Here is a 57,081-nt window from a genome sequence, read left to right on the forward strand (position 1 = left end):
GCCATCGCCCGCTGCAGATCCGGCTCGGACAGCTCGACCCGCGCCACCTGGTCGTGGTGACGTACACGGCAGTCCGCGAACCCCAGCCCGCGCAGGGCCCGTTCGAGCTGCTCGATCTGGGCGAGCTTGGCAGGGTCGACGACCGAGAAGTGGGGGATGCGCGACGCGAGGCAGGGCGCGGCCGGCTTGTCGGCGTTCGGGAGGCCGAGAGCGCGGGCCAGCTCGCGCACGTCCTCCTTCGTCAGGCCGGCGGCGGCCAGCGGCCGCAGCACTCCGTGCTCGGTCGCCGCCCGTGATCCCGGCCGGTCGGGACGTCTCGCGTCGTCGGCGTTCTCGCCGTAGGCGACGGCCGCGAGGCACTGGCTCCTCACCACCTCGTCGGAGATGCGGGTGAACAGCTCGTCCTTGCAGTGGAAGCAGCGGTCGGGCCCGTTGGCGCGATAGGCCGGGTTGTCTCCCTCGTGGGTCGCGACCTCGACCACGGGCGCGCCGATGTGGGCCGCCACGTCGTGGGCGCCGCGTCGCTCGTCGGCAGCCAGGCTGGGGGACACCCCGATGACCCCGACGACCCGGCCGGGCCCGAGGGCACGCACCGCCAGCGCCAGCAGCAGGCCCGAGTCGACACCGCCCGAGAAGGCCACGCCGAGGCGGCCCTCGCCACCCGGCATACCGGCGACGAGGTGCTGGGCGACCCGCTCGGCCAGGACGGCAAGGTGCGGGGGCAGCGCGCCGTTGCGCTGACCCCGCCCCTGCTGCTGCGATTCCGGAGCCGCCATGGGCCCAGTCTCGCTGATCCACGTCGATCGGTCGATCACGACGTGGACACCTCCGTGCGGTCGCCCGACCACAGCGTGTGGAACGCGCCCGCGCGGTCTGTCCGGCCGTAGGTGTGGGCGCCGAAGTTGTCGCGCAGCCCCTGGACGAGGGCGGCCGGGAGTCGCTCGGCTCGCACGGTGTCGTAGTAGGCGAGGGCGCTCGAGAACCCGGGCACCGGTACGCCCGAGGTCACGCCCTGCGCGACGACCCGGCGCCAGGCGCCCTGCCGGCCGGCGAGGCCCTCGGCGATGCTCGGAGCCACGAGCAGCGTCGCCAGCCGCTCGGCCGCGTACTCGTCGCTGATCTGGGCCAGCAGCCGCGCGCGGATGATGCAGCCGCCGCGCCAGATGCGGGCGACGGTCGCGATGTCGACGTCCCAGCCGTACTCCTCGCTGGCCTTCCTGATCTGTTCGAGCCCCTGCGCGTAGGCGACGACCTTCGAGGACCACAGGGCATCACGGACGTCGTCGACAAGGCCCTGCCGATCGCCAGCGGAGACAGTGCGGTTCGGTCCGACGAGAACACCACGGGCCGCATCGCGCACGGCTGTGTCGCCGGATCCCGACCGGGCGAAGACCGACTCGGCGATCGTCGACACCGGCACACCCAGCTCGAGCGCCGTCTGCACGGTCCAACGGCCGGTGCCCTTCTGCTCCGCGGCGTCGACGATGACGTCGACGAGCGGGCGAGCCGTCGCGGTGTCGACCTGGTCGAGGACCTCGGCGGTGATCTCGATGAGGAACGAGTCGAGCTCCCCGGTGTTCCACTCACGGAAGACGTCCGCAGCCTCGGCGGCGGAGAGCCCCGCGGCCGAGAGGAGGTCGTAGGCCTCGGCTATGAACTGCATGTCGGCGTACTCGATGCCGTTGTGGACCATCTTGACGAAGTGGCCGGCGCCGTCCGGTCCCATCCAGGCGCAGCAGGCCTCGCCGTCGACCTTCGCGGCGATCGACTCGAGGATCGGGCCGAGGGCGGCGTACGACTCCCTCGAGCCGCCCGGCATGATCGAGGGACCTTCGAGCGCCCCGACCTCTCCGCCGGAGATGCCGGTGCCGACGAAGTGGAGTCCGTGCTCACGCAGCCACGACTCTCGCCGCCGCGTGTCGGCGAAGTGGGCGTTGCCACCGTCGACGACGATGTCACCCTCCTCGAGGAGGGGCACGAGCTCGTCGATGACCGCGTCGGTCGGGTCGCCCGCCTTGACCATGACGATGATCCGCCTCGGCCGCTCGAGGGAGGCGACGAACTCCGCGGTCGACTCCGACGGCACGAACACGCCCTCGGACCCGTGCTGCTCCACGAGCGCCCGGGTCCTGGCGACGCTGCGGTTGTGCACCGCGACGGTGTGGCCGTGGCGGGCGAGGTTGCGGGCGAGGTTGCTACCCATGACAGCAAGCCCGGTGACTCCGATGTTGGCGAGGCTACTCACGATGACTTCCTTGTGGGAGAGGGCAACCCGGGCGTATGCCGGGTGGCGTGGCTGGTCGGTCAGGCGTCCTTGCGCCAGCGGCGCCGGAGCGCGAAGGCCGCCGCCTTGGGCTTGCGGTCGCGGGTGAAGACGCCCTTCTTGTTGCCGTCGACCCGCATGATCCCGGACGTCGTGGCGAAGTCGGCGAAGTTCCACACCTGCTCGCCGACGACGGCGTCGCAGGCGTCGAACACGCGGTGGTTCATGTCCAGGTAGTCGACCTGGTACTCCTCGCTCCACGGTGCAGGGGTGAGCGAGTGGTTGCCGGCGAGCGTGTCGGCGCCGTACTCGGTGATGATGATCGGCTTGCCCTCCGAGGCCCAGCCGGAGAGCTCTTCCGTCCACGCGACCTCGGCGCCGGCGAGGTCGCCGGTGTTGACGTACCAGCCGTAGTAGCGGTTCAGCATGATCACGTCGGCGAACTGCGAGACGCGGCAGGTCCCGTGAGGCGCGAGCATGACGTTGACGAATCCGACGGGGCGCGTCGGGTCTGCCGCACGGGCGAGGTCGAAGAGGGGACGGAAGTAGTCCTCGGCCCCCTCGGTGTCGGACTCGGGCTCGTTGGCGATCGACCACAGCACGACACTCGGGTGGTTCCTGTCGCGGGCGATGAGCTCGCGGATGGCCTGCGCGTGGACCTCGCGGCTCGCGTCGTTGATCGTGTCGGGGGAGAAGGTGGTGTAGCCCTGGCCGCCGAAGATGCCGCCGCCGAGGCCCATGTTGAGACCGACGGCCGCCGTCTCGTCGATGACGACGATGCCGTGGCGGTCCGCGTAGTCGAGGACGTCCTCGGAGTAGGGGTAGTGCGACGTGCGGAAGGAGTTGGCGCCGACCCATTCCAGGAGCTCGAAGTCCTGGATCACGTGGGCGGGACTGTGCGCCTTGCCGATGGTCGAGTGGTCCTCGTGCATGCCGAATCCCTTGAAGTAGAAGGGATCACCGTTGATGAGGAAGTCGGTGCCACGGACCTCGACGGTGCGGACCCCGACTGACTGTCGGTAGCTGTCCAGGACGGTGTCGGAGTCGTCGACGAGCTGCACCTCGAGGTCGTAGAGGTAGCCGTGCCCCGGCGCCCAGAGGTGGACGTCTGCGACGGCGAGCGTGCCGACGGCGCCGCGTCCCGCGGCGACCTCACGGCCGGCGGCGTCCCGCAGGGCCACAACGACCTCCAGGCCATCCGCGTCGACGGCCTGGACGGCATACTCGACGGACCCGGTGTCGCCCTCGAAGCCGGTGACGACCGTGATGTCCTCGACCCGTGCCTGCGGCGTCGCCGCGAGCCAGACGGAGCGGTGGATGCCGGCGAAGTTGAAGAAGTCGTGCCAGTAGACCTGCTTCTGGCCCGCGGGCCCGTCCTCGATGACGCCCGGGGGGATCGACTGGAAGCTCAGCGTGTTGTTGACCAGTGCGGTGATGCGTACCGGTTCTCCGGGAGTGACGTACTCGGTGATGTCTGCCTCGAACGGGGTGTAGCCGCCCTCGTGGCTGACGACCTCATGGTCGCCGACCCAGACCGTGGCGCGGTGCGTCGCCGACTCGAAGTGGAGCACGATGCGCTGGCCGGCCCACCCACGGGGGACCCGGGCCGTGCGCTGGTACCAGATGTCGCCGACGTAGTCCCGCACGGCGGCGTCCGCGGTCAGGTCGTTGAAGCTCGCTGGAACCGCCATCTCCCGTGCCGCCGGCAGTGTTTCGCGGAACCACCCTGCCTCGCGCCCAGCGGAGTCCCCGTCGAGCTGGAACGACCAGATGCCGTCGAGGCGTTTGGTCTCGCGGGTGGAGGAGTCCTGGGGGCGCAGCATGGGTGTGGCCTTTCGTGATCGGTGGGGCGTCCCTCCATTGAGTCACCGCGGTCCCGGCAACGGCGAGTGATTGCCACGAGTTGCCATGGTTCCTAGATTGGCGGGATGGACCGACGCCCGACCATCTACGACGTGGCTGAGGCCGCCGGGGTGGCTGCGTCGACGGTGTCACGGGCGTTCGCGCGCCCGGGAAGGGTCAACGCCGAGACGGCCGCGCGGATCTTCTCCGCCGCCCAGGCACTCGGCTACCGCTCGGGCTCCCTCCCGGGCCTCGTCCCCAACCGGACGAGGACGCTCGCCCTCGTCGTCACCGACATCACCAACCCCTTCTACGGCGACATCATCCGGGGAGCCCACGAGGCCGCTGGCGAGCTCGGCTACACGCTGCTGCTGTCGCACACCCAGGAGGACGCGCAGCTCGAGCGGGAATGGACCGAACGTGAGCTGCGTGCCGTCGAGGGGGTGCTCCTCACGAGCTCGCGGATGTCCGACCAGGCGATCCGGATGATGGCCAAGCAGAAGCCCGTCATCGTCCTCAACCGCCGGCTCCCCGAGGTGCCGAGCATCCTCGTGGACAACGCTCGAGGCGTGCGCCGGGCCGTCGAGCACCTGACCGAGCTCGGGCACGACTCGATCACCTACGTCGCCGGGCCCGAGTCGAGCTGGACCGACGGCACGCGGTGGCAGGCGCTGCGGGAGGCGACGTACGAGCTGGACATCCGCGTCCGACGGATCGGGCCGTGCAACACCCCCACGGTCCAGGCAGGCTTCAGACGTGCCAGCGAGATCGCCGCGCATCGAGCCACCGCCGTCATCGCCTACAACGACGTCATCGCGATCGGCGTGCTCAAGGGACTCCTCCGCCTCGGGTTGAGCGTGCCGGGTGACGTCAGCGTGGTCGGCTTCGACAACACTCTCCTCGCCGAGATCACCGAGCCCGAGCTCACGACGGTGGCGGCTCCGCTGCACGCGATGGGCGCGACCGGCGTCAGGAACCTCGTGGCGATGGCGGGCGGCGCGGTGCCGAGCCGCGAGCCGCTCGTGATGCCGGTGCGTCTCGTCGTGCGCCGTTCGACGGGTCAGCGCAGCCGGAAGAGGACCTCGCCGGCGTTGGGCACGACGAACGCGCCGCCCTCCGCCTCCGCTACGACGTCGATGGAGGCAGGGTCGACGTAGCCGAGGTTCGCGGCACGGCATACGTCCTCGGGGATCTGCGTCGCCAGCGTCACCCGGACGCGCAGCCGCTCCTCGCCCGTCTCGGCGTCGTAGGTGCCGGCGCCGCGCAGGTGCGTCGAGTGGGCGAGCGTGCCCCAGTGGATGTGCTTGAACCGGTCCCACTGCTTCACGAAGTAGTCGCGGCAGTGGTAGCCGATCTCGTTGATCTCCGGGTGGCTCGTGGAGATCTCCGTGATGTGTGGCGCGTAGATGATGACCTCGCCGCCGTCGGCCACAGCGGGCTCGAGCTTGTAGAACCCCTTGGCGCCGGTCCAGATGTCCTCGTACATCTCGGGGATGATCGAGATGACGCGATGGACCGGCTCGTCGAGGTAGGTGACGTGCGTGGCGGCGCACACCTCCGCGGCGTTGGCCCACGACGAGATCGTGTCGCCGAACGAGATCGAGTGCAGGTCGAGCGACCCCGACTCGCCCACGACGCACAGCGCGAGCTTCTCGGCGGGCACCAGGGACGCGCCCTCGTTGATGAGCGCGCGCACCGGTGTGATCTCCGTCGTGCCGATGATCTCGGCCGACGTGATGAGCGCCCCGATCCAGTGCGAGACGTCGATGATGTCCTGTCCCGCGACGCCGGGGAAGAAGTACTTGTTGCCTCCGGAGATACCGACGACCTCATGAGGCAGGACGGGCCCCACGACGAGCGCCACGTCGTGCTCGACGACCGCCCGGTTGAGCAGGACGGGCACGTCCATCGCCAGCCGCCCTTCGGACAGCTCCGAGAGACGGGAGGCCGGGATGGTGCCGAGGTCGGCGAACGTCGTCGGTTCCCACCACTCGTGGTTGAGCACCGTCATGCCCGGATAGGTCTCCTCCAGCCGGCCGGCCTCGTAGCCCAGGTGAGAAGCGAGGGCGGCCTCCGACATCGGCTGGTGCGTGCCGAGCGCGATGAGGGTCGTCATCCGGGACACCCGTCCGGACAACGCCGCGTGCACCGCGCCCACGAGCAGCGGTAGGGGACAGGTGCGGGTGCCGTCCGGCACGACGATGCAGACGCTCCGTCCGTCGAGGTCGACCCCGGCGAGCTGGTCCTCGATGAAACGTGCCACCTCGTCCGGTGCGAGGACGCCGTCGGTGCCGCCCAGCCGGACCGCTCGCCGGGCGGCCTCGGCCGGGGTCTCGTCGGAGTCTGCAGGCGCAGGGGAGGGTCGCGGCACAGTGGTCGTCATGGGCCCACTCTCGCCCGCCGGTGCAGCCGGAACAAGGCCGCCGGGCAACTCGTGGCAACTCATGGGCACCCCGCGGGGTCTGGCCCGACGATGGGGTCCATGACGACGCTCACGGACGCCAGGCCCCTCGCCCTCGACCCCGACCGGCTGCTGCCCGTCGAGCCGGGGACGCGTGAGATCGCCCGCCGGCTGTACGCCGCCGTGAGCGAGCTGCCCATCATCTCGCCGCACGGCCACGTGCCGCCGGAGTGGCTGGCCGACGACACCCCGTTCACGGACCCGACGAGCCTGCTCGTCGCGCCGGACCACTACGTCTTCCGGCTGCTCCACGCCCAGGGCGTCTCGTTGACCGACCTCGGCGTCGGCGGGCGACCTCTCACCGCCGAGGGGTCGCGACGCGCCTGGCGCCTGCTCGCCGAGCACTGGACAGCGTTCCGCGGCACCCCGAGCCGGTTCTGGATGGACAGCGTGCTCGCCGACGTCTTCGGAGTCACCGAGCGGCTGTCCCGCGAGAGCGCGGACCGGATCTTCGACCGCATCGCCGACACCATCGACGCCCCGCACTTCCGCCCGCGGGCGCTGATGGACCGCTTCGGCATCGAGGTCCTGGCGACGACGGACGACCCTGTGGACGACCTCCACCACCACCGCACGCTGCGTGAGGACGCCGGCTTCGCGCCCCGCGTGGTGCCGACGTTCCGCCCCGACCGCTACCTCGAGCCCTCCCGGGCCGACTTCGCCGACCTGATGACCGACCTGGCCCGGGCCAGCTCCATCGACACCGGCAGCTACCAGGGTTACCTGGCCGCCCTGGAGGACCGACGCCGCTTCTTCAAGGCCAACGGGGCGGTGTCGAGCGACCACAGCCACGCCGACGTCGTCACGCTCAGCCTCGACGAGAAGGAGGCTGCACGCATCTACGACGCGGCGCTGCGCGGCGTCGTCAGTCCCACGGACGCCACGGCCTTCCGCCGGCACATGCTCGTCGAGATGGCCCGCATGGCGACCGAGGACGGCCTCGTCATGACGCTGCACCCCGGTGTCCACCGCAGCCACCACACGCCCACGCTCCAGCGCTTCGGCCCCGACACCGGCCACGACATCCCGACCACCGTCGAGTTCACCCGGGGTCTGCAGCCCCTGCTCGACCGCTTCGGCACGGCCGACGGCTTCCAGCTCATCCTCTTCACGCTTGACGAGACGGTCTTGTCACGCGAGATCGCACCCCTCGCCGGCTTCTATCCCAGCGTCTACGCCGGGGCCCCCTGGTGGTTCCTCGACGCCCCCGAGGCAGTGCGCCGCTTCCGCGGCGCTGTCACCGAGACGGCCGGCTTCTACCGGACCTCGGGCTTCATCGACGACACCCGCGCGTTCCTGTCGATCCCGGCGCGCCACGACATGTCGCGCCGCCTCGACAGCGGCTACCTGGCCCAGCTCGTCGCCGAGCACCGGCTGGACGAGGACGAGGCGCTCGAGACCGCAGTCGACCTCGTGACGACGATCCCCCGGAAGGCGTTCAAGCTGTGAGCATCGACCAGACGCGATCCGCGCCCCTCCACGGGGACGGCGAGCCGGGCACTGCCCACCGCGCGCCCGGCGCGACAGGCGTGCCGGGCCGTCGCCTCAGCCGCGGTACCGACGGCCGACCCGCGGCGCCGGTGCGCATCGTCCACCTGGGCGTGGGCAACTTCTTCCGCGCTCACGCCGCCTGGTACACCGAGCACGCGACGGACGCGGCCCAGTGGGGGATCGCGGCCTTCACCGGTCGTTCACCCGCCGTCGCCGAGAGCCTGGGTCGACAGGACGGCCTCTACACGCTCCTGGTCCGTGGGCCGGGCGGTGCCCGCCCCGAGGTCATCTCCAGCCTGAGCGCCGTGCATCCCGCGGACGACCTCGACGCCCTGCGCGGGTACCTCGCCGACGAGGGGGTCGCCGTCGTCACGATTACCGTGACCGAGGCGGGCTACCGCCGCGCCGGATCCGGCGGGCTGGACGTGTCGGCCGACGACGTCAAGGTGGACATCGCTGCGCTGCAAGCCGATCCGTTGACCGGCGTCGTCACGACAACTCCGGGCAAGCTCGTTGCCGGCCTGCTCGTCCGGCGCGCAGCGAATGCAGGATCGATGACCGTCGTGCCCAACGACAACGTGCCCGACAACGGGGCCATGGTCGCTCGCGTGGTCGGTGACCTCGCAGCGCTCGTGGATCCCTCGCTCCCTGCGTGGATCGACGCCAACGTCTCCTTCGTCACGACGATGGTCGACCGCATCACACCCCGGTCGACCGATGATGACCGAGCCGAGGTCGCGAGGCAGACCGGCGTCGACGACCCCGAGACGGTGCCCACCGAGCCGTTCTCGGAGTGGGTGCTGGCGGGAGACTTCCCGGCGGGGCGCCCCCTGTGGGAGTCGGCGGGAGCGACGTTCGTCGCGGACGTGCGGCCGTTCGAGACCCGAAAGCTGTGGCTGCTCAACGGATCCCACTCGCTCATGGCATATGCCGGGTCGATCCTCGGGCACGAGACCGTGGCCGACGCGATCGCCGACCCCGTCGTCCGGGCATGGGTCGAAGACTGGTGGGACGCGGCTGCCCCGCACCTCGAGCTTCCTGCCCCCGACATCTCCGCCTACCGCCAGGCGCTGCTCGACCGCTACCGCAACCCGCACATACGCCATCTCCTGGCGCAGATCGCCGCCGACGGTTCGCAGAAGGTGCCCATCCGGGCGGTGCCCGTCATCCGGGCCGAGCTCGACGAGGGTCGGGTCGCCGTCGGCGCGACCCGCATCGTCGCCGCCTGGGTGGCCCATCTGCGCGGTCATGGGGCCCCCGTCAGCGACGCAGCGGAGGCCGACGTCATCCCACTCGCCCAGGGTGAGCCGGGCGCGGCGGTCCGTGCCGTCCTCGACCACCTCGGCATCCGCTCCGAGCCCGTGGCGACCACGGTGCAGTCCCAGCTCGCAGACCTCGTCGCGAGGGCGACGCCATGACCCGGTTGCCGGTCGTCATCGGACTCGACATCGGGACGACAGCGGCCAAGGTCGTGGCCTTCGAGGTCCTGGAGCCGACCGCGTCCGGACCGTCTCTCCAGGGGCGTGGCGGGCGGTGGGTCGCCCAGCACGAGTACCCGCTCATCCGACCCCGCTCCGGCTGGCGTGTCCAGGATCCCGCGGCTGTCGTCGAGGCGACGCTCAAGGCTGTCGCCGAGGTCGTGACGGCCCTCGCCGGCGCGCCGGTGCTCGCGTTGTCCGTCAGCACGGCGATGCACGGCCTCATCGGCCTGGACGGTGAGCTGCGACCCCTCACGCCGATCGTGACCTGGGCCGACGCCCGAGCCCGCGACGTCGCTCGTGAGCTGCGGGCCCTACCCCTCGCCGCCGAGCTGCATCGCCGCAGCGGCACCCCGGTCCACTCCATGTCGCCGCTGACGAAGCTGCGGTGGTTCGCGCAGCACGAGCCTGAGCTCACGCGCTCCGCCACGGCGTGGGTGGGTCTCAAGGACCTGGTCCTCCATGCCCTCACCGGCCGGCTGGTGACGGAGCTGTCCTCCGCCAGCGGGACCGGCATGCTCTCGATCCTCGACCGCACCTGGGACCCGGAGGCCATCGAGCTGGCCGGCATCCGTCGCGCACAGCTGCCCGACGTCCTGCCGACGACGGCACACCTGCCGCTCTCCCCGACGGTGGGGCGCCGCGTCGGTCTGCCGGCGGGCACACCGGTGGTGGTCGGCGCCGGCGACGGACCCTTGGGCAACCTCGGGACCGGAGCGATCCGCCCCGGCGTCGCCGGGCTGTCGCTCGGCACGAGCGGCGCTCTGCGCCTCGTCGTCGACGGACCGCGCAGCGATTCCTCGGGCCGGCTCTTCTGCTACGCGCTCACCGACGAGACCTGGGTGGTCGGCACCCCGATCAGCAACGGTGGCGCCGTCGTCCGCTGGGCCGGCTCCGTCTTCGCCGGCGACCGCCCCGACAACCCGGAGGAGTATGCGGGTCCGCCCGTCGACGAGGCACATGTCCTGGCGCTCGCTGCTGCGATCGAGCCCGGCAGTGAGGGTCTCGTCATGCTGCCCTTCCTGCTCGCCGAGCGTGGCCCGCTGTGGGACGCCGACGTCCGCGGCGCCTTCCTCGGCATCCGCCAGCACCACTCCCGAGGGCACTTCGTCCGGGCTGCCGTCGAAGGCGTCGCGTTCCAGCTGGCGACGATTCTCGACGGGCTGGAGAGCGTCGAACCCGTGACGTCGATCCGCGCCACAGGTGGTGTGTTTCGCAGCGCGGTGTGGCGAGACGTCCTCGCCGGCGTCCTGGGCAAGCCGCTGACCGTGACCGCGGGAGCCGAGGGGTCCGCCCTGGGCGCAGCCGCGCTCGGCCTGCGTGCGATCGAGGCCAGAGGGTCACTGGACAGTGCCCTGTCCGCCCTCGCACCGGACCTGCTCGAGCCCGAGCCCCACCACGGCGAGAGGCTCGTGGCGTCGACAGCGACCGTGACGGCATACGACCTGGCCCGTCGCTCTGCGGCCCAACGGCTGAGCGATCTGGCGGCTGCGGCTGACCTGATGGCGGCACCGCGCCGGCGAGCGCAGGACAACCGTCGGCAACCGACTGGCAACAAGCGGCAACTCGTTGTCGACGGGGTCGCGCGAGGCCTTCACTGAGAGCAACGCATCGCCCAGATGTCCTGGCCCACAAAGGAGTTCGGCCCCAATGAGTACCATCACCAAGGAGCAGATCGCTCAGTCGTTCGTCGACGAGCGCCTCCAGAAGCGCTCGATCGTCGGTTACGGGTTCGGCGACTTCGCCAACAACCTGGCGTTCACCCTGAGCACCGCCTTCCTGCTGTACTACTACACCGACGTCGCCGGGCTCTCGGCCGCAGCCGTCGCGACGATGTTCTTCGTGGTTCGGCTCTGGGACGCCTTCGCCGACATGTTCGCCGGTCGCCTCGTCGACCGGACGATGACGCGGATGGGCAAGTTCCGGCCGTTCATCCTGTTCGGCGCCGTACCGCTCCTCTTCCTCAGCTTCCTCACCTTCCACGTCCCGAGCTCGCTCGAGGACGGCGCAAAGCTGCTCTACGCCTACGTGACCTACGCGGTTCTCGGCCTGCTCTACTCGCTCGTCAACATCCCGTACGGATCGCTCGCCTCCGCGATGACGCAGTCGGTGAAGGAGCGCGCGAAGCTCGTGTCCTCGCGCTTCTTCGGTGGTGCGCTCGGCGGCATCGTGCTGACGTACATCATCGCCCCGAAGATCTCGGACCTGAAGGGCGAGAAGAAGACCCTGAGCCCTGCCGCCTACCAGGAGAAGGTGCAGGCGATCTTCACCCAGACCACGTTGCTGTTCATCGTCATCGGGTCGCTGGCCTACCTGCTCACCTGGTACTTCTGTCGCGAGCAGGTCGTCCGGACATCGCCGCGGGTGTCCATCCGCGAGACGTGGGACACCCTGCGCAACAACAAGCCGCTCGGCTACCTCTGCGCCGCGAGCTTCTTCTACCTCATCGGCCTCTTCGCCGTGGGTGGCGCCTCCGCCTACTACGCCCAGTACGTCATGGGTGACATCAAGTGGCTCGGGCCGATCACGCTGGTCAACAGCGGCATCTCCATCATCGCCGCGCCCTTCATCCCCAAGCTCGTCGACCGCTTCGGCAAGAAGGCGATCTTCCAGTGGTGCGGTCTCTTCACGGTGGTCGGGGGCATCGCGCTCTTCTTCACGCCGAGCGGCGCTGCCGCTCCCGCTCTGATCTTCCTCGGCATCAAGGGAATCGGTGCCGCGCTCATCAACACCATCATGTTCGGTCTCGAGGCCGACACCGTGGAGTACGGCGAGTGGACGTCCGGCAAGCGGTCCGAAGGTGCGACGTATGCCGTCTTCTCCTTCACCCGCAAGATCACCCAGTCGATCGGCGGTGCCGTCGGCGCGGCCGCCCTGGCGTTCGGCGGCTACCTGTCGGCCACTGCCGCGGTGCCCAACCCGGTCCAGCCCGAGACGGCCGTCACGGCCATCCGGTTCACCATCGGCCTGCTCCCCGCGATCGTGGCACTCATCGCGATGGTGATCTTCTGGAAGTACCCGCTCACCGACGACCGGTTCCGTGAGATCCGCAACGAGACCGAGCTGCGCAAGCGCCAGCTGGGGCACCTCATCGCCCCGGACGGCACCGTCGTCGACTGACCACGGTCCTGAGCCGGTGCCGCGCCCGCGCGGCACCGGCTCCCTTGTCTGCGAAGTGTCGATCGAGGAGCAGCAGTGACCACCACCCCCAGGAAGCAGGACCCCGGCCGGCCCCTTCACGCGCACGTCCTCGACGGACTCGGACGTCAGATCGCGAGCGGCCACCTGCTGCCTGGCACGGTGCTCCGCATCGACGGGCTCGACGAGCAGTACGGGGTGTCACGGTCGGTGGTGCGCGAGGCGGTCCGGGTCCTGGACTCGATGGGCATGGTGGAGACGCGGAAGCGACTCGGCGTACGAGTGCTGCCGAGCACCTCGTGGCACGTCCTGGACCCGCGCGTCATCCGGTGGCGGCTCGACGGACCGGGACGCGAGCAGGTGCTGCTGTCTCTGGGCGAGCTGCACCGTGCAGTCGAGCCGGTCGCGGCCGAGCTGGCGGCCACGCGAGCGACGCCCGGACACAGGGGAGAGCTGCTCGAGGCAGTCGTGCAGATGGCGGTGCACAGCAGGTCCGGCAACGTCGAGGCGTACCTGGAGTCGGACCGGCACTTCCACCTGACCCTGCTCGCGGCATCGGGCAACGAGATGCTTGCTGCCCTTGCTCATTCGGCCGGTGAGCACGCGGGCGACCACCAGCGCCGGAACCCGGTGCCAGTCTTGCCGAACCAGACCGTGCTGCGTCTGCACGGCGACGTGGCCGGGGCGGTCCAGTCCGGCGACGGTGCAATGGCGGCCGAGACCGCGTCCCGCCTCGTCTGTCAGCACCACGCGCCGTCGCGCGAGCTCCCGGGCGATGAGGACGCCGGGGTGACGAGCGCACCTTTACGTCCTGAATGGTTGTTCGACGGTGAGAGCTCGTCTCCCAGCCCGCTATGACCTCTCCGAGGTATCGTCTCGCGGGCAAGCCGCTTCAGACCCTGGGGGACGAATGTCGAACATGGTGGCCGGGGTGGTGATCGCCACCGCACTCCTGGGACTCGGCGGCTGCGGATCGGGAGAGCCCTCCGCTCCCGTCACGTCCGCACCTGTCACCTTCGCCTCGGTGCGGCCGACCAAGGTGACCAAGCTGCTGGTGTTCGTCGTGGAGAACCACTCGCTGGACCAGATGCGTGCAGCCATGCCGTACACGACAGCAGTGGTCAAGCAGTACGCCGACGCGACGAACTACCGGGCGGTGACCCACCCCTCGCTGCCCAACTACCTCGCGATGACGGGTGGCAGCACGTTCGGCGTCGCCGACGACGCCCCGCCCTCCAGCCACACGACGGACCAGCCGTCGGTCTTCGGTCAGGCGTTGTCAGTCGGCAGGACGGCCAAGGTGTACGCCGAGGGGATGCCCGGAAACTGCGCGACGGAGGACTCCGGACAGTACGCCGTCAAGCACAACCCGTGGGCGTACTACCGCCGCGAGCGGTCCTCCTGCGCCCGGTACGACGTGCCCGTGACGGAGCTGCGCGGGGATGTCGCCAGCGGGCGACTTCCCAACGCCGGCATGGTGGTTCCCGACCTGTGCAATGACGCCCACAACTGCGATCTCTCGGCCGCGGACGACTGGCTGCGCACCGAGATCGAGGCGGTGATGGCCGGGCCGGACTGGCTGGCCGGGCATCTCCGCGATCGTGGTCACCGCCGATGAGGACGACCACCATCAGGACAACCTGGTCCTGACCACTGTGGCCCACCCCTCTCTGCACGGCGCCGTCGTCACGACGCCGCTGACCCACTACTCGCTGGCGCGCCTCTACAGCGAGGTGCTCGCGGCAGAGCCGCTCGGCGAGGCCGCCGCCGCTCCGTCCATGGCCACGGCGTTCGGGCTGGATGCTACCGGCCGTTGAGGCGCCTCTCTGCCTCCCGTGCTGCGGCCAGGCGTTCCACGGTGTCGGGGTGGGTGGCGAACAGCAGGTACTCGGGACGGGGCGGGTGGACGTCGGCGACGTTGACCGTCGCCAGGCGCAGCTGCAACGCCGCGAACCCGGTGGAGTCGCCGGTCAACCCCAGCGCATGCTGGTCGGCGCGGGCCTCGACCCGACGGGAGACAATGGCCTGTACCGGGCTGCTGACCAGACCCGCCACTGCGGCCACGGCCAGGACCAGGCCGATCGCCCTGGGTGATCCGATGGAGTCCACCCCGGCTCGGCTGAGCAGCGCATCCCACTGACCCAGCAGGTAGAGCGCCACGACACCCGCCGCGGCGCTCATCGCCCCCAGCAGCGCGCCCAGTTCGGGGTCGCGGTCCTTGGCGTGGCCAAGCTCGTGAGCGACGACGCTGCGCACCTCACCGGCAGGCGCCTCGTGCAGGAGCGTGTCGTAGACCACGATGCGCCGGGTGGCTCCGAAGCCGGACACGTAGGCGTTGAGCCCGGTGGTGCGCCGGGAGGCGTCCGCGACCAGCACATCGTGCATCGGCAGGTCGTCCTGGGTCGCCATCATGACCAGCTCGTCGCGCAGCGGGCCGGCCGGCATCGGCGTGAAGGTGTTGAACATCGGCTCGACGAGGACCGGGACGACGTAAGAGAGCACGACCACCATGGCGGCGGCGCCGACGGCACCGAACACCCACCACCAGCTCGGCGAGAGATGCGTCAGCGTGTAGAAGCCGGTGAGCAGCACGGCTCCGGCCACTCCGGCCACCGCGCCGCTCTTGAGCCGGTCCACCGCCCACCCGCCCCAGGTCTGGTTGGACAACCCGAAGGTGCGTAGCACGATGTGGCGCCACGCCCCGAACGGCAGTGACAGCAGCCACAGGAGCAGCAGGAGGACCAGCCCGCCCACCACGGCCTCGGCGAGCCAGTGCCCGCCGAACGGCTCGGCCGCGCAGTCGACGATGGAGGCACCGGTCGGCGTGAGCCCGAGCAGGAGGGGCGCGACCGTCCCGGACAGCAGAGCACCGTACGTGCTCGGGCGCAGGGCGGCGTGCATGGCCCGGCCTCGCGTGACGACGTCAGGGGGCACCTCCTGCAGCGCCGCCACTCGGGCTGCGCGGGTCGGTCTGGGCGCCCGCCAGGGCACCAGGACGATCGTCACGACCGTCAGCGCGATGGCGAGCGCGATCAGAGCCGCCAGTGCCCATCCTTCAGAGGTCACGCCTTCCCCTCTCCGGTGCAGGGCGACGCGGCCCTCTGGTCACTCAGCGGCGTCCTGGTGCCACGTCTCGAGGTGAAGCCCCTCGGCGACGTGACGCAGCGACGCGAGGGTCTCGGGAGTCACGTGGTCGTCGGTGTCGGTGACGACGTAGCCGAACTCGCCGCGGGTCGCCAGCGACTGGCCGATGACGTTGGCCCCTGCCTCTGCCAGGGTGCGGTTGATCGTTGCGAGCACACCCGGGACGTTGCGGTGCAGCAAGGCGATCCGGAAGGAGCCCTCGCGCGGGGCAGGGGCGACGTCGGGCAGGTTGACCGACAGGGCCGTGGCACCGTCCAGGATGTAGGCGCAGAGCTTGCTCGACACGAAGGTGCCGATCTCCTCCTGGGCCTCCTCGGTCGACCCGCCGACGTGGGGAGTGAGGATGACGTTGTCGAGACCGCGCAGGGGCGACTCGAACAGGTCGCCCTGGGCCTTGGGCTCCACGGGGAAGACGTCGATCGCGGCACCGGAGAGGTGGCCGCTCAGGATGTGCTCGCGCAGGGCGAGGTCGTCGACGACCATTCCGCGCGAGGCGTTGATGAACACCGAGCCCGGCTTCATCCGGGCGAACTGCTCCGCACCGAAGAGGCCCGCGTTCCCGGGCCGCCCGTCGACGTGGAGGCTGACGACGTCGGACTCCTCGAGGAGCTCCTCCAGCGAACCCATGCGCTGGGCGTTGCCGTGCGCGAGCCGGTCCGCGGTGTCGAAGAAGGCGACGCGCATGCCGATGGCCTCGGCCATGTTGGACAGCTGTGTCCCGATGTTGCCGTAGCCGACGATGCCCAGAGTGCGGCCTCGGGTCTCGTAGGCGCCCTTGGCCGACTTGTCCCACACGCCGTCGTGCATCCGCTGCGTCTTCTCGGGAAGGCGACGCGCCAGGGCGAGGATCTCACCGATCACCAGCTCGACGACGCTGCGGGTGTTCGAGAACGGGGCGTTGAAGACGCCGATGCCGAGCTTCGTGGCGTGGGCGAGGTCGACCTGGTTCGTGCCGATGCAGAAGCAGCCGATGGCGCGAAGGTCGGGCGCGGCGTCGAGGACGGCACGGGTGACCTTGGTGTTGGACCGGATTCCGACGACGGAGACCCCCTGCAGGGCCTCGATCAGCTCGGCCTCGCCCAGGGATCCCGTACGCAGCTCGACGTCGAAGCCGTGGCGGCGGAACGTCTCCTGCGCGACGGCGTGGACGTTCTCCAGCAGCAGCACCTTCACGCGTGTCTTCTCCTTGTCGTCGTCGTCGTGCTTCTCGATCGGCCCGTCCGGAACGGCGGGCTCGTGGTCGTGTCGCTCTTCAGGCTGCCTCATCCGGCGGCCGCAGCGCGACGGGGGGCGCTCTGTGAGACGGCCTCTCCGGGCGGGTCTCGCTGGAGGGTCCGCGCCAGGAGCCTGCCGGTGTGCTCGAGATGGTGGCGCATCGTGCTCTCGGCGTCCGCGCCCCGGCGCTCGAGGACGGCAGTGACGATGGGCTCGTGCTCGTCGCAGATCTCGGGCAGCGTGCGCCCGGCGGTGGTCGTTGGCGGGCCGAGCAGGGCGGTCGTCGCGCGGAGCCGCTCGATGATCGCGGCGGCCCGCTGGTTGCCGCCGGCCCTCATCAGGCGGTCGTGCAGCTGCTGGTCGGCGAGCCAGAAGCGATCCTCGTCGTGGACGGCTGCGCCCAGGCCCTCGAAGGCCGCACGGATGGCCGCGTGCTCGTCGTCCGCGGCGAGCTCGGCGGCGCGTCGGGCTGCGGCCGGCTCGAGGGCGAGGCGGATGTCGAAGATCTCCGTGATGTCGCGAGCCCGGGGGAGCACGACGCGGAAGCCGCGGTTGCGGTCGATCTGGACCAGGCCCGCCTCGGCCAGACGCAGGAGCGCCTCGCGGACCGGGCTCCGTGAGACCTCGAGGACCTCGGCGAGCTGGTAGACGGAGTAGGTCCGACCGGGGACCAGCTCGCCGGCCGTGATGCCGGCACGGATCGACTCGACGACCGCGTCGGCGAGCGAGGGTGCGCCGGAGGGGAGCGACAGCCGGACCATGCGTAACATGTTACTCATGACCGAGGTAGCGACAGACGTGGTGCAGGCGCTGGAGCGCGCCGGGCTCGAGGTCCGTGCCGACGCGGGGACCCGCAGCATGTACTCCTCGGACGCCTCGCTCTACCGCATCCCGCCGCTCGCGGTCGTCCGGCCGCGCCACGTCGACGACGTCGCGGCGACGCTGGCCGTCGCCCGCGAGACCGGTGTCCCGGTCACGTCCCGCGGCGCGGGCACGTCGGTCGCAGGCAACGCCATCGGCCGAGGCGTGGTGCTCGACTTCTCCAGGCACCTGAACCGCGTGCTGTCCATCGATCCCGAGGCCCGGACCGCCGTCGTCGAGCCGGGGACGGTCCACGCGGTGCTGCAGAAGGCCGCCGCGCCACACGGCATACGTTTCGGCCCCGACCCCTCGACGCACCCCCGCTGCACCATCGGCGGGATGATCGGCAACAACGCGTGCGGCTCGCGCTCGCTCGCCTACGGCCGCACGTCGGACAACGTCGCGGGCCTCGAGCTCCTCACGGCCGCCGGGCAGACGCTCGCGACCGGCTACGACGAGGGTGGTATGCCGTGTGCCCGGGGCGCCGACGACGTGCTGTCGGGCGTCCGCACCGTCATGTCGCGCCACCTGTCGACCGCTCGCACCGAGTTCGACCGCTTCGGTCGACAGGTCTCCGGCTACGCGGCTCACCACCTGCTGCCCGAGCGCTTCGACCTCACCCAGGCCCTGGTCGGCTCGGAGGGGACGCTCGGCGTCATCACGCAGGCGAGTGTCAAGCTCGTCGTCGACGCGCCGGTCCGGGTCGTCGTGGTCCTCGGCTTCTCGGACATCGTCGCCGCCGGCCAGGCGGCACCGGCGGTCGTCGCTCACCAGCCCATCTCCTGCGAGGGCCTCGACTCCCGGCTCATCGACGTGCTCCGCGCGCGACGCGGGCCCGATGCCATCCCGCCTCTCCCGCGTGGGCGGGCCTGGCTCTTCGTCGAGTTCGCCGGCGACGACCTCGGCGAGGTCGCCGCCCGAGCGCTGCGGCTGGCAGGGGAGGGGCTCGGGGACGACGCAACCGTCGTCGAGGACCCCGTCGTCCAGGCGCGCCTGTGGCGCATCCGCGAGGACGGTGCCGGTCTGGCCGGTCGGGCGCCGTCCGGCAAGCCGGCCTGGCCGGGCTGGGAGGACGCGGCCGTGCCCCCTGCTCGTCTGGGGGAGTACCTCGCCGCCTTCGACGAGCTCGTCGGCTCCTACGGCATGACCTCCGCACCGTTCGGCCACTTCGGGGAGGGGTGCATGCACGTCCGCCTCGACCTGCCGCTCGACCGCCCCGACGGCACTGCGGTCATGCGCGACTTCCTCACCGAATCGGCCCGGCTGGTCGGCGGATTCGGTGGGTCGCTGTCCGGTGAGCACGGCGACGGCCGGGCTCGGTCCGAGCTGCTGCCCCACATGTACTCCGCCGACGCGATCGCGCTGTTCGGCGGGATCAAGCACGCCTTCGACCCGGAGAACCTCCTCAACCCGGGAGTGCTCGTCGACCCCGACCCGGTGGACGCGGACGTGCGACCGTCCGGCCACTTCCCGGTGCGGAACCTGGCGATGGCCTATCCGCACGACGACGGAGACCTCGCCCAGGCCGTGCACCGCTGCACCGGGGTGGGCAAGTGCCGGGCCGACAACTCGGCGGCCGGCGGCGTCATGTGCCCGTCCTACCTCGCCACCCGCGAGGAGAAGGACTCGACTCGAGGACGCGCTCGCGTCCTGCAGGAGGTCGTCCGCGGGGACCTTCCCTGGTCGCACCCGTCGGTGCACGACGCCATGGACCTGTGCCTGTCGTGCAAGGGGTGCGCGTCCGACTGCCCGACGGGCATCGACATGGCCACCTACAAGTCGGAGGTGCTGCACCAGACCTATCGGCGCAGGATCCGACCCCGCTCCCACTACTCGCTCGGGAAGCTGCCCATGTGGGCACGCCTGGGTGGCCGCGTGCCCGGGCTGGCCAATCGGATGCTGACGCTGCCCGTCGTCGGCCCGATGTCCCTGTGGCTCGCCGGGGTCGACCGTCGCCGCTCGATCCCCGCCTTTGCCCGACGTCCCTTCCGGCGCACCTTCACGCCGGCCACGACGGACCTGAAACCGGTTGTGCTCTTTGCCGATTCCTTCACCGACGCTTTCTCCCCAGAGGTCGCTGAGGCGATGGTCCGGGTGCTGCGCGATGCCGGGTACGAGCCGCGCCTGCCGAGCGGCTCGGTCTGCTGTGGACTCACGTGGATCACGACGGGGCAGCTGGACGCGGCCAAGGGCATCCTGCGTCGCACCGTGGCCGCACTCGCCGCCGACGCCCGCGCCGGAGTGCCGATCGTCGGGATCGAGCCCTCGTGCACCGCGGTGCTGCGCTCCGACATCCACGAGCTCCTGCCCGGCGACGAGGATGCGACTCTGGTGGCGTCCCGGGTGCGCACGCTGGCGGAGCTCCTCTCCGAGACGCCCGGCTGGACGGGCCCCGACCTCACCGGGACGACGGTCATCGCCCAGCCGCACTGCCACCACCACGCCGTCCTCGGCTGGAAGGCCGACGCCGACCTGCTCGCCGACACCGGTGCGACGGTCCGGACACTCGCCGGCTGCTGCGGGCTGGCCGGCAACTTCGGCGTCGAGATCGGCCACTACGAGGTCTCGCTGGCCGTGGCGGACCAGAACCTACTTCCCGCGATCGACGCCGACCCCGACGCGGTCGTGCTGGCCGACGGCTTCTCGTGCCGCACGCAGATCACGGACCTGCGGCGCCGCCCGAGCGTGCACCTCGCCCAGCTGCTCGACGGCGCCCGTCCGTCCACCCGATGAGAGGTGCGTGATCATCGCCGGACGGGACGGGTGGTCCGCTGGCACGCCGACCCCGGACGCGTCCTAGCCAGCGGCTGAGGGCAAGGTCGTGCTCTCGCCGGTGGCGATCTGCGCGATCGCGTGCAGTGAAGCGGTCCCGGGGACCAGGTAGCCGTTGTGGCCGTGCGCATCGCCGACCGGCAGGGACCGGGCGCCGAAGGCCGGCGCGGTCGGGTCGGCGGCGTGGCCGAAACCGTCGACACGGGTGTGGGGGACGACACCGATCGGGTCGTCGGGCGCGATGCCGGCCCACACGGTCGCACTCGTGTGCAGACCGGCGCGGGTCCAGACGTCCATCCCGGGCGAACCGACGACGACGAGGGCCGAGACGTGCAGGTGAGGCGCCGCATGGCCGCAGACCACGGAGCCGTAGCTGTGGCACACCACGCTCACCGTGGCCGAGTGCGAGAGGTGGTCGACGAAGGTGACCAGCCTCGGAGCACCCTCGACGGCACGGTCCGAGCGGGCGGCGTCGGCGTCGAGCCCGGCCGGTGGGTCGTAGTCGAGCCAGACCACCACGGCCGCCGGCGTGCCGGGATCTGACCGCTCCATCTCGGCCAGGAGGCTGCGTGCCTGCACCGCCGGATGCCGGCGTCCAGCCCCGCGCTCGTCGCGGAGCAGGGGACCCGTCCACCCCACACCGGGGACGATGACGGCGATGTGGCGCGCTCGGCGGACGTCGCCGAAGACCTCGACGACACGACCCTGGCCGTGGGTGTCGGCGCTGAGCACCGTGGCCACCGGGCCGGTGACCTCCACCGGAACCCCGTCGCTGATCGACTGTGCGACGGCGGGTGTCGCACCGACGAGCAGGGTCGCGAGGGTGATGCCGGCGAGGGCGAGTCGGTCGCGAAGCGTCCGTCGAGAGGGTCGGCCAGCGGCGGCGGGCCGTCGGTGACGGCGGGATCGTCGATCCACTCGGCCTCCTTGTCGTCGATCGGGCCAGTTGGCCATTGTCGCCAGTCAGGCTGGGAGCATCTTGCACGGCGGCTGGCGGTCCCAGGTGGGCTGGGGACACCCCGGAGCCAACAGGGGACTGGTCGGAACAGCAGCGTGGCCCGGGCCGATCAGGCTGAGACGACCACGACGGACGCCGGTGGACACGCTGCGATGGCGAGGCGTGCCCCGTAGGAGTTGACGAACCACAGGGTGCCGTCCGGCAGGTCGACCCACGTCTCGGCGCCCTCGACCACGACGGCCCTGCCGATGCCCCCGGAGACGGTCGCCGGACCGGCCGCGTACGTCGGCATCGAGGCGGCCTCGCCCCAGACGACCGCCGTCTGACCCACCTTCGGGTCCAGCAGACCGCCGTGGAGAAACCCGCTGGCGGTGAGCCGGTACCGGCCGGCGGTGACGCGGACCAGCCGTCTGGGCGCCACGTCGAAGGCCACGGCGCCCAGGTCCACCTGCGTCCCCGTGCTGGAGCAGGCGGCTGCCGACGCGCTGACGCTCTGGTCCGAGGTGTGGGTCGCAGAGGTGGGTTTCGGTTGTCCGGAGGGGATCGTCCCTTCGCTGGAGCTGCGAGACGACGGTGGGGTCGTGCCCGACCCCACCGTGCACCCCACCGTGCCCCCGACGAGCGCCACTGCCGCCGCGACGAGGCAGGCGGTACTCAGCCGGGCACGCACCATGTCCCCAGTGTGGCCGAGGAGTCGGCCCCGCCGATGTAGATCGAGCTGCCGACCGCTCCGCAGCTCATCGCGGTTCGGGCTCCGGTCGCGCGGACCGCCGCTGACCCGACCACCTGACCGAGCACGGTCGTGTCCGCGCCGACCAGCGTCACGGACGTTCCTGGCGCGCCTCCGACCAGCGCGACGGCACCGCGCTGAGCCGAGCCGGGACCGACGGTGATTCCCCTCGCGGTGACGGTGATGAGCCCTTCGGCCGCGATCGTGGCGTCGTACCGCCCCGCCTTGGTCAGGTTCACGGCGCAGGGGACGTAGACGATGCCCGTGACGGTGGACGCGTTGGTGGGCGTCCACGTGCCGTCGACGCACGAGCTCGACGGGATGGCCACGTACGCTGCGGACCTGGACATCGGAGTACCGGGTCGGTAGTCGCGGATGGTCACCGGGCGCGGCGACCCCTGCCGGTGGACACCTTGGTCGCGGCGGGCTGGATGCGGTTTCCGGTGCCGAGGACGCTGAGTGCCCGTCCGTACGACCGCGTCACCGAGCCGACCGACGACCTGCCTGCTTCGCGACGGCCGTCCTCGACGGCTTGGCCGTGGACCGCTTGGCGGTCGGGGGCCGGCGGGCGTCCATCTCCCCGCGCAGCCGCGTGTTCTCGTCCTGCAGGTCGAGGAGCATCCCCACGCCGGTGAGGTTCACGCCGCTGGCCATGAGGTCGGCGATGCGGCGCAGTCGTGCCAGGTCGTTGGCGCTGTAGCGCCGCGTGCCGCCGTCGGTGCGCTCAGGTGTCAAGAGCCCGCGGGACTCGTAGAGGCGCAGGCTCTGGGCCTCCAGGCCCACGAGCTCCGCCGCGACCGTGATGCCGTAGACGCCCCGGTCGGCGTCGGGAACAGGCTCGCTCGACACGTGCGCTCGGCTCCTCTCCGTGATCTCGGGACAACCTCTTGCATCATCATCTCGTGGGTGCTACAAAAAATCTATAGCGCATGCCACAGATCGCAACCCGCGATCGTGGTCACCGTGGAGCATCACCAGACACGACGGAGGTGAAGACGATGCTGATGCGCACCGATCCTTTCCGAGAGTCCTTCCGGGACCTGGACCGAGTGGCCCAGCTGGCCTTCGGAGCGGCCGGGACCCTCGCCCGTCCCTCGGCCATGCCGATGGACGCGTGGCGAGAGGGGGACACGTTCCACGTCGAGCTCGACCTGCCGGGCGTCGACCCGGCCTCGATCGACCTCGACGTCGAACGCAACGTCGTGACCGTGAAGGCCGAGCGTCCGCCGCGGGCGAGCGACGCGGACCTCATCGCCGCCGAGCGGCCAAGGGGCGTGTTCAGCCGCCAGCTCGTGCTCGGGGACAGCCTTGACACCGAACGCATCCGGGCGAGCTACGACGCGGGGGTGCTATCCCTGTCCATCCCCGTGGCGGAGAAGGCCAAGCCCCGCAAGATCGCCATCGCCCACCAGGACGAGCGCCAGGCCATCACGAGCTGAGAGCGACCGCGGTCGTGGTCATGTCAGCCGGCCTCGAGGACCCGCTGGGGGTCATGGACGTCGACGAGGAGCTCGTCGAGCTCGTGTGCGCCGACGACGATCTGCTGGCTGCCGAGTTCGAGGCGATCATCGCTGCGAACTGGCCCCCGTCGGACACCCCTTCCAGTGAGGGGGCAACAGCAGACGCGACGGACGACATCTCTCCCACGCCCGCGTCGACACGTCGCCCCGCACGATGGATGCCGTCGAGATCGACGCGTCGACAGCGATCGCCGCCGTCACCTGACCACGGGGAGCAGATGACCTGAGAGGAGGTGTGGATCCCAGCCACCACGCATGCAGCGAGGTCCCCGGGGTGGGCACGAACCCACCCGGGGACCTCGGTGTCCTTGCACGTGATCAGACCTGTGACGACCACGTCAGGTCGAGTGGCTGCACCGCGAGCACGTGCAGTCGCAGCCGCCGCTGTCGGAGGGTCATCGCCTCAGGAGACGACGGCGTCGATCGCCTTCTTCATGGCGCTCGGCTGCTCCGGACGGCGCGGCGCACGCTTCCTCGCCTCGAGGAGCTCCTCGCCGAGCTCCTGGAGCTGCTTGCGCCCGAGGCCCTCGCGGACCTTCGGGAACCAGTCCTGCTCCTCCTCCTCCATGTGGTGCTCGACGTTCTCGATGAGGACCGTGGTCTTGGCGTCGAACCGCTCGTCCGTGGCGTCCATCGCGGCGAGCTCCACGCAAAGGACGTCGGCGACGTGGTGCTCCTCGTAGGACTCGAGCACGTCGTCCTCGAGGTCGGGCAGCAGCTCACGCACCCGCGGGTACATCACCTCGTTCTCGATGTAGGTGTGCACCGTGAGCAGCTCGAGGATCGTGTCGACGACGCCCTGCTTCTGAACGGGAGTCAGCCCTTCCTTGCGGAAGGCTCGGAACTGCTTGCGGACCTCCTGGTGGTCCTCCTTGAGCAGGACGATGGCGTCCGTGGACATGTGGGCTCCTTCGGGTGGTGGCCGCGGACCGGTCTGGCGCCGCGCGGATGCTTCGTGCTTCTTCGTACCCATCGCCGGGGGCTGCCAACGACCTGACGACCCCATGCCCGCGTGCTCCAGACTCCGGCCGGCTTAGGGAAGCCGGCGCTGGGTACCCGTCAGCCAGAGCACGGGACGGCATTGGACGGCAGACCACGAGATGTGAGGGAGAGGGCGTGTCGCTCGAAGAGACGCACGGGCCGGCGCGGTCGACGGGGTCACAGGTGGCGGAGCTCGTGCTCGTTCGCCACGGTGAGAGCGTCGGCAACGTGGCCGACGCAGATGCGCGCAGACGAGGGGCCGGACGCCTGGACCTCGACACGCGTGACCCGGACACGCCGCTGTCGGAACAGGGTGAACGCCAGGCGAGGGTGCTGGCGCGTCACCTGGCGCACCGGGAGTCCCGCCCGCCGGATGTCATGCTCAGCTCGCCGTATGCCCGAGCCGCGACGACGGCGCGCATCGTGGCGTCCGTGGCGTCCGTGGCGAACCTCGAACCGGTACTCGACGAGCGTCTGCGTGAACGCGACCTCGGTGTGCTCGACGGCCTCACGGGCGTCGGGATCCGCGAGCTCCTCCCCGAGGAGGCCGAGCGCCGCGAGCGGCTGGGGAAGTTCTACTACCGGCCGCCCGGGGGTGAGAGCTGGACGGACGTCGCCCTGCGCGTGCGCCACGTCGTTCGCGACCTCGGCCAGCTCTACCCCGGCCTGTGCGTCTGGGTGTTCACCCACCAGGCAGTGATCATGAGCTTTCGCCTCGTGCTCGAGGGACTCGACGAGCGCACCCTTCTCGATGTCGACCGCAACGAACCGCTCGGGAATTGCTCCCTGACGCGGTACCGAGACCGGGGCTCCGCCTCCCTCGAGCTCGTCACCTTCGCGGACATCCGGCACCTCGAGGCGTCGGGTGTCGAGGAGACGCACGAGCAGACGCAGGAGCAGACGCAGGAGCAGACGCAGGAGCAGGCCCACGAGCAAAGGAGGCGCTGAGATGAAGCGCGATACGCCGATTCGCATCGACCGGGAGCTGCTGAGGAGCAGGGCCCTGCCTGACTCCGACGGGGACAAGTCAGAGCGGGGCACGGTCCTGGTCGTCGGGGGCGCCCGCCAGACACCCGGCGCAGTCCTGCTCGCCGCCGAGACGGCGCTTCGCGTCGGTGCGGGCAAGGTGCAGGTCGCAACGGCGCAGGCCACCGCGGCTGCCGTGGGCGTGGCGCTGCCCGAGGCGTTCGTCGAGGCCCTTCCCGTCCTGCGCAACGGGGAGCTGGCCGTCGCGGGCGCCGACAGGGTCATCGAGCTGGCCGCTGCGGCCGACGTGGTGCTGGTCGGGCCGGGCATGGGCGATCCGGAGTGCGCCGATCTCTTCCTCGCACAGGTCGTCCCACGGCTGGATGTCAGCGTCGTCCTGGACGCTCTCGGCACCGCCTACCTGACGAGTCACCCGGACGGGGTCCGCCACCTGACCGGTCGGGTGCTGCTCACGCCCAACGTCACGGAGGTCGCCGCCATGTTGGGGCGCGCTGAGGAGGATGTCGAGCAGGACCTCCTCGACGCGGCCCGTGAGGTGGCCGAGCGGACTGGCGCGGTGGTCCTCAGCGGCAGCGACGAGACCTACGTCGTGACACCGGACGGGGACAGCTGGTGCTCCGACGCCGGACCCACGTCCCTGGCGACGGCGGGGTCCGGGGACGTCAAGGCCGGTGCGGTCGCGGGTCTCATGGGTCGTGGCGCATCACCGGACCAGGCGGCCCTGTGGGGTGCGTGGATCCACGCGAGGGCCGGGGAGCGCCTCGTCCGTGAGCGGTCGGGGTTCGTCGCGCGTGATGTGGTCGAGGCCATCCCGAGTGCGTTGTCCCGAGCCGAGGGCGATCGCCCGGGGCCGACCTGAGAACCGTCTAGCGCTGGGGGGCGGAGTCTGGTTGCACCCGGCCTCGCCGCCGTCCGCCCAGCAGCCCCAGCGCGGCTCGGACTCCCGACCCGTGACCGCCGCCGAGGCGGTTGCCCGAGGGGACGCTGTGACGGACGTTCCCGTCACCGGGAGGCATCGTGTCGGACGCGTCGGACGCGAGCCGGCTGAACAACGGGCCGACCAAGGCGTCGAACACGCGCGGGAGCAGGACGAAGCCCAGCCGTGTCACGCGGTCGAACGCGCCGGCGTGGGTGACGGGACGCGGGTGCTCGAGGACGTGGGCGACGAGCCGCCCCGCCTTCGCGGCCGACCACACGACCGGAGGTGGCTGACCGGCGGGGCCGCCGGCATACCCGGCCTGACGGTAGATCGGCGTGTCGATGCCGGGCAGCGAGACGTAGGACACGTGCAGTCCGCGGAGGTCCCGGTTCTCGACCAGGGCCTGTCGGGCCAGGGCGCGCACGCCCCACTTGCTCACGGTGTACGCGCTCATGGTGGGGACGGCGATGTGGCCGATCATCGAGCCGACGAGCACCACCGACCCTCGGCGCTGGCTGCGCAGGTGGGGGAGCACGTGGCGCAGCACGTGGGCCGAGCCGAGCAGGTTGGTCTCCACCACCGCATCGAAGAGTGACGCCGGCAGCTCCTCGAGCCGGCCGTAGGCGACGACTCCCGCGCAGTTGACGACCCCGTCGAGGCGCCCCTCGCGGCGCAGGACCTCCGCGACCGCCCGCGCCACGGCGTCGTCGTCGCGCACATCGGTCGGCAGGACCGTGACCGACGGGGACCCGAGGGACCGACACTGCTCTGCGGCACATTCGAGGGGGCCGGCGCCGCGGGCCAGCAGGGCAAGCGACCGTCCGCGTCGGGCCAGCTCGAGGGCCGCAGCCAGGCCGACCCCGCTCGATGCGCCCGTCACGAGGACGACCGGGACGCCGGATGAGGTGCTCGCTGCCGTCGGATGCATGCAGACGACGTGCCCGGTCCGTCCACGTCCCAAACCTCGGGTTGGCCCCTCCACCCAGCGGGTACGGCACGACCACGCGAGGAGAGGACATCGTGACGACGACGGATGCGGTGGTCATCGGCAGCGGGCCCAACGGGCTCGTGGCCGCGAACCTGCTCGTGGACGCGGGCTGGTCGGTGGTGGTGCTCGAGGAGCAGGAGACCCCGGGAGGCGCCGTCCGCAGCGACGGGTCCGTGGCGCCGGGCTTCGTGCACGACACCTTCAGCTCCTTCTACCCCCTGGCCGCCGGGTCGCCGACGATCCGCGACCTGCGGCTCGAAGAGCACGGTCTCGAGTGGGTCCAGGCACCGTCGGTGCTCGGACACTCCTTCCCCGACGGGCGCTGGGGTGTGCTCCACCGTGACCGGGCGGTGACGGCAGCAGCACTCGACGAGCACGCACCGGGTGACGGCGACAGCTGGCTCGCCCTCTGCGAGACCTGGGACCGCGTGGGCGACGATCTCATCCGGTGTCTGCTCAGCCCGTTCCCACCCCTCCGTGGAGGGGCGGGCTTCGGGCGGCGCGTCCTGAGGCCCGGAGGCTTCGAGCTGGTGCGGGAGATGCTGATGCCCGCGCGCAGCCTCACCGAGCGACTCTTCCGCGGCGACGCGGCCCGCATGCTCGTGGCGGGCAACGCGGCTCACGCGGACATCGGCCTCGAGGCGCCCGGGTCCGCCGCCATGGGACTCCTGCTCGCTCTGCTCGGACAGACCGTCGGCTTCCCGGTCCCGCGCGGCGGCGCGGGCGAGCTCACGGCTGCGATGGTCCGTCGTCTCCAGTCCCGTGGGGGCGAGCTGTGTCTCGGGGAACGAGCCGAGGGCGTACGCGTTGACGGCGGTCGTGCGGTCGCCGTGCGGACCGCGTCGCGTGAGCTGACAGTCAGGCGGGCCGTCATCGCCGACGTGTCGGCGCCGGGCCTCTACGGGGGACTCGTGTCCTGGGACGACCTGCCCACGCGCCTGCGCCACCGGATGGGTCGCTTCGAGTGGGACCCCTCGACGGTGAAGGTGGACTGGGCCCTCGACGGGACCGTCCCGTGGACGGGTGCGCCCGACGCCTCGCCGGGGACGGTGCACATCGCGGACTCACTCGACGCGCTGTCGCTCTCCGGTGGACAGGTGGCGGCCGGGCTCGTCCCTGAGCAGCCGTTCCTGCTGGTCGGCCAGATGGGTGTCGCCGACCCCACCCGCGTGCCCGAGGGTCACGAGGCCCTCTGGGCGTACACCCATGTGCCGCAACAGGTTCGAGGTGACGCGGGCGCTGACCGTGCCGGGTTGCGCAAGATCCGGGGCACGTGGGACGCGTCCGACCTCGAGGCCATGGCCGAGCGCATCGAGCAGAGGATCGAGAGCCGCGCGCCCGGCTTCCGTGACCGCATCACCGCCCGCCGCGTGCTCGGCCCACGCGAGCTGGAGTCCCGCGACGGCAACCTCGTCGGGGGCGCCATCAACGGTGGGACAGCCGGGCTGCACCAACAGCTGGTGTTCCGACCCGTCGCGGGGTCGGGACGCCCGGAGACGCCGGTGAAGGCGCTCTACCTGGGCTCAGCCTCCGCCCACCCGGGAGGGGGCGTGCACGGGGCCTGTGGGGCCAATGCTGCGCGGGCTGCACTGTGGCACAACAAAATTCAACTGCCCTGGAGGCGCTGATGAGCACCACGACCCGCACGATCCACGCCACGCCCGACGCCGTCTTCGACGTGCTGGCCGACGGTTGGAGCTACAGCCAGTGGGTGGTCGGGGCCTCACGCGTCCGCGACGTCACCGACGGCTGGCCCGCCGAGGGCACCCACATCCACCACTCTGTCGGGGCCTGGCCCCTGCTCATCGACGACGCGACGACGGTCCGCTCCTGCGACCGACCGAACCACCTCGAGCTGACGGTTCGGGCCTGGCCCTCGGGCGAGGGCATCGTGCGGGTCACCTGTCGCCCCAACGGCACCGACACCGACGTCACGATCGAGGAGGACGCCACCAAGGGGCCGGCCACGCTGATCCCCAAGCCGGCACGTGATCTCGTGCTGGACCGCCGCAACCGGGAGTCACTGCGGCGGCTGGCCATCCTCGCCGAGCGTACCGCTACGGCGCTCGGTCGGGGCGCCCTCTGACCCGAGCGCCGTCAGTGGGTGCGGCTGCCCGCGAGGATCCGCCGGCCGTCTCAGCCCGCGAGTGAGGTCCCTGGCTCCAGCTCGCTGAGAAAGTGGGCGAAGCCGCCCGGCGCGCGACCACGCAGACGTCCCGAGGTGCGCAGGTGCAGAGCGGAGGAGGCGACACAGGTGGCTCCCGAGGCGCGAACGCGCTCGACCAGTCCGAGGTCCTCGTGCAGGGGCGTGGGCTCGAAGCCGCCGCTGTCGACGTAGGTCGACAGCCGCACGCCGAGGTTCGCGCCGTGCACGTGGTGGTGCCCGTCGCGCAGCTCGTGCAGGGCACGCCACTGCGCCAGCACACCAGGGGCGAGCTCGTCGGAGTCGGGCTCGACCGTGCCCGTGACGAGATCGACCCCCGCGTCCGCAAGGATCGCCTGCCGCACCAGCCAGTCCCTGGGGACGGCACAGTCGGCATCGGTGTTGGCGAGCCAGTGGCTCCCGCGCTGCCAGCCGGGCACGTGCGCCGTCGCCACCATCACCCCGTGTGCTCGTGCCGCACCCACGCAGCGATAGGTCACCTCGACCGGACGCACGTCGCGGTGCCGGAGCACGAGCTCTCGAGACCCGTCCGTGCACGCATCCAGCACGAGGGTCACCCGTGCCGTGATTCTCGGGCGGACACGCCTCAGCTCCGCCACGGCTTCATGCAGCGTCCGGAGCGTGCGGGGGAGCAGCTCCTCCTCGTCGTTGGCGGGCACGACGACGTGCATGTGGGTGAGGTGGGCCGGCGGCGACACGGCGGTCATGACGTGGCCGCCGTCGTGGCCGCCGTGTGAGCCGCTGTGTGGGCCTTCGTCCGGGAGAACACGTCCAGCCGGAAGTCGTCCTCGAGGTGCGTGGCGACGACGGGCAGCTCCGACTCCTCGCGCCAGATCTCGTGAACGCGCGCTCCCTCGAGGGGCCACCCGCGGACCGGGTGTCGCCAGTGACAGAGCACGACGGCGCCGTCGTGGGAGAGCGACTCGTCCACGCGGGCTGCGAGTCGCCGCAAGCGGTTCGGGCTCAGGAAGTAGCCGACCTCGGAGACCACGACGAGGTCGAAACGGCCGCCTGGCCAGTCCTCGGGGAGGCTGCCCCGGAGGACGGACACCGCGCATGCCGCGTCCGTGTCGCTCGCGTCGTCGGCGGCCGCCAGTGACGACCGAGCGGCCGAGACGGCCGTGGCGCTCTCGTCGACGACGACGAGCTCGTCGCACCGCCGCGACAGCTCGGACGCCAGTGCACCGACCGAGCCGCCGACCTCGAGGGCGCGGGCATATCGGCTGTGCGGCAGGGCCGCCAGCGTGACGAGGCGCTTGCGCTGCTCGTACCAGCTCGTGCGCACCTGCCACGGGTCGTCAGCCGCGTCGTGGAGTCGCTCGAGGCTGTCGTCGCGTCCCGCGCCGAGCCGGAGGAAGACCTCGAAGGGGCGGCGGAAGTGTGCCAGCATCCCTTCGTGCAGCACGGCCTCGTCTCCCGTGGCATCGCTCAGCGGCGCCACCTGGGTGCGATGGAGCGCCACCGCGGCGCTCTTGGCCTCCTGGACGTCGTCGGGCAGCAGCACCGCGTGGAAGTCGGCCCACGGCGCCTGCAGGGGGTCGCACCAGTGCCAGAGCCAGACGGGGTACTCCCACAGGGTCGCGTCCGTGCGGTGGGCGGCCGTTCCCGCGGCGCGCCCAGCGGCGTCGTGGTCGGCGTGCCCGTCGTCGCGCCAGGGCGCCACGAGCACCGTGCGGTTCCCCTGCTCGGCGATGATGTCGACGAGCGCGGTCACGACTGCGTCCTCGTGCGCTGCGACCGAACCGTCGGGCAGACCGAGGCGTTCGAGCGTGCCTGCAGGAGCGAGCCGTTCCAGGGCCCGGCGCGACTCCTCGACCCTGCGACCGCCCAGCTCCTGCGGCCCGGTCGTGGGAGAGTCCGGGTGGGACGCCCCCCCGTCCGTGAGCAGCACGACGACCACGTCGAGACCAGCCTGCGCCGCGACGGCGATCAGTCCGCCGGCGGCCAGGGTCTCGTCGTCCGGGTGCGCCGCCACGACGACCAGACGGTCGGCAGAGCTGTGGCCCGGGACGGCCAGGGACGGGACCTGGCCCCACTCGTTGCGGGCGCGCCACCGCTCCTCGTGCGTGCCCGTCTCCGAGTGGGTGAAGCTCGGCGCGTGGGTCCTTACCATGGCGGCTGCGGCGCATCGAGCAGGTGGCGACCGAGGGCTGCCTCGTCACGCTCGGCGTGCTCCTGCCGGAGGTAGAGCTGGAGGTCCGCCACCCGCCGGGCGTGGTCGTCCTCGAGGGCGAGCGGCGCCGGCCCCGTCGCATGGCCGACGTGTTCGAGCACGGCCTCGGCGGTGCGCGCCACCACATGACGCACGCGCAGCGCGAGAGCTGCGCCTTCGGGGCCGGTCGCCCGGCCCTCGTCAACGCGCGTCGCCGCGTCGGCGAGGGCGCCCCGGGCCGCCCAGAGCGACGCATCCACGGCGCCGAGGTGCATGTGGGCTATCTGGTCCGGCTCACGGCCGCCGCGCACGAGCCGACGTGCTACCCCGACTGCTCCGCCGTACCAGATTGCCGCGACCCCCATTGCGCCCCAAGCGAACCCGGGGCGTTCGAGATACCAGCCCGTCGGGCCGACGGGAGCTGCCGCGGCGTCCTCGAAGGTCACTGGCCCGCTCGTCACGTCCGTGAGGCCCCGGGCGAACCAGGTGGCGGGCTCGACGGCCACGCCGTTCGCCTGACCCAGCGGGACGGCATACAACCTCCGTGTCGTCTCGCCGTCCCAGGCGGTGACGAGCGCGTGCGAGAGGGTGCCTGCGAGCGAGCACCACGGCTTGGTGCCGGACAGGCGTGTGCGGCCTCCGTCATCGCTGGCGGCCAGGCGGACGCCCGGCCCCTCCGCGGCGAAGACGCCCCAGGTCGAGCCATCGGTCGGTTCCGGTACCTCGTGGCCCTCCCCACGCGCCTCGTCGAGGATGGCGAGGGCATCGAGGTGCGGCTCCATGCTCCGAGCGGCCGTCAGGCTGATGGCGGCCACCGACGCCAACGTCTCCCACAGCGCCGACGTCGCCCCCCGTCCCGGTGGCGGGAAGGCCTCCGGGTGATGGCGCACGAGGGCGAGCGCCGAGGCGGGACCGGTGCCTGTGTCGAGCTCCGCGAGGACGCCGTCGAGGCCCGGGTGGGCCGGCGGACCGTCGGTCAGTCGGACAGCGTGCGTCACGAGGCGAACGCACCCTTCACCGAGCAGGGCGTGGCGGCGAGCACGGTCATGCCTGAGACATACCCAACCTCCCGCGCCGCTGGGCCTGCTCTGGGAAACTGGTCCTGCGACGCAGTCTCAGCCCTTGTCCAGCGTGCTTTCAGTCGCGTCTGTCAGACATGGGGCCGTCAGACGATCGTTGCGGGAGGGACTGCACGTGTGCGGAATTGCCGGATACTTCGGGCTCGAGGCGGACCTCGGTCTGCTCGAGCGGATGGGTGCGGCCCAGCGGCACCGGGGTCCCGACGACCAGGGCACCCATGTCGACGGTCCGGTCGGACTGGCCCACCAGCGCCTGTCCATCATCGACCGCGAGGGCGGACGCCAGCCGATGGCCACCGTCGACGGCCGCTTCGTCCTGGCCTACAACGGTGAGGTCTACAACTACCGCGCCCTGCGGGAGGAGCTCGAGGCGGACTCGCGCACCTTCCTGACCCAGAGCGACACCGAGGTCGTCCTGCAGGCGTATGCCGCGTGGGGACCTCAGGCCTTCGAGCGCTTCAACGGGATGTTCGCGATCGCCGTCTGGGATCGGGACGAGCAGACGCTGACGCTCGCCCGCGACCAGTTCGGCATCAAGCCGGTGCACCTCAGCCGCATCTCGGAGGAGCACGGGGGCCCTGACGCGTGGCTCTTCTCGAGCGAGATCAAGCCGATCCTCGCGAGTGGTCGTCACGAGCCCGCCCCCGACGAGCGCGCGATCTACCGCTACCTGCGCCACCGCGTGCACGACGACGGGGTGCAGACCTTCTTCGCGGGGATCGAACGGCTGCTGCCCGGAGAGATGGCCACGATGAGCTCGCGCGGGCTCGAACGACGGCTCTACAGCACCTTGCAGCAGGACCTGTCCGCTGCTCGTCCGCCGGCGACCGGCGCCGGGCCGGAGACCGTTGCCGCCTTCCGCGACGGCCTCGCCGAGTCCATCTCGCTGCGACTGCGCTCGGACGTGCCCGTGGGCACGTCTCTCTCCGGCGGGCTCGACAGCTCGGCCATCGCCGTCGGCATCGACCGCCTGCTCACGGAGGACGACGCCTCGGCCAAGGCCGTGGGCCACCGACAGCAGACCTTCTCGGCAGTCTTCACCGGCTACCGCAACGACGAGGAGCGCTGGGTCGACGACGCGGTAGCCGCCTGCTCCGGTCCCGTCGAGTCGCACCGGATCCGGCCTACCTCGACCGAGATGTTCGCCGACCTGATCGACTTCGTGCGGACGCAGGAGGAGCCGGTCGTCTCGACCGGACCGTACGCGCAGTACCGCACCATGCAGGAGGCGAGCCGGCACGTGACCGTCATGCTCGACGGCCAGGGCGCCGACGAGATGCTCGCCGGCTACGTGCCCCAGACCGTGTCGCACCTGCGCGACCTCATGGCTCACGACCGGCGGGCCGGCATCAGGGAGGTCGTGGCCTCGCGCGACGTGCTCAGCACGGTGGTGCGGGCACGACTGCGGACGCGCCTGCGTGGCGGGAGGTCGTTCGGTGAGCTGCTCAGCCCCGACTTCAAGGCGGCGCACGTCGACGACACGTATGCGGTGGGCGGCGCCACCTTGCGCCAGCGCCTGGTGCACGACCTCTTCGTCGCCTCGTTGCCGGCGCTGCTGCGCTACGAGGACCGCAACTCGATGCGGTTCTCCGTCGAGGGCCGCGTGCCGTTCCTCGACCCGCAGCTGGTGCGCGCCGTCTTCGCCATGCCGGACGACGCGATCATCAGGGACGGCTGGAACAAGGCCGTGCTGCGCGACGCGGAACAGGACATCCTTCCTGCCTCGATCACGCGCCGCCGCAACAAGATCGGCTTCACCACGCCACAGAACGAGTGGTTCCGCGAGCAGCGCGAGTTCATCTACCAGGTACTGCTGTCCGAGTCGTTCGCCAGTCGCCCGTACTTCAACCGGGTCGAGGTGCTGAACGCGTTCGAGCAGTGGCTGAGCGGCGCAGGGTCCCTGGACTCGATGGCCTTCTGGCGCATCCTCAACGTCGAGCTCTGGCTGCGCGAGTTCATCGACCCGAAGCCTGTCTCGGAGACGGCAGAGCCTGCCGACTCCGCGGAGTCGGCCGAGTCACTCGAGCCGCCGCAGCCGCTGGAGCCACCCGCGCGAGTCGCGGCTCCCACGGTCGGTGCGACGAACCAGGGCAAGGCGCTCGACCTCGTGCTGCCAGACGGTTCCGTGGTCCGCCGCCACCCCGTCCGCACACCGCTCGTCACCGAGTCCGACGACCTGACGAGCGTCGTCGTCGACCACGTCCGTGCCCACCTCGGAGTGCTCGGGAAGGGCCAGGTCGACTCCGGGCCCGGAGCCGGAGTCGGGTTCAGACGGTGGTACGTCTTCGTGTCGGAGAAGGTCGTGGCGACCACCCAGCGCCGCTCGTTCTACGTCTGGGACATCCCGGTGACCCGCGCCGCCCGGCTGCTGAGCCGGCACGTGACCCGCACTCCGGCGGGGATCGGTCTGGGGTCCCCCTTCACGATGCAGCTCGCGATCGACGAGGTGGGCCTGCCCCGCGTGCTCGTCGCGGCGGCAGCGGGCGCGGTCGGCCGACTGTTCGGCCGCCGCGGCCTGTTCTACACGGTCGCCGGTGGCGAGGTGCGAGCCATCGACGGACCCACCGAGTACTCCGTACCCCCGGCGAACATGTCGGCCAAGCTCGGGCCCAAGGACCCCGCCGCCGTGGCTGCGACGCTCTCCGCTGCCATCCGGCAGGTCCTGCCCGAGGACCTTGCTGCGACGTTCTGCGGCACCGTCGTGGTCGACGCGAACGACCTCGGGTGCAACGTCCTCGGCACCGACGCCCCGACGTCGGTCCCGCGCCTCGAGCGCATGTTCGCCGACAACCCGCTGGGCCAGGGCACGCAGCAGACACCCATCGCCCTGGTCCTCGACGACCTCCGGTCGGTCAGTGACCGACGTGCAGGCGAGGTGCGTCGGGACGGGATGCCGGCGAAGCCGCCGTCCCCGACGCGCCGGCCGCGGGTGGGGCACGCCACGAAGGGGTCGGCATGACCCCACGGAGACCGGAGGGTGAGGCTCCCGACGGCGGGGACGCCGCGGACCCGCCGGCGGGCGCGACGTCAGCGGAGCACTCGGCGGCGTCGGCGCGTGCGTCCAGGCGCACCGTGCTCGCTGCTGCTGCGGGTGCCATCGGGTCGATGGGCGTCGCTGCGTGCTCGACGTCCGGCGACGGGGGAGCGGCTGGGGCGTCAGAGGGAGCGGGCCCCGGCCGGACGAGCGCCACCTCCGGCAGCCCCGCGGCACCGGGTACCTCTCCGCCCGCAGCCAGACCGTCCGCCACCACTCCGGCCGGCAGCAGCGGCACGCCTGCCCCGCGGCAGGACGCCGTCCTCACGGCGGCAGGGCCGGACATCCGGTTCGGGCCTCGGGACGCGCCTGCTGTCGCCCTGACCTTCCACGGAGCCGGAGCAGCCGCCCGCACGAGCGCCGTCCTCGACATCGCGCGCGCCCACGACGCGCACGTGACGGTCTTCGCCGTCGGCCAGTGGCTCCAGGCGAACCCGGCGCTGGGGAAGGCCATCCTCGCCGCGGGCCACGACCTCGGCAACCACACGTGGAGCCACCGGCCCATGCGTCGACTGACCGCCGCCCAGGCCCGGGACGAGGTGGGCCGAGGAGCCGCCGAGGTCGCTGCCGTGCGGGGATCCGCCGGTCCGCTGTTCCGCCCGTCGGGCACCCCGACGAGCACCGCCGTCATCCGGGCAGCCGCCAGCGCATCGGGATACGCGCGGTGCATCTCCTACGACGTCGACCCGCAGGACTACCTCGACCCCGGCGCCGGTGCCGTGCAGGCGCGCACCCTGGCTGCGGTCCGTGCCGGCAGCATCGTCAGCCTCCACCTGGGTCACCAGGGCACCGTGGCTGCGCTACCCGGCATACTCGCCGGTCTGCGAGCGCGGGGCCTGCGTGCGGTCACGATCACCGAGCTCCTCGCGTGACGGGCATGCCTGTGACAGTGGCTTGCTCCCGAGACGGGGCGCTCGCTCGCGTTGCCGTCCTTTTCCTCGGCGCCACCGTCGTGCTGTCCGGCTGCTCGGTGGCGCAGACCTCCGCGACCGACGCGCCGGGCTCGACGGCCGCTGTCACGACTCGCCCCAGCGTCGTCACGCCGTCGCCGTCGCCATCGACGTCGTCAGCCCACGCCGCCGTCTCCGCGGCGCCCGCACCACCGCGGCCGTACGCCCTGACCGGCGCGGTCGACCTCTCGGCCGAGGCGCGCCGGGCACGCACCCTGGTCTACGTGCCGAACCAGCAGGCCGGCACCGTGCAGATCATCGACCCGAGGACGTATGCCGTCATCGCCACGAAAGCCGTTCCGCGCTCACCGGAGCACGTGGTCCCCTCGCACGACCTGCGCCGCCTCTGGGTCAACAGCGACGCCGGCAACGCCCTGACCCCCATCGACCCCCGGACCGGCGCCTTCGGCAAGCCCGTCCCCGTGCGTGACCCGTACAACCTCTACTTCACGCCCGACGGGAGGTACGCGCTGGTCATGGCGGAGAGGCTGCGCCGGGTCGACGTCCGCGACGCCCGGACAATGGCCCTCGTGCGGTCGTTGCCGGTGCCGTGCAAGGGCGTCAACCACGCCGACTTCACGGCGGACCTCTCGCGGCTGCTCGTCAGCTGCGAGTTCAGTGGACAGCTGGCCCTTCTGGACGCCTCCGCGACGCGGGTCATCCGCATCATCGACCTCAACCGGATGGCGACTCCCGGGGCGACCGACCCCGCGATGGCGCGGTCGATGGGGGGCCCGGCCGGCATGCTGGCCTCCGGTGCGAGCTCGATGCCGCAGGACGTGCGACTCGCCCCGGACGGTCGCTCCTTCCTCGTCGCCGACATGCTGCGCAACGGGCTCTGGGTCGTCGACGCGACCACCTTCACGGTGAGACGCTTCGTGCCGACGGGCCGCGGGGCGCACGGGATCTATCCCGCTCGCGACGCCCGACGCATCTTCGTGAGCAACCGCGACGCGGGGAGCGTCAGCGTGCTCGACGCTGCCACGCTGCGACGCCTCGCCACCTGGCGTCTGCCCGGCGGCTCCCCGGACATGGGTGGAGTCACCGCGAACGGGCGCGAGCTGTGGTTCTCGGGCCGCTACGACGCCTGCGTCTACGTCATCGACACGGTGACCGGGCGGCTGACCCACCGGATCCCGGTGCGGCCGGGTCCGCACGGGTTGCTCGTGTGGCCGCAGCCGGGCCGTTTCTCGCTGGGACACACGGGCAACATGCGGTGAGGACGCCGCACGACGTCGACGGGACGCACCACGACGCAATGACCGGGGTCAGCCGGCGCCGATGCGCCCGGCGATGATGCTCGTGATGACGACGGACGTGATCGTCACCGTGGAGAAGCCGGCCACGATCATCTTCGGCAGGATCTCGTGCTCGATCGCGGCGACCTCCTCGGGGGTCTCGCCCGCACCCTTGGCCGCCTCCTGGGACAGGATCATGGTGCCGGGGAACCCGTAGAGGGACGTGAGCCCGATGGCCACCGACATGGGGACGCTGTAGCCGAGCAGCTTGCCGACGAGGGCGGAGAAGCCCGCGATGCCGACCACGCCGAAGACGAAGGCGATGAGCAGGGGGCCCGCCAGGGCGGTCACGTCGGAGGGCTTCACGGTGGCGAGTGGCCCGAAGACGAGGATCATGACGGCGATCATCATCAGCCCGAAGGCGTCGATGCCCGAGAGCACGGACGGCTTGAGGACGCGCGTCGTGCGCAGACCGATACCGAGGATCAGCGCGACGACGAAGGTGTTGAGGATGCCGTCGGTGAGGTTGTTGATGCCGAGGCTGACGAGGACGACGACGCCGACGACGAAGAGCGTCCCGGCAGTGGTGCGCAGTGGTGCGGGCAACCGCGACTGCTGCGCGTCGTCGTGGGGCGCGTCGTCACCCGGCACCTCCACGGGTGCCAGGGTTCCCGCCCGGTACTCCGCCTTGAGCCGGGCGGCCTCCCTGCGCAGGATGACCGACGTGAGCGGGAAGCCGATGAGGCCCTGCAGGGCGGCGATGAGGACCGGGAAGACGGCGATGCTCGTCAGGCCGACGCCGAGCGCTGCCTCCTGGACGATGAGGACCGAGATGGCGCCGCCGCTCAGGGCCCCGGTGCCGGCGATGACGAAGTCGAGCGCCTGCGCGTAGCCGTCGGCCGCCGACCCCGAGATGCGAGGGCCGAAGAGGAACCCGGCGAGGAGCAGCGCCAGCCCGATGCCGATGACGGTCGCGATGCCGACGAGCAGCGTCTTCCACTGCTTCTTGAAGTCGTCGAGGCTGATCATCGTGCCGAGGTGCACGATGACGAACCCGACGACAACCCCCGCGAGGGCGAGCAGGCTCGAGCTCGCCAGAAGGTCCTCGGGGAAGAGGCCGGTGAGGAAGCCGACGAGGAAGATGATGGAGGCGACGAACAGCGAGGACAGCAGGGACCGCGTCCTCTGCGCCACGAGATCGCTGACGGTCCAGACGAGCATGACGATGACGAACGCGAGCACCGGGTTCACGGTGGCCTCAGCTTCCTCGTGGCGGGTCGGAGGGGCGGCGGGTGGTGGTGACAGCGTGCCCGAGCGGGAGGCGGGCGGATTCCCCCTGCGTGGGTGATCCGCTCCGTTCCGTCGTCTGGCCCTGATCCCCCCACGGGTGACGGCGTATGCCGTGAAGGTGCCCCGGATTATCACGTCGCGTTACGTGTCCTATAACGTTGCGTAAGTGAACGGTGCCTGCCACCGGACGCCCGCCGCCCGTCGGCGCCGTCCGTAGCCGCGCGACCGGAGGCGCCCCGAGGGACCGCCCGACGTGCGGCACGTCCGTTCCCCGCCACCAGCCAGCACCGACGCCCGGCACGCCGGTCCTCGGCGCGCCCTGACCTGTCCAGATCCCCTCTCATTCGCTCAGCCCTGCACAGAAGGACTCACCATGCCCCTGCTCCAGCGCTCCCTCACGACTGCTGCCATCGCCCTCGTCGCGCTCTCGCTCGCTGCCTGCTCCGGCGGCTCGTCGGCCGGCGAGAAGGCGGCCGACAACCCGTTCGGCCTCCAGCAGCCCGGCACCCTCCGCGCGGGGACGCTGACGGACGCCCCGCCGAACGTCTTCGTCAAGGACGGGAAGTTCACCGGTTTCGACAATGACCTGCTCACCGCCGTCGCCGGCAAGCTGGGGCTCAAGGTCGAGTTCGTCGGCACCGAGTTCAGCTCGCTGCTCGCCCAGGTCAAGACCCGCAAGTTCGACGTCGGCTCCTCCTCGATCAGCATCACCGAGGCGCGCAAGAAGACGGTGGACTTCACCAACAAGTACGACTTCGGCTTCCTCGGGCTCGACGTGCCCAAGGGGTCGTCCATCACCTCGTTCGACCAGCTGAGCGGCAAGCGTGTCGTCGTGGTCCAGGGCACGGTCCAGGACGACTTCGCCACCCGGGAGAACCTCGATCCCGTTCGCGTGCCGGACTACAACGCGGCGCTCAACCAGCTGCGGACCGGCACGGCCGATGCATGGATCACCCCGGCCGAGATCGGCGAGAAGACGGCTGCGGACTCCGGCGGCAAGGTGCTGGCCGTGGCCAAGCAGCTCGACCCCGGCGGCATCGCGTATGCCGTCGCACCTGGGAACGACACGCTGCGAGCCGCGCTTGACAAGGGCATCGACGCGGTCGTCGCCGACGGCACGTGGGCCAGGCTGCAGAAGCAGTACTACCCAAGCCGCGAGATCCCGGCCGACTTCAAGCCCGGCAGCGGTGCCGCGGCTACGCAGTGACCTCGGCTCGATAGACCACCCACCACCCGAGAGGAGGGCCAGATGGACATCCTGACCACGTTGCAGGAGACCTTCTTCGACCTCGACGCCATGCGTGCGGCGCTGCCCGAGCTGGTGCGCGTCGGGCTGCCCAACACGCTGATCCTGGCCCTCACCTCGGCGGTGATCGGCACGGTGCTCGGCATGGTGCTCGCCGTGTGCGGGCTCTCGCACCGACGATGGCTGCGCTGGCCGGCGCGGTTATTCACCGACATCTTCCGCGGACTTCCCGCCGCCGTCACCATCCTGCTCATCGGGGTGGGGCTCGCGCCGGTCGGCCTGCAGATCTGGGGTCCCAACCCGTACCCGCTCGGGATCCTCGCCCTCTCGCTCATCGCGAGCGCCTACATCGGCGAGATCTTCCGGTCCGGCATCCAGAGCGTCGAGCAGGGCCAGCTGGAGGCAGCGCGCGCCCTCGGTTTCAGTCGTTCCTCGGGGATGCGCCTCGTCGTCATCCCCCAGGGAGTGCGCCGCGTGCTGCCGGCGCTCGTCAACCAGTTCATCGCCCTGATCAAGGAGTCGTCGCTCGTCTACTTCCTCGGCCTCTTGGCGAGCCAGCGCGACCTCTTCCGCATCGGTCAGGACGCTGCGGCCAACACCGGCAACCAGTCCGCGCTCGTGGTCGCCGGTCTGTTCTACCTGCTCATCACCGTGCCGCTCACCCATGTCGTCAACGCGATCGACCGCCGCCTGCGTGACGGGCGGCGCGCTCACGGCGCGGCCCGGACGGACGACCCGACCGGGGGCGACCACCCGGTCGCCCGGCCCCTCGCGCTGACCCAGGAGGCACGATGACCACTGACACTCCACGCCTCGACAGGAGGGCCAGCGGCCCCGGAGCGGTGCGCGGAGTCGGGGTCGCGACCCGTGACGTGCACGTGTCGTTCGCCTCGAACCGGGTGCTGCGCGGGGTCGACCTGGACGTCGCCGCCGCGACCACGGCCTGTGTCGTCGGGCCGTCGGGCTCGGGCAAGTCGACGCTGTTGCGCGTCGTCAACCGGCTGCTTGAGCCGGACCATGGGGACGTGCTGCTCGACGGTCGCAGCGTGCTCCGCGACAACCCCGACGTCCTCCGGCAACGGGTCGGCATGGTGTTCCAGCACTTCAACCTCTTCCCGCACAAGACGGTTCGGGCGAACGTCACGCTGGGCCTGACCAAGCTCAAGGGGCTACCGAAGGACGCGGCGGCCGAGCTGGCGCTGCATCACCTCGACCGGGTCGGGTTGGCGCACAAGGCCGACGTGCGCCCCGGCAGCCTGTCCGGCGGGCAGCAGCAGCGCGTCGCCATAGCGCGGGCTCTCGCCATGGAGCCCGAGGTCATGCTCTTCGACGAGGCCACCTCCGCCCTCGACCCGGAGCTCGTCAAGGGCGTGCTGGCCACGATGGCTGACCTCGCGGCCGAAGGTATGACGATGCTCGTCGTCACCCACGAGATGGGTTTCGCCCGGTCCGTGGCGCAGCAGGTGCTCTTCATGGACCACGGCCGGGTCGTCGAGTCCGGAGAGCCCGACCGGGTCTTCGAGGCCCCCGAGACCGAGCGCCTCCAGCGCTTCCTGTCGCAGGTGCTCTAGGGGCCGTCCCGCAACAGGACGAGGGGCCACGGACCGACGCCGGGCCGTGGCCCTCCGTCTCGATGGGTGGTCGCTGAAGGCAGGGAGTCGACTGGTGACCGGTCGGGTTCGTCCCGTTCGGCGAGGGTTCACGGTGCCGTCACGTCCCGGGCACCCTGCTCCGGATCCGGGTCCCTAGCGTCGGAGGGTCAGCACCGATCCGAGCAGAGGACCCTTGATGCGCACGCGCCATCTCCTGACCAGCCTGACTCTCACCGGAACGCTCGCCGCGGGATGCCTGGGCGCGGCCGACGCCGTGGCCGCCTCCGCGCCTGCCCCTGCCCCCGCAGCCGCCGTGAGCCGCGGCGTCCTGCCGCAGAAGACCCACTTCGACCTCCAGGCTCACCGCGGCGGCCTCGGCCTGACGACGGAGGAGTCGCTGCAGGGCTTCGCCAAGGCGATGCGCCTGGGAGTCACGACTCTTGAGCTCGACACGCAGGTCACGAGGGACGAGAAGGTCGTCGTCAACCATGACCGGCAGGTCAGCGCCACGAAGTGCCGCGACACCGGGCCCGTCACGGCCGGTGACCCCATGTACCCCTACGTCGGCAAGTACATCAAGGACCTCACCCTCGCCCAGATCAAGACCATGGACTGCGGGTACCAGCAGCTGCCCGGGTTCCCGGACCAGGAGCGGATCGCCGGCTTCCGGATGGTCGAGCTCAAGGACGTGCTGAACCTCGTCAAGGCCTACGACGCCAAGCAGGTCACGCTCAACATCGAGACGAAGGTCGAGGCCGGCGCGCCCGAGCAGACCGCCCCCCGTGACCTCTTCGTGCGCCGTGTCTTCGAGGAGATCCATGCCTCGGGCCTCGAGGACCAGGTCACCATCCAGTCCTTCGACTGGGGCGCACTCAACACCATGCACCGGCTGGCGCCGTCGTGGCCCCTCGTCGCCCTCACCAACCGTGACTTCCTCCAGGTGGGCAAGCCCGGCGCCTCGCCGTGGCTCGGCGGGGTCGACGCCGACGACTTCGGCGGGGACTACGTCGCGACCGCAGCCGCCGCGGTGCCCGGCCTCACGGCGCTCTCGCCCAACTACGGCTTCCCGCAGAACGGCACGGTCGCCGACCCGGACTTCCGCTTCTACCCTGACCGCGCCATGGTCGAGGCCGCCCACGCCCGCGGGCTCAAGATCATCCCGTGGACCTGTGACGACCCCGCCACGGTGAGCGCCCTCATCGACCTCGGCGTCGACGGCATCATCACCGACTACCCGAACCGGGTCCGCCAGATCATGGCCGACCGCGGCATGCGCCTGCCCAGGGCGTACGCACCGCGCTGAGCGCGACGGCATACCTCCTCCTTCTGTCGAATCCTCCACCCCACCAGGAGTCCCCATGGTCGACCTCGACCGACGACGTTTCCTCCAGATCGCCGGCGGCGCCGCCGCGGCGACGATGCTCGACGAGAGCATCGCCCGGGCCGCGTCCATCCCCGCCAACCGCGCGACCGGCACCCTCAAGGACGTCGAGCACATCGTCGTGCTCATGCAGGAGAACCGATCCTTCGAGCACTACCTCGGCAGCCTGCGTGGCGTCCGCGGCTTCGGAGACCCGCACCCCGTCCGTCTGCCCAGCGGCAAGAACGTGTGGCACCAGCCCGACGGCGGGCGCGACGTGCTGCCCTTCCATCCCAGCGTCGACGACCTCGGCGCGGCCTTCCTCGAGGGCCTGCCGCACAGCTGGACCGACGGTCAGGCCGCCGTCAACAAGGGCCACCACGACGGCTGGGTGCCGGCCAAGGGCACGACGACGATGGCCTACCTCGAGCGTCAGGACGCGGCCTTCCACTACGCCCTGGCCGACGCCTTCACGGTGTGCGACGCCTACTACTGCTCGTTCATCGGCAACACCGACCCCAACCGCTACTACCTGTGGTCTGGGTGGACGGGCAACGACGGCAAGGGCGGCGGCCCCGTCCTCTACAACGACGAGCTCGGCTACGACTGGCGCACGTACCCGGAGCGGCTCGAGCAGGCCGGCGTCTCGTGGAAGGTCTACCAGGACGAGGGCACCGGGCTCGACGGCGCGGGTTCCTGGGGCTGGACGTCCGACCCCTACATCGGCAACTACGGCGACAACTCGCTGCTCTACTTCAACCGCTACCGAGATGCCAAGCCCGGAGACGCGTTCTACGAGAAGGCTCGTCGCGGCACGAAGGCGCGCGACGGCCAGGACTACTTCGAGCTGCTGCGCCGTGACGTCGAGGCGGACACGCTGCCGTCCGTCAGCTGGGTCGCCGCCCCCGAGGCGTTCAGCGAGCACTCGAACTGGCCGACGAACTACGGCGCCTGGTACATCTCCAAGGTGCTCGACACCCTGACCTCGAACCCGGAGGTGTGGGCGAAGACGGTCCTGCTCATCACCTACGACGAGAACGACGGGTTCTTCGACCACCTCGTGCCACCGCACGCGAACTCGCCTGTCATTCCTGGCGCGTCGACGGTGTCGACGGTCGACGAGTTCTACGACGGCGAGCACGGGCCGGGTGCCTACGGGATGGGGCCCCGCGTGCCGATGTTCGTCGTCTCACCGTGGAGCACCGGCGGTTGGGTCAGCTCCGAGACGTTCGACCACACGTCGGTCATCCGGCTCATGGAGGCCCGGTTCGGGGTCAAGGAGCCCAACATCACCCCCTGGCGACGGGCGGTCACCGGCGACCTCACGTCGGCGTTCGACTTCTCGAAGACGGTCGAGGAGGTCCCGTCGCTGCCGAGCACGACGAGCTGGAAGCCGTTCGACGACAAGCGCCACCCGACCTACCGGCCGACACCTCCCGCCGAGGGGTCCATGCCGTCGCAGGAGCCGGGCACGCGGCCGGCCCGTCCGACGCCGTACGACCTCGTCGTCCGCGAGCACCGCACGCGCGGTGCCGTGACGGTCGACCTCGACAACCGGGGTCGACGGGGGACGCACGTGCAGGCCCGCCTCATCGAGCCCGCCGGCGCGCCACACAGCTACACGGTCGGGGCCGGCGACGAGCTGCGGGCGACGTGGCCCGTCACCGGCGACTACGACATCCACCTGCACGGGCCGAACGGCTTCTTCCGGCGCTTCGCCGGTGACGTGCGCACCGACCGCGTCCAGGTCGAGGTCACCAGGGTGGGGCGCACCCAGCGGCTGTCCGTCTCCGCCGAGGCGCCTCGCGGCGTCCACGTCACCGTCGAGGACTCCTACGGTGGCAGCACGGCCGTCGGGAGGCGGCCCGTCGTCATCGACACATCCGTTCACGGCGGCTGGTACGACTTCACCGTCGTCGCCGGCGAGAGCGCCTTCCTCAGGGCCTTCGCCGGTCACCTCGAGACCGGGCGGCCGTCGGTGAGCGAGCCGGCACTGGGCCGCACGAACGGCTGAACGACACCGATCGCGTATGCCGTGTGCCGGGCACCCGGGGTCCTCGGACCGCGGGTGCCCGGCCCGTCGCGCTCAGCCGTGCCGCGCGCTGCGGTCCGAGCCCTTGATGCCCACCTGCGAGAAGACGAGCGCCGAGGCCGCGACGACCGCCAGCAGCACGAGGCCGACGCCGTACTGCGGGAGGAGCTTGTCGTAGGTGGCCCCCAGCACGAGCGGCGGGAAGTAGCCGCCGAGACCGCCGGCGGCGCCGACGAGGCCCGTGACGCTGCCCACCCGCTCCGCAGGCGCGGCCTTGGCGACCCAGGCGAAGACGCCGCCCGTGCCGAGGCCGAGGAAGAACGCGATGGCCACGAACGAGGCACCGGCCGCCAGCTCGAGCGGGGGCCGCAGCGCGAGCACGACCGCCATGACGGTGGTGCCGGCGAGCGAGATCGCAAGGACCCGTCGTGGTCCGATGCGGTCGCTGAGGGTGCCGCCGATCGGGCGGGCCACCACGGCGGCGATCGCGAAGCCGGCAGTGCGGGTGCCGGCTGCGGTGAGGTCGAAGGAGTAGACGTCCTTGAGGTAGGTCGGCAGGTACGTCGAGAAGGCGACGAAACCACCGAACGCGACGGCATACAGGAACGACATCTGCCAGGTGATCGGTAGGCGCGCGGCTGCGGCGAGCTTGGGCATGACCGGGTCGGTGTTGGGGTGCCACACGGGCGAGTTGCGCATCCACGTCCAGCAGATCGCCGCGGTCGCCGCGAGGGCGACGGCGAGGATGACGTGCGTCATCGTGTATCCGAACCACGTGACGAAGCGCGGCGTGAAGAAGGCCGACAGGGCGGTCCCGCCCATGCCCGCGCCGAAGACTCCGGTCGCGAAGCCGCGGCGGTCGGCGCGGAACCACGCGTTGACGAACGGGATCCCGACGGCGAACGTCGTGCCGGCGATCCCGAGGAAGAAGCCGAAGACGAGCATGAGCGGGAAGGAGTGGGCGTTGCCGGCGACGGCGACGAGCAGGACGAACGGGATGCTGGCCAGGGTCAGGACGGGGAACATGATGCGGCCGCCGAACCGGTCGGTGAGCGCGCCGACCGGGATGCGCCCGACCGAGCCGACGAGCACCGGCGTGGCGACGAGGAGGGCCTTCTGGCTGCTGCTCAGACCCATCTGCCCGGTGTAGCGCACCCCGAGCGGGCCGATGATGTTCCAGGCCCAGAAGGTGATGGTGAAGGCGAAGAGGGCGAGGGCGAGGTTGCGGGTCTGACCGGACAGGTCCGGTTCGGCGCCCGCTGGAGGCGGGGCCGGCGTGGCCGGTGTGGACGCGGTCTGGCTCATGGTGGCTCCCTGTGTGAGGTGGGTCGCTCAGCGGCGGCGGTCGCGGTCCGTGGTGCCGACCCCGCTCCAACCGGGACGACTGGCCCGGTTGCCGGAGGTCTGTCGGTCCCGCGACCGGTAGACGATGTAGGGCCGGAAGAGGTAGTGCAACGGCGCCGTGAAGGCGTGCACGAGGCGCGTGAACGGCCACAGCGCGAAGAGCAGCATCCCGACGATCGCGTGGACGTGGAACTGGATCGGCGCGGCGGCCATCGAGGCGACGTCGGGCCGCAGCAGGAAGACGGAGCGGAACCACGGCGACACCGTCTCGCGGTAGTTGTGCGCCTCGCTGCCGGCCCCGACGCTGACGAGGGTCGTCCAGAGGCCCAGCACGATCGCCGCGACGAGCAGGACGTACATCAGCTTGTCGTTCTTCGTCGTCGCCATGAAGACCGGCCCCGTCGTGCGGCGCCGGTAGACGAGGATGAGGATGCCGACGAGCGTGCACACCCCGGCGATGCCGCCGAACAGCAGCGCGTTGAAGTGGTAGAGCCCCTCGCTGACGCCGACGGCGTCGGTCCACGACTCGGGGATGACGAGGCCCCCGACGTGGCCGAAGAAGACGAGCAGGATGCCGAAGTGGAAGAGCGGTGAGCCGATGCGCAGCAGCCGCGACTCGTAGAGCTGCGACGAGCGGGTCGTCCACCCGAACTTGTCGTAGCGGTAGCGCCAGACCGTGCCGCCGACGAGGCTCGCGACGCACAGGTAGGGGAGCACGCCCCACAGGAAGGTGTTCATGAAGGCGCCCCAGAGGCCGCGCCCGACGAGACCGGTTGCAGCGGAAGGAGCCTCGGGTCGTAGGGCTCCAGTCCGACCGCCTCGGTCGGGTGGGGGCCGGTCATCCCGACCATCTCCATGACTGCAGCACGATCGGGTGGCGACTCCCCGGGAAGTGTCGCGCACACGGCGACGACGGCACCGGCATACGCGCTCTGCTTCTCCTGCAGGGCGATCCGCAACAGCTCGAGGCTCGCGCGGTACTCCTGGAGGATGGCGCGGCCCGCGTCGGCGTCCACCAGCGCGGCGAACTCGAGGACCATCGGGAGGTAGTCGGGCAGCTCTCCGTGGGTGTCGACGACGGCGCCACTGCTGCGGTATGCCGTCTTGAACCGTCCCAGGACCTCGCCGCGTCGCCGGGTGTCCCCGTCGGTCCAGTAGGACAGGTAGAGCGCGTGCTTGCGACTGAGGTCGAAGGTGTCGACGTAGGTGCGCTGGAGGTCAGCGAGCGTGCCGGAGCCGAGATGGGCCAGAAGGCTCGTGAGCCCGCTCGCAGCGAGTGGGTCGTCCTGCTCCGTCAAGGCCTGACGCATCCCCGGAACGGCGGCGACGAGCTCCGCGTCGGGGTAGTCGAGGCACCGCCCTGCCACGAGGTGCACGACGCGGTCGTCGCTGGTCCGCGGCGCACGGCGGCGGAGCCCGATCATCGCGTCCCCTCCGTCGTGGCCGAGTCGGGCGGTCCGTCGGACGAGCCACCCGGGAAGAGACCGTCAGGGGCGCCGTTGCCGTCCCAGTTGAGCAGGTTGACACGGCCGCGCAGCCCACCGCTCGCGGTCGTCGTCATCGCGGAGTCGGACGTCTGTCGCTGTTTGAGGGCGTTGAACGTCTCCACAGCCACAGGCGCCGGTCGCCCGCTCGCCTCCCCGAACGGGCCGGACTCGTACATCCCCGGCCCCTCGTCGAAGTCGAGCGAGCAGCCGATCTCCTCGAGCTCGTGAGCGCGCTCGACGTGGGCGGTCGGGATGACGTAGCGGTCGGCGTACTTCGCGATCGCCATGAGGCGATACATCTCGTAGAGCGTCTCCTCACTCATCCCGACGGCCTCCGGGATCGCGGGGTCGCCGTCACGGCCCAGCGACACGTCGCGCATGTAGGCGCGCATCGCGGCGAGCTTCTGCAGCACGCCCGTGATGATGTCGGTGCGCCCGGCGGTGAAGAGCTCGGCGAGGTAGTCGACGGGGATGCGCAGCGCCTCGATCGCGCCGAAGAGCACGGTGCGGTCCTCGGCGTCGTGGCCCTGCGACGACAGCACGTCGACGATCGGCGAGAGCGGCGGGACGTACCAGACCATCGGCATCGTCCGGTACTCCGGGTGCAGCGGCAGGGCCACCCGGTAGGTCTTGGCGAGCGCGTAGACGGGCGAGCGCCGCGCCGCGTCCATCCAGTCATCCGGTATGCCGTCACGCCGGGCCGCCGCGATCACCTCGGGGTCGCTCGGGTCGAGCAGGAGGTCGAGCTGCGCCTCGTAGAGGTCGCCCTCGTCCGGGGTCGCCGCAGCGGCCGTGACCCGGTCGGCGTCGTAGAGGAAGAGGCCGAGGTAGCGCAGCCGTCCGACACACGTCTCGGAGCAGACCGTCGGCAGCCCCACCTCGACGCGGGGGTAGCAGAAGGTGCACTTCTCGGCCTTGCCGCTCTTGTGGTTGAAGTAGATCTTCTTGTACGGGCATCCGGTGATGCACTGCCTCCAGCCGCGGCACCGGTCCTGGTCGACGAGGACGATGCCGTCCTCCTCGCGCTTGTAGATCGCGCCGGAGGGGCACGACGCCATGCACGACGGGTTGAGGCAGTGCTCGCAGATGCGCGGGAGGTAGAACATGAACGTCTTCTCGAGCTCGAACCGGACCTTCTCCTCCGACTCGCGACGCACCGAGGCGTTGAGCTTGGCGACGATCGGGTCGAGGTGTCCCATCTCGCTCGAGCCGCCGAGGTTGTCGTCCCAGTTGGCCGACCACGTGATCTTCGTGTTCTCGCCGGTGATGAGCGACTTGGGCCGGGCGACGGGGAAGTCGTCGCCGAGCGGTGCCTCGATGAGGGTCTGGTAGTCGTAGGTCCAGGGCTCGTAGTAGTCGGCGAGCTTGGGCTGCACCGGGCTCGCGAAGATGCCGAGGAGCTTCTGCACCCTGCCACCGGCCTTGAGCTTGAGGTTGCCGCGGTGCGTGAGGGTCCAGCCGCCCTTCCAGGTCTCCTGGTCCTCGTAGCGGCGCGGATAGCCCTGCCCCGGCCGGGTCTCGACGTTGTTGAACCAGACGTACTCGGTGCCGGCACGGTTGGTCCACGCCTGTTTGCACGTGACCGAGCACGTGTGGCACCCGATGCACTTGTCGAGGTTCATCACCATGCCCATCTGGGCCATGACTCGCATCAGTACGTCACCTCCTGGGAGCGCTTGCGAACCGTCGAGACCATGTCGCGCTGGTTGCCGGTCGGCCCGAGGTAGTTGAACGTGTAGGACAGCTGGGCGTAGCCGCCGATGAGGTGCGTCGGCTTGACGAGCAGGCGTGTCACCGAGTTGTGGATGCCCCCGCGGCGACCGGTCGCCTCCGACTTCGGGACGTCGATCGTGCGCTCCTGCGCGTGGTGGACGTAGACCACACCCTCGGGCATCCGGTGGCTGACGATGGCCCGCCCGACGAGCACGCCGTTGGTGTTGAGGCACTCCACCCAGTCGTTGTCCGCGACGTCGATGGAGCCGGCGTCCTGGGGGCTCATCCACACCGTCGGGCCGCCGCGTGAGAGCGAGAGCATGAGCAGGTTGTCCTGGTACTCCGAGTGGATCGACCACTTGGAGTGCGGCGTCAGGTAGCGAACGGTCACCTGCTTCGAACCGTCGGGTCCGAGCTTGGGCTCACCGAACAGGCGATGCATGTCAAGGGGTGGTCGATAGATCGGCAGCGCCTCGCCGAGGTCCTGCATCCAGTCGTGGTCGAGGTAGAAGTGCATCCGACCGGTCAGGGTGTGGAACGGCTTGAGCCGCTCGATGTTGACCGTGAAGGGCGCGTAGCGTCGGCCCCCGGTCTCGGATCCCGACCACTCCGGTGAGGTGATGACCGCGACCGGTGCGCTCTGCGTGTCGGCGAAGGTGACGTGCTTCTCCTCCGACCCCTCGGCGAGGTCGGCGAGCTTCTTGCCGACACGCTCCTCGAGGGTGCGGAAGCCTTGCACGGCCAGGTGGCCGTTCGTCGTGCCCGAGAAGGTGAGGATGGCCTCGGCCATCTTCGCGTCGGTGTCGATCGCCGGCCGACCGTCGCCGGCGCCGCCGAGCATGACCCCGTTCTTGGCTGCGAGACGGGCCACCTCCTCCCCGACCCGGTAGGTGACGTTCTTGACCGTGAAGCCGAGGCTGTCGGCGAGCGGGCCCACGGTGGCGAGCTTCTCGCTGATCGCGGTGTAGTCACGCTCGACGAGCTGGAAGACCGGCATCGTCCTGCCGGGCGTGCCTGGCTGGCCCGTGGTGCGCCAGTCGATGACACGTCCCCCGGGCTGCGCCGTCTCGCCCGGCGTGTCGTGCATGAGCGGCACGCTCACGAGGTCCTTGCGCACGCCGAGGTGGGTGCGAGCGAGGTCCGACAGCTTCTCGGCGAGCAGGTGGAAGAGCTCGAAGTCGCTCTTGGCCTCCCACGGCGGGTCGATGGCCGGGGTGAAGGCGTGCACGAACGGGTGCATGTCGGTCGAGCTGAGGTCGTGCTTCTCGTACCACGTCGCCGCGGGCAGCACGATGTCGGAGAGCAGGGTCGTCGACGTCATGCGGAAGTCGGCTGAGAGGAGCAGGTCGAGCTTGCCCTCGGGCGCCTGGTCGTGCCACTTCACCTCGGACGGCCTTGGTGCGTTGGGGTTCTCGCTGCCCAGGACGTTGTGGTGCGTGCCGAGCAGGTTGCGGAGGAAGTACTCGTTGCCCTTGGCGGAGGATCCCATCAGGTTGCTGCGCCAGAGCACCAGGGTGCGTGGCCAGTTCTCCGGCGCGTCGACGTCCTCGATCGCGGACGTGAGGGAGCCGTCGTGGAGGGCGCCCGCCACGTATGCCGCGGGGCTGGCCGCGGCGCCCGCGTCGACGGCGGCCTGGGCGTCCTCGGCCACCTGGAGCGGGTTCGTGCCGAACTGCGGGTAGAACGGCATCCACCCCATCCGGGCGGACTGCGCGATGGTGTCGGCGGTGTGCTTGCCCGCCAAGTGCCCTCGGGCCAGGGGAGAGTTGAGCGAGTCGGCCGAGTAGCCGTCGTTGCGCCACTGGTCGGTGTGCATGTACCAGTACGAGGTTCCGGTCATGGTGCGCGGGGGGCGGCCCCAGTCGAGGGCGTTGGCGAGGGAGATCCACCCCGTGATCGGCCGGCACTTCTCCTGGCCGACGTAGTGCGCCCAACCGCCGCCGTTGCGGCCCATGCAGCCGGTGAGGACGAGCAGCGAGAGGATCGCGCGGTAGGTGGCGTCGCCGTGGAACCACTGGCAGATGCCGGCGCCCATGATGATCATCGAGCGGCCCTGTGACTCCTCGGAGTTGGTCGCGAACTCGCGGGCGACGCGGATGCACTGCTCCGCGGGGACGCCGGTGATCTCCGCCTGCCACGCGGGCGTGTAGGGCTCGGACACATCGTCGTAGCCGGCGGGCCACGCACCCGGCAGACCCGGTCGCTCGACGCCGTACTGCGCGAGCATCAGGTCGTAGACCGTCGTGACGAGGTGACCGCCGACCCGGCGCGCAGGCACACCACGGCGGAGCACCGAACCCGTGCCGTCCGGCTCGACGAAGGCCGGCAGCAGCACCTCGACCGGCTCGGCGCCGTCGCCGGCCATCGTCAGGGCCGGGGTCACGCCCTCGAGGTCGAGGTTCCACCGGCCCTTGCCGGAGTCGGCGTAGCGGAAGCCCATCGAGCCGTTCGGCACCACCGGCTCTCCGGTCGTGACGTCGAGCAGCACTGTCTTCCAGGCCTCCTCGTCGGGGACGACGGCGCCCGACTCGGCGAGGTCGGCCGCGGTGAGGAACTTGCCGGGCACGAGAGGTGCGGCACCAGCGCCACCCGACGACGCGGCATACCCCTCCTCGGGAGGCTCCAGGCGGACGAGGAAGGGCAGGTCGCTGTAGGTGCGGACGTAGTCGGTGAAGAAGTCGACCTCCCGGTCGACGAAGTACTCCTTGAGCAGCACGTGGCCCATGGCCATCGCGAGGGCCGCGTCGGTGCCGGCCTGCGCTGGCATCCACTCGTCGGCGAACTTCGTGTTGTCGGCGTAGTCGGGGCTGACCGTGACGACCTTGGTGCCGCGGTAGCGGACCTCCGCCATCCAGTGCGCGTCGGGCGTTCGTGTGACCGGGACGTGCGAGCCCCACATCATGAGATAGGTCGCGTCCCACCAGTCGCCCGACTCGGGCACGTCGGTCTGGTCCCCGAAGACCTGGGGGCTCGCGACCGGCAGGTCGGCGTACCAGTCGTAGAAGCTCGTCATGACGCCGCCGATGAGCTGGATGAAGCGGGTGCCGACACAGTGCGACACCATCGACATCGCGGGAATCGGCGAGAAGCCGGCCACCCGGTCGGGACCGTACTCCTTGATCGTGTGCACGTGGGCCGCCGCGGCGATCTCGACGGCCTCGCCCCACGAGGCCCGGACGAGACCACCCTTCCCGCGGGCGCTCTGGTAGCGGCGCCGCTTCTCGGGGTCGGTCGTGATCTCGTGCCATGCCGCGACCGGGTCACCCAGCCGCGCCTTGGCCTCGCGGTACATCTCGAGCAGGACGCCGCGCACGTAGGGGTAGCGCACGCGGGTGGGGGAGTAGGTGTACCAGGAGAAGGCCGCGCCGCGTGGGCAGCCGCGAGGCTCGTACTCCGGCCGGTCCGGTCCGACCGAGGGGTAGTCGGTCTGCTGCGTCTCCCACGTGATGATCCCGTCCTTGACGTAGACCTTCCACGAGCAGGAGCCGGTGCAGTTCACGCCGTGGGTCGAGCGCACCACCTTGTCGTGGCTCCAACGGTCGCGGTAGAAGACGTCTCCGGCCCGGCCTCCTTCGCGGAACACCGCGCGGCCGTCGTCGGACTCCTCCCACCGGGTGAAGAACCGTCCGGTCTTGAGCAGCGCCGCGGACGCGGGCCCGTCGACGCCACCGGAGGCCTGCGGCCGCTTGGAGCGGGAGGTGGCGCTCACGGGCGCTCCCACGGCCGGACTGAGGTGTGGGGTAGGGAGCGCACGGATCCTCCAAATCGGTGGCGGAGATCGTCCAAACGATCGGCTGCACGGCGCCCGAAGGTGGGCCCAGTGCTGGCGCCCGCTCCTCGAACTGGGCCCAACGCTAGTGGTGCCGAGCGTGTTTGGCGCGGCAAACACGCCCCCAAGGGAGCGGACGTCCCGACCCCCGCGAACCCTGCGTGCCTGACGGTCGCTATCCTCCAAATCAACGAAATGGAGGGTGTGTGCCTGAAACCGAGAGTGACGTCCTGACGTCACCGACACGACGAGCGATCCTCGAGCTGTTGCGCGACGCACCGGACGGCCTCGGCGCGAGCGAGGCGGCCGCCCCGCTGGGTCTGCACGTGACGACGGTCCGCTTCCACCTCGAGCGGATGGTCGCCGCCGGCGTCGTGGGGACCGCCCAGAGACGAGGATCGGTCGGGCGACCCCGCAAGATCTATCTCGCCGTGGGCGACGACCAGCCTCCTCTCACGAGCCCGGAGGCGTTGCAGGCCTTCACCGAGCTGCTGACCAGTGCGTGGGCCGACGCAGCCGACGGGTCTCCGGGCAACCCCGAGCGGGCGGGCCGACGGTGGGTCGAGGCCCGCAGCGACGCATCGGCACCACCCTCGGCGGTCACTCCGGGAACCTGGCTCGGCAAGGTCGGGATGGCGGTCGACCTGCTCGACGAGTGGGGCTACCAGCCGGAGCTGCGCACGTCCGCCGGAGGCCGCACCGTCGAGGTGACCCTCAGCGCGTGTCCTTTCCTCGCCATGGCCCGGGCCCACCCCGACGTGGTGTGCGGCATCCACCGCGGACTCATCCGCGGCACCATGGCGGCGGTGGGCGAGGACGGCGCCGAGGTCGACCTGCAGCCCTTCGTCACCGAACGATCCTGCGTCGCGCGTCTGACCACCCCTGCCGTCTTCCGCCGACCGTCGCGACCCTGACCCTGTCCGGCCTCAGGCTGTCAGTCCCGGGTCGGTGCACGTGGGGGGTCGCGCCACCGGCTGGGTATGGCCATCCCGTGAACGAGTGGTCCGTGCCGGGAGAGGGCGCCGATGAGGGCCGCACGTGTCGGAGGTCCCCGACGAGCTCCGGGGCCGGCTTCGACCTTGCCGTGGCGCTCGACCTCGTCATGCTCGAGCGCGGGCTGGCCGCCGAGGAGGCCTACGAGCTGATGCGCAGGGACGCCGAGCAGTCCGGGCGCGACCTGCACTCCGTGGCCAGCGACGTCATCGATCTGGGGACCTCACGCCTGTCCCGGTGACCCGCAGCCTGTCTCGGTAGGGACGTCGGGACCGGGTGACATGCTGCGTCCCCCTGTCACCCTTCCTCACCGTCATCCGGAGCGCATTCATGAAGGTCTACGTCGCTGGACAACTCGCCGAGCTGGAGGCCGTCCGGGCGGTCCAGCAGCAGGTCGTCTCCGCCGGGCACGAGCTGACGCACGACTGGACCCGGGACCTCTCCCTGACTCAGGGCTACGCCGACTGCCCCGAGCGGTCGGCAGCGATCGCCGGCGCCGACCTGGACGGCGTCATGACCGCGGACGCCGTCGTGGTCGTCGCGAGTAGCGCGGTGCCGGGACGCGGCCTGTTCGTCGAGCTCGGTGCCGCCCTCGCCAGGGCGGAGCTCGGTCAGCTCGACCACGTCGTCGTCGTGGGCGAGATCGTCCACGAGAGCGTCTTCTACCTCCACCCGAGGGTGTGCCGGGTGGCGCACGTCGGGGAGTGGCTCACCGGGACCACCCAGCTCACCGGGCGGCCAGACGGCTCGGGTGGGACGCTGCCAGCAGGCGCCTGACCGCGAGGCGGCTGACGAGCAGGGTGATGATGAGCAGCGTCACCGAGACGAAGGAACCGAGGCTCACCCTGTCCCCGAAGACGATGTCGACGGTCTCCAGCACGACGAACTTGCTGCCGAACAGGACTGCCCAGAGGAGCACCCCGGCGACCACCTTGCCCGCGGGGGTTCTCGCAGCCGAGAACCGCGTCCTGGCCCGCTTCTTGACCGCGACCACGACCTCGAGCACTGCCTTGAGCAGCACGGCCGTCAGGAGCGACAGGGTGAAGGTCTCGCTGATCACGGCGGGGAAGTACTCGATGAAGAGGTTGAGCACCACGACGTAGACGAAGACGTCCACGACATCGGCCGCACGCTCGCCCGGCGCCGCTGTCGACTCGTCCTCTGCGGGCACCGGCCCACTCTAGGACGTGGGTGCGCGCTGGGACGTGACATCGCGCAGGCCCGGTCGTTGGTGCAGGGCAATCCGTCTCCGCCGCCGCAGCGAACGACGGACGCATGCCCCACGCGCGACCCGCCCCACCCCCGGCACCCCGGTCGCGCGTGCCCGTTCCGAGAAGGGACCCTGTCGATGACGACAACCTCCGGCCCGCCGCCCCCCGCCCGCCCCACCCGAGCCCCCGGCTCGCCACCCGGCGGAGTCAGCCGAAGGAGGTTCGTCGGGTTCGTCGTGGCCGGGGCAACCCTCACGGTCGCCGCGGAGATCGGCGGAGCCGAGCCGGCCTCGGCTGCCGTCCCCAGCACCCCGCAGGTGCCCGAGCTCTACGACCTCGGCGACCTGCAGACCCACTCGGCGCTGCCGACGTCGCAGCTCATCCGGATCACCGTCGACGACCAGGGCCTGGCGCACTTCGCGATCCCCCGCATGGAGGTCGGCCAGGGGATCACGACCGCCGCCGCGATGATCATCGCGGACGAGCTGTCCATGCGGATCGAGGACGTCCGTGTCACCCTGGCGCCCGCGAGGCCCGAGCTCGTCTTCAACCAGCTCACCGGCGGGTCCAACACGATGGAGTCGATGTTCACGCCGATCCGCGTCGCGGCCGCGGTGGCGCGAGGCGCGCTCCTGCAGGCCGCCGCGACGGCGCTCGGTGCGACCGTGGCCTCTCTCGT

50 protein-coding genes (2 of these 50 running past the window's edge) are annotated in these 57,081 nt (G+C 71.0%); 27 read left to right on the forward strand and 23 right to left on the reverse strand.

The window, feature by feature from the left end; all coding sequences use genetic code 11:
- The 3 genes from larE to uidA all read right to left on the reverse strand — a co-directional run.
- Positions 1–776: the 5' portion of an ATP-dependent sacrificial sulfur transferase LarE gene (gene larE / locus ABD831_RS09510; RefSeq protein WP_344944898.1), read on the reverse strand. It extends 127 nt beyond the left edge of the window; the window shows 776 of its 903 coding nt (coding positions 1–776); its start codon is at positions 774–776; the stop codon falls past the left edge of the window.
- A gap of 35 nt (positions 777–811) precedes the next feature.
- Positions 812–2,203, reverse strand: coding sequence for an NADP-dependent phosphogluconate dehydrogenase (gndA, locus tag ABD831_RS09515; RefSeq protein WP_425582810.1), 1,392 nt, complete (start codon positions 2,201–2,203; stop codon positions 812–814).
- A 101-nt stretch (positions 2,204–2,304) separates the two neighbouring features.
- On the reverse strand, positions 2,305–4,086 hold the full coding sequence (uidA, locus tag ABD831_RS09520) for a beta-glucuronidase (RefSeq protein WP_344944905.1): 1,782 nt from the start codon (positions 4,084–4,086) through the stop codon (positions 2,305–2,307).
- Between the two features lie 105 nt (positions 4,087–4,191).
- On the opposite strand from uidA, the gene ABD831_RS09525 reads away from it, so the two are divergent.
- Positions 4,192–5,262, forward strand: a complete 1,071-nt coding sequence (locus ABD831_RS09525; RefSeq protein WP_344944908.1) for a LacI family DNA-binding transcriptional regulator — start codon at positions 4,192–4,194, stop codon at positions 5,260–5,262.
- Here ABD831_RS09525 and ABD831_RS09530 read toward each other — a convergent pair.
- Entirely contained in the window at positions 5,166–6,488 is a 1,323-nt protein-coding gene (locus tag ABD831_RS09530; protein WP_344944911.1) for a lactate racemase domain-containing protein, read from the reverse strand. The two genes, ABD831_RS09525 and ABD831_RS09530, sit on opposite strands and share 97 nt — an antisense overlap.
- 99 nt (positions 6,489–6,587) lie before the next feature.
- Here ABD831_RS09530 and uxaC point away from each other — a divergent pair, with 99 nt between their 5' ends.
- The 7 genes from uxaC to ABD831_RS09565 all read left to right on the forward strand — a co-directional run bounded on the left by uxaC (position 6,588) and on the right by ABD831_RS09565 (position 14,490).
- Entirely contained in the window at positions 6,588–8,015 is a 1,428-nt protein-coding gene (uxaC, locus tag ABD831_RS09535; RefSeq protein ID WP_344944914.1) for a glucuronate isomerase, read from the forward strand.
- Positions 8,012–9,475 (forward strand): mannitol dehydrogenase family protein, encoded by a 1,464-nt coding sequence (locus tag ABD831_RS09540; protein ID WP_344944917.1) that lies wholly within the window; start codon positions 8,012–8,014, stop codon positions 9,473–9,475. Before uxaC ends, ABD831_RS09540 begins: the two co-directional genes overlap by 4 nt.
- A complete protein-coding gene (locus tag ABD831_RS09545; RefSeq protein ID WP_344944921.1) occupies positions 9,472–11,136 on the forward strand; it encodes a gluconokinase in 1,665 nt (554 codons plus the stop codon). The genes ABD831_RS09540 and ABD831_RS09545 overlap by 4 nt, the downstream gene beginning before the upstream one ends.
- A 49-nt stretch (positions 11,137–11,185) precedes the next feature.
- Positions 11,186–12,655, forward strand: a complete 1,470-nt coding sequence (locus tag ABD831_RS09550; RefSeq protein WP_344944924.1) for a glycoside-pentoside-hexuronide (GPH):cation symporter — start codon at positions 11,186–11,188, stop codon at positions 12,653–12,655.
- Positions 12,656–12,730: 75 nt separating this feature from the next.
- Positions 12,731–13,531, forward strand: a complete 801-nt coding sequence (locus ABD831_RS09555; protein ID WP_344944929.1) for a FadR/GntR family transcriptional regulator — start codon at positions 12,731–12,733, stop codon at positions 13,529–13,531.
- 52 nt (positions 13,532–13,583) lie between these two features.
- Positions 13,584–14,291 (forward strand): alkaline phosphatase family protein, encoded by a 708-nt coding sequence (locus ABD831_RS09560; protein ID WP_344944932.1) that lies wholly within the window; start codon positions 13,584–13,586, stop codon positions 14,289–14,291.
- Positions 14,275–14,490 (forward strand): hypothetical protein, encoded by a 216-nt coding sequence (locus tag ABD831_RS09565; protein WP_344944935.1) that lies wholly within the window; start codon positions 14,275–14,277, stop codon positions 14,488–14,490. Before ABD831_RS09560 ends, ABD831_RS09565 begins: the two co-directional genes overlap by 17 nt.
- Here ABD831_RS09565 and ABD831_RS09570 read toward each other — a convergent pair.
- From ABD831_RS09570 to ABD831_RS09580, 3 genes are read right to left on the reverse strand one after another with little or no spacing between them, the layout of a single operon-like run.
- On the reverse strand, positions 14,477–15,739 hold the full coding sequence (locus ABD831_RS09570; protein WP_344944938.1) for a M48 family metalloprotease: 1,263 nt from the start codon (positions 15,737–15,739) through the stop codon (positions 14,477–14,479). The two genes, ABD831_RS09565 and ABD831_RS09570, sit on opposite strands and share 14 nt — an antisense overlap.
- 39 nt (positions 15,740–15,778) lie before the next feature.
- On the reverse strand, positions 15,779–17,083 hold the full coding sequence (gene serA / locus ABD831_RS09575; RefSeq protein WP_344944942.1) for a phosphoglycerate dehydrogenase: 1,305 nt from the start codon (positions 17,081–17,083) through the stop codon (positions 15,779–15,781).
- A complete protein-coding gene (locus ABD831_RS09580; protein WP_344944945.1) occupies positions 17,080–17,793 on the reverse strand; it encodes a GntR family transcriptional regulator in 714 nt (237 codons plus the stop codon). Before ABD831_RS09580 ends, serA begins: the two co-directional genes overlap by 4 nt.
- A 16-nt stretch (positions 17,794–17,809) precedes the next feature.
- On the opposite strand from ABD831_RS09580, the gene ABD831_RS09585 reads away from it, so the two are divergent.
- Positions 17,810–20,626 (forward strand): FAD-binding and (Fe-S)-binding domain-containing protein, encoded by a 2,817-nt coding sequence (locus ABD831_RS09585; protein WP_344944948.1) that lies wholly within the window; start codon positions 17,810–17,812, stop codon positions 20,624–20,626.
- 63 nt (positions 20,627–20,689) lie between these two features.
- Here the strand turns inward: ABD831_RS09585 and ABD831_RS09590 are convergent, their stop codons facing one another.
- From ABD831_RS09590 to ABD831_RS09605, 4 genes are all read right to left on the reverse strand, one after another.
- Positions 20,690–21,583, reverse strand: coding sequence for an alpha/beta hydrolase (locus ABD831_RS09590; RefSeq protein WP_344944951.1), 894 nt, complete (start codon positions 21,581–21,583; stop codon positions 20,690–20,692).
- A 149-nt stretch (positions 21,584–21,732) separates the two neighbouring features.
- Positions 21,733–22,296 (reverse strand): hypothetical protein, encoded by a 564-nt coding sequence (locus tag ABD831_RS09595; RefSeq protein ID WP_344944954.1) that lies wholly within the window; start codon positions 22,294–22,296, stop codon positions 21,733–21,735.
- Positions 22,278–22,703 (reverse strand): hypothetical protein, encoded by a 426-nt coding sequence (locus tag ABD831_RS09600; protein ID WP_344944957.1) that lies wholly within the window; start codon positions 22,701–22,703, stop codon positions 22,278–22,280. Before ABD831_RS09600 ends, ABD831_RS09595 begins: the two co-directional genes overlap by 19 nt.
- 130 nt (positions 22,704–22,833) lie before the next feature.
- Complete coding sequence (locus ABD831_RS09605) at positions 22,834–23,202, reverse strand: MerR family transcriptional regulator (RefSeq protein ID WP_344944960.1); 369 nt, start codon at positions 23,200–23,202, stop codon at positions 22,834–22,836.
- Between the two features lie 149 nt (positions 23,203–23,351).
- On the opposite strand from ABD831_RS09605, the gene ABD831_RS09610 reads away from it, so the two are divergent.
- Complete coding sequence (locus ABD831_RS09610) at positions 23,352–23,792, forward strand: Hsp20 family protein (RefSeq protein ID WP_142178512.1); 441 nt, start codon at positions 23,352–23,354, stop codon at positions 23,790–23,792.
- Positions 23,793–23,812: 20 nt separating this feature from the next.
- Positions 23,813–24,100 carry a hypothetical protein gene (locus ABD831_RS09615; protein ID WP_344944963.1) on the forward strand — a complete coding sequence of 96 codons (288 nt, stop codon included), beginning with the start codon at positions 23,813–23,815 and terminating at the stop codon, positions 24,098–24,100.
- 176 nt (positions 24,101–24,276) lie between these two features.
- Here the strand turns inward: ABD831_RS09615 and ABD831_RS09620 are convergent, their stop codons facing one another.
- Positions 24,277–24,774 (reverse strand): hemerythrin domain-containing protein, encoded by a 498-nt coding sequence (locus ABD831_RS09620; RefSeq protein ID WP_344944966.1) that lies wholly within the window; start codon positions 24,772–24,774, stop codon positions 24,277–24,279.
- Between the two features lie 215 nt (positions 24,775–24,989).
- On the opposite strand from ABD831_RS09620, the gene ABD831_RS09625 reads away from it, so the two are divergent.
- Positions 24,990–25,802, forward strand: a complete 813-nt coding sequence (locus tag ABD831_RS09625) for a histidine phosphatase family protein (protein ID WP_344944969.1) — start codon at positions 24,990–24,992, stop codon at positions 25,800–25,802.
- A 1-nt stretch (position 25,803) separates the two neighbouring features.
- Positions 25,804–26,700, forward strand: coding sequence for an NAD(P)H-hydrate dehydratase (locus tag ABD831_RS09630; protein ID WP_344944972.1), 897 nt, complete (start codon positions 25,804–25,806; stop codon positions 26,698–26,700).
- Positions 26,701–26,707: 7 nt separating this feature from the next.
- On the opposite strand, the gene ABD831_RS09635 is transcribed toward ABD831_RS09630, so the two are convergent.
- Entirely contained in the window at positions 26,708–27,688 is a 981-nt protein-coding gene (locus ABD831_RS09635) for an SDR family NAD(P)-dependent oxidoreductase (RefSeq protein WP_344944975.1), read from the reverse strand.
- 92 nt (positions 27,689–27,780) lie between these two features.
- Between ABD831_RS09635 and ABD831_RS09640 the strand changes: the two genes are divergently transcribed.
- Positions 27,781–29,376 (forward strand): phytoene desaturase family protein, encoded by a 1,596-nt coding sequence (locus tag ABD831_RS09640; RefSeq protein WP_344944978.1) that lies wholly within the window; start codon positions 27,781–27,783, stop codon positions 29,374–29,376.
- Positions 29,376–29,834 carry an SRPBCC family protein gene (locus ABD831_RS09645; protein ID WP_344944982.1) on the forward strand — a complete coding sequence of 153 codons (459 nt, stop codon included), beginning with the start codon at positions 29,376–29,378 and terminating at the stop codon, positions 29,832–29,834. The genes ABD831_RS09640 and ABD831_RS09645 overlap by 1 nt, the downstream gene beginning before the upstream one ends.
- Before the next feature lie 50 nt (positions 29,835–29,884).
- On the opposite strand, the gene ABD831_RS09650 is transcribed toward ABD831_RS09645, so the two are convergent.
- The 3 genes from ABD831_RS09650 to ABD831_RS09660 are packed head-to-tail and all read right to left on the reverse strand — an operon-like array spanning position 29,885 to position 33,062.
- On the reverse strand, positions 29,885–30,619 hold the full coding sequence (locus tag ABD831_RS09650) for a glycosyltransferase family 2 protein (protein ID WP_344944985.1): 735 nt from the start codon (positions 30,617–30,619) through the stop codon (positions 29,885–29,887).
- Positions 30,616–32,025 (reverse strand): bifunctional PIG-L family deacetylase/class I SAM-dependent methyltransferase, encoded by a 1,410-nt coding sequence (locus ABD831_RS09655; RefSeq protein ID WP_344944988.1) that lies wholly within the window; start codon positions 32,023–32,025, stop codon positions 30,616–30,618. The genes ABD831_RS09650 and ABD831_RS09655 overlap by 4 nt, the downstream gene beginning before the upstream one ends.
- On the reverse strand, positions 32,019–33,062 hold the full coding sequence (locus ABD831_RS09660) for an acyl-CoA dehydrogenase (RefSeq protein ID WP_344944992.1): 1,044 nt from the start codon (positions 33,060–33,062) through the stop codon (positions 32,019–32,021). Before ABD831_RS09660 ends, ABD831_RS09655 begins: the two co-directional genes overlap by 7 nt.
- Positions 33,063–33,258: 196 nt before the next feature.
- Between ABD831_RS09660 and asnB the strand changes: the two genes are divergently transcribed.
- Genes asnB through ABD831_RS09675 form a run of 3 tightly spaced genes read left to right on the forward strand, consistent with a single transcriptional unit; the run spans position 33,259 to position 38,347 of the window.
- Positions 33,259–36,102, forward strand: coding sequence for an asparagine synthase (glutamine-hydrolyzing) (asnB, locus tag ABD831_RS09665; protein WP_344944995.1), 2,844 nt, complete (start codon positions 33,259–33,261; stop codon positions 36,100–36,102).
- Positions 36,099–37,049, forward strand: coding sequence for a polysaccharide deacetylase family protein (locus ABD831_RS09670; protein ID WP_344944998.1), 951 nt, complete (start codon positions 36,099–36,101; stop codon positions 37,047–37,049). The genes asnB and ABD831_RS09670 overlap by 4 nt, the downstream gene beginning before the upstream one ends.
- Positions 37,050–37,054: 5 nt before the next feature.
- On the forward strand, positions 37,055–38,347 hold the full coding sequence (locus ABD831_RS09675; RefSeq protein ID WP_344945001.1) for a YVTN family beta-propeller repeat protein: 1,293 nt from the start codon (positions 37,055–37,057) through the stop codon (positions 38,345–38,347).
- 48 nt (positions 38,348–38,395) lie between these two features.
- Here the strand turns inward: ABD831_RS09675 and ABD831_RS09680 are convergent, their stop codons facing one another.
- On the reverse strand, positions 38,396–39,616 hold the full coding sequence (locus ABD831_RS09680; RefSeq protein WP_344945005.1) for a hypothetical protein: 1,221 nt from the start codon (positions 39,614–39,616) through the stop codon (positions 38,396–38,398).
- A 412-nt stretch (positions 39,617–40,028) separates the two neighbouring features.
- On the opposite strand from ABD831_RS09680, the gene ABD831_RS09685 reads away from it, so the two are divergent.
- From ABD831_RS09685 to ABD831_RS09705, 5 genes are all read left to right on the forward strand, one after another.
- Entirely contained in the window at positions 40,029–40,862 is an 834-nt protein-coding gene (locus ABD831_RS09685; protein ID WP_344945008.1) for an ABC transporter substrate-binding protein, read from the forward strand.
- 42 nt (positions 40,863–40,904) lie between these two features.
- Positions 40,905–41,696 (forward strand): amino acid ABC transporter permease, encoded by a 792-nt coding sequence (locus ABD831_RS09690; protein WP_344945011.1) that lies wholly within the window; start codon positions 40,905–40,907, stop codon positions 41,694–41,696.
- The gene (locus ABD831_RS09695) at positions 41,693–42,472 is read left to right on the forward strand and encodes an amino acid ABC transporter ATP-binding protein (RefSeq protein ID WP_344945014.1); all 780 of its coding nucleotides are present in this window, start codon (positions 41,693–41,695) and stop codon (positions 42,470–42,472) included. The genes ABD831_RS09690 and ABD831_RS09695 overlap by 4 nt, the downstream gene beginning before the upstream one ends.
- A gap of 217 nt (positions 42,473–42,689) precedes the next feature.
- Positions 42,690–43,796, forward strand: coding sequence for a glycerophosphodiester phosphodiesterase family protein (locus tag ABD831_RS09700; protein ID WP_344945017.1), 1,107 nt, complete (start codon positions 42,690–42,692; stop codon positions 43,794–43,796).
- A 55-nt stretch (positions 43,797–43,851) separates the two neighbouring features.
- Positions 43,852–45,867 (forward strand): phosphocholine-specific phospholipase C, encoded by a 2,016-nt coding sequence (locus tag ABD831_RS09705; RefSeq protein WP_344945020.1) that lies wholly within the window; start codon positions 43,852–43,854, stop codon positions 45,865–45,867.
- Positions 45,868–45,939: 72 nt separating this feature from the next.
- Here the strand turns inward: ABD831_RS09705 and ABD831_RS09710 are convergent, their stop codons facing one another.
- The 5 genes from ABD831_RS09710 to ABD831_RS09730 are packed head-to-tail and all read right to left on the reverse strand — an operon-like array spanning position 45,940 to position 54,138.
- Positions 45,940–47,190 carry an MFS transporter gene (locus ABD831_RS09710; protein WP_344945023.1) on the reverse strand — a complete coding sequence of 417 codons (1,251 nt, stop codon included), beginning with the start codon at positions 47,188–47,190 and terminating at the stop codon, positions 45,940–45,942.
- 27 nt (positions 47,191–47,217) lie between these two features.
- Positions 47,218–47,967: a respiratory nitrate reductase subunit gamma gene (gene narI / locus ABD831_RS09715; protein WP_344945025.1), complete on the reverse strand. Its 750-nt coding sequence runs from the start codon at positions 47,965–47,967 to the stop codon at positions 47,218–47,220.
- A complete protein-coding gene (gene narJ / locus ABD831_RS09720; RefSeq protein WP_344945028.1) occupies positions 47,964–48,653 on the reverse strand; it encodes a nitrate reductase molybdenum cofactor assembly chaperone in 690 nt (229 codons plus the stop codon). The genes narI and narJ overlap by 4 nt, the downstream gene beginning before the upstream one ends.
- Positions 48,650–50,368, reverse strand: coding sequence for a nitrate reductase subunit beta (gene narH / locus ABD831_RS09725; protein WP_344945031.1), 1,719 nt, complete (start codon positions 50,366–50,368; stop codon positions 48,650–48,652). The genes narJ and narH overlap by 4 nt, the downstream gene beginning before the upstream one ends.
- Positions 50,368–54,138, reverse strand: a complete 3,771-nt coding sequence (locus tag ABD831_RS09730; protein WP_344945034.1) for a nitrate reductase subunit alpha — start codon at positions 54,136–54,138, stop codon at positions 50,368–50,370. The genes narH and ABD831_RS09730 overlap by 1 nt, the downstream gene beginning before the upstream one ends.
- Positions 54,139–54,404: 266 nt before the next feature.
- On the opposite strand from ABD831_RS09730, the gene ABD831_RS09735 reads away from it, so the two are divergent.
- The 3 genes from ABD831_RS09735 to ABD831_RS09745 all read left to right on the forward strand — a co-directional run bounded on the left by ABD831_RS09735 (position 54,405) and on the right by ABD831_RS09745 (position 55,968).
- Positions 54,405–55,112 (forward strand): helix-turn-helix transcriptional regulator, encoded by a 708-nt coding sequence (locus tag ABD831_RS09735; protein WP_344945037.1) that lies wholly within the window; start codon positions 54,405–54,407, stop codon positions 55,110–55,112.
- Between the two features lie 77 nt (positions 55,113–55,189).
- Complete coding sequence (locus ABD831_RS09740; RefSeq protein ID WP_344945040.1) at positions 55,190–55,432, forward strand: ANTAR domain-containing protein; 243 nt, start codon at positions 55,190–55,192, stop codon at positions 55,430–55,432.
- Positions 55,433–55,521: 89 nt separating this feature from the next.
- Positions 55,522–55,968, forward strand: a complete 447-nt coding sequence (locus ABD831_RS09745) for a hypothetical protein (protein ID WP_344945044.1) — start codon at positions 55,522–55,524, stop codon at positions 55,966–55,968.
- On the opposite strand, the gene ABD831_RS09750 is transcribed toward ABD831_RS09745, so the two are convergent.
- Positions 55,919–56,362, reverse strand: coding sequence for a hypothetical protein (locus ABD831_RS09750; RefSeq protein WP_344945047.1), 444 nt, complete (start codon positions 56,360–56,362; stop codon positions 55,919–55,921). The genes ABD831_RS09745 and ABD831_RS09750 overlap by 50 nt on opposite strands.
- 177 nt (positions 56,363–56,539) lie before the next feature.
- On the opposite strand from ABD831_RS09750, the gene ABD831_RS09755 reads away from it, so the two are divergent.
- Positions 56,540–57,081: the 5' end (the start) of a molybdopterin cofactor-binding domain-containing protein gene (locus ABD831_RS09755; protein ID WP_344945050.1), read on the forward strand. Its footprint extends 1,804 nt past the window's final position; 542 of the gene's 2,346 nt are visible here — the first part of the coding sequence; its start codon is at positions 56,540–56,542; its stop codon lies off the right edge, out of view.

This window comes from Terrabacter ginsenosidimutans, from assembly GCF_039539425.1.
In the GTDB taxonomy this organism is placed as follows: domain Bacteria; phylum Actinomycetota; class Actinomycetes; order Actinomycetales; family Dermatophilaceae; genus Terrabacter; species Terrabacter ginsenosidimutans.

What these genes read in the sequence shown, in the direction of transcription:
- gndA (WP_425582810.1), bottom strand. Translation starts at nt 2,203, where the DNA reads ATGGGTAGCAACCTCGCCCGCAACCTCGCCCGCCACGGCCACACCGTC.
- uidA (WP_344944905.1), bottom strand. Translation starts at nt 4,086, where the DNA reads ATGCTGCGCCCCCAGGACTCCTCCACCCGCGAGACCAAACGCCTCGAC.
- ABD831_RS09525 (WP_344944908.1), top strand. Translation starts at nt 4,192, where the DNA reads ATGGACCGACGCCCGACCATCTACGACGTGGCTGAGGCCGCCGGGGTG.
- ABD831_RS09530 (WP_344944911.1), bottom strand. Translation starts at nt 6,488, where the DNA reads ATGACGACCACTGTGCCGCGACCCTCCCCTGCGCCTGCAGACTCCGAC.
- uxaC (WP_344944914.1), top strand. Translation starts at nt 6,588, where the DNA reads ATGACGACGCTCACGGACGCCAGGCCCCTCGCCCTCGACCCCGACCGG.
- ABD831_RS09545 (WP_344944921.1), top strand. Translation starts at nt 9,472, where the DNA reads ATGACCCGGTTGCCGGTCGTCATCGGACTCGACATCGGGACGACAGCG.
- ABD831_RS09550 (WP_344944924.1), top strand. Translation starts at nt 11,186, where the DNA reads ATGAGTACCATCACCAAGGAGCAGATCGCTCAGTCGTTCGTCGACGAG.
- ABD831_RS09560 (WP_344944932.1), top strand. Translation starts at nt 13,584, where the DNA reads ATGTCGAACATGGTGGCCGGGGTGGTGATCGCCACCGCACTCCTGGGA.
- serA (WP_344944942.1), bottom strand. Translation starts at nt 17,083, where the DNA reads ATGAGGCAGCCTGAAGAGCGACACGACCACGAGCCCGCCGTTCCGGAC.
- ABD831_RS09580 (WP_344944945.1), bottom strand. Translation starts at nt 17,793, where the DNA reads ATGGTCCGGCTGTCGCTCCCCTCCGGCGCACCCTCGCTCGCCGACGCG.
- ABD831_RS09585 (WP_344944948.1), top strand. Translation starts at nt 17,810, where the DNA reads ATGACCGAGGTAGCGACAGACGTGGTGCAGGCGCTGGAGCGCGCCGGG.
- ABD831_RS09595 (WP_344944954.1), bottom strand. Translation starts at nt 22,296, where the DNA reads ATGGTGCGTGCCCGGCTGAGTACCGCCTGCCTCGTCGCGGCGGCAGTG.
- ABD831_RS09600 (WP_344944957.1), bottom strand. Translation starts at nt 22,703, where the DNA reads ATGTCCAGGTCCGCAGCGTACGTGGCCATCCCGTCGAGCTCGTGCGTC.
- ABD831_RS09610 (WP_142178512.1), top strand. Translation starts at nt 23,352, where the DNA reads ATGCTGATGCGCACCGATCCTTTCCGAGAGTCCTTCCGGGACCTGGAC.
- ABD831_RS09615 (WP_344944963.1), top strand. Translation starts at nt 23,813, where the DNA reads ATGTCAGCCGGCCTCGAGGACCCGCTGGGGGTCATGGACGTCGACGAG.
- ABD831_RS09620 (WP_344944966.1), bottom strand. Translation starts at nt 24,774, where the DNA reads ATGTCCACGGACGCCATCGTCCTGCTCAAGGAGGACCACCAGGAGGTC.
- ABD831_RS09630 (WP_344944972.1), top strand. Translation starts at nt 25,804, where the DNA reads ATGAAGCGCGATACGCCGATTCGCATCGACCGGGAGCTGCTGAGGAGC.
- ABD831_RS09635 (WP_344944975.1), bottom strand. Translation starts at nt 27,688, where the DNA reads ATGCATCCGACGGCAGCGAGCACCTCATCCGGCGTCCCGGTCGTCCTC.
- ABD831_RS09645 (WP_344944982.1), top strand. Translation starts at nt 29,376, where the DNA reads ATGAGCACCACGACCCGCACGATCCACGCCACGCCCGACGCCGTCTTC.
- ABD831_RS09650 (WP_344944985.1), bottom strand. Translation starts at nt 30,619, where the DNA reads ATGACCGCCGTGTCGCCGCCGGCCCACCTCACCCACATGCACGTCGTC.
- ABD831_RS09655 (WP_344944988.1), bottom strand. Translation starts at nt 32,025, where the DNA reads ATGGTAAGGACCCACGCGCCGAGCTTCACCCACTCGGAGACGGGCACG.
- ABD831_RS09670 (WP_344944998.1), top strand. Translation starts at nt 36,099, where the DNA reads ATGACCCCACGGAGACCGGAGGGTGAGGCTCCCGACGGCGGGGACGCC.
- ABD831_RS09675 (WP_344945001.1), top strand. Translation starts at nt 37,055, where the DNA reads ATGCCTGTGACAGTGGCTTGCTCCCGAGACGGGGCGCTCGCTCGCGTT.
- ABD831_RS09685 (WP_344945008.1), top strand. Translation starts at nt 40,029, where the DNA reads ATGCCCCTGCTCCAGCGCTCCCTCACGACTGCTGCCATCGCCCTCGTC.
- ABD831_RS09690 (WP_344945011.1), top strand. Translation starts at nt 40,905, where the DNA reads ATGGACATCCTGACCACGTTGCAGGAGACCTTCTTCGACCTCGACGCC.
- ABD831_RS09695 (WP_344945014.1), top strand. Translation starts at nt 41,693, where the DNA reads ATGACCACTGACACTCCACGCCTCGACAGGAGGGCCAGCGGCCCCGGA.
- ABD831_RS09700 (WP_344945017.1), top strand. Translation starts at nt 42,690, where the DNA reads ATGCGCACGCGCCATCTCCTGACCAGCCTGACTCTCACCGGAACGCTC.
- ABD831_RS09705 (WP_344945020.1), top strand. Translation starts at nt 43,852, where the DNA reads ATGGTCGACCTCGACCGACGACGTTTCCTCCAGATCGCCGGCGGCGCC.
- ABD831_RS09710 (WP_344945023.1), bottom strand. Translation starts at nt 47,190, where the DNA reads ATGAGCCAGACCGCGTCCACACCGGCCACGCCGGCCCCGCCTCCAGCG.
- narI (WP_344945025.1), bottom strand. Translation starts at nt 47,967, where the DNA reads ATGAACACCTTCCTGTGGGGCGTGCTCCCCTACCTGTGCGTCGCGAGC.
- narJ (WP_344945028.1), bottom strand. Translation starts at nt 48,653, where the DNA reads ATGATCGGGCTCCGCCGCCGTGCGCCGCGGACCAGCGACGACCGCGTC.
- narH (WP_344945031.1), bottom strand. Translation starts at nt 50,368, where the DNA reads ATGCGAGTCATGGCCCAGATGGGCATGGTGATGAACCTCGACAAGTGC.
- ABD831_RS09745 (WP_344945044.1), top strand. Translation starts at nt 55,522, where the DNA reads ATGAAGGTCTACGTCGCTGGACAACTCGCCGAGCTGGAGGCCGTCCGG.